Genomic DNA, 40874 nt, shown 5'->3' with positions numbered 1-40874 from the left:
GCGTTGTCGGCGTTCTGGCGCACCGTGGCGCCCACCTCTTCCATCGAAGCGGCGGTTTCTTCGAGCGCGCTGGCCTGGCTTTCGGTGCGCGCCGAGAGGTCGGCGTTGCCCGAGGCGATTTCGGCGCTAGCCATGGCCACCGATTCACTGCTATTGCGCACACTAGCCACTACATCGGCGAGCTTGCCCTGCATGCTTGCCAGAGCTTGCAGCAACTGGCTGATTTCATCGCGGCCACTCCACTGGACACGCCTACTCAGGTCCCCTTCGCCGATTCGCTGTGCAGTTGCTACAGCTTCACCAATGCCATGCGAGATGCTGCGTGAAAGGCTCCAGCTGAGCACCGTGGCAATAACGATGACCAGCAGCAGCATCAAAGTGCCCAGCATGTAGAGCTGCTGAAACATGGCGTCCACATCCTTGGCAGTGCTACGGGCATTCTCCACCAGGTTATCTACCAATACCTGCGTAGTCTTAATGTATTCGTCCGTCACGGGAACGAACTTGCTCTGCACGAGAGCGCGAGCGCCCTCCGCATCCCCAGCTGCCTTCAACGCATTCACCTGGTCGCGCACAGCTAACCAGCCTTTGCGCACTTCACCGACATTCTCAGCCAGCTTGCGCGTGTTGGGGTCTTGCACCTTTTCCAGAAAAGCCTTCTGCGTTTCCGTGGTCTGGCGCGAGGTCTCGGTCATGGCGTTCTTGAAAAACTCCAGCATCGCACTACCCTCGGAATACCCTACGGCCAGAGAACGCGCCGAGTTCTGACGTACATCGCCCTGCCACTTCTCAGCCAGTTCCAGCAACTCGCTGCCTAATGCCATACGGGCGGTAGCCTGCGAGACCTTCTCGATGCGCCAAGCGCTCACAGCCACCAGCAGCAAAAAAACCGCGATGATCGCGGCAAAGCCCAGATTCAAACGGGTGGATATTTTCAAATTTTTCATATACGCGATGTATCTAGCGCGAGCTGTTGATCATTGGCTGTGGGCGCAATCATCGACATGCTCCATGTTTTTACGGGATGACCGCAGGAAACAGGTCCGTCTGCGCCCATTCGGGCACACGCTGGGCCATGCCTACAGCCCTGTCTTCATAGACCGTTTTGAGTGCCGCGTTGGGCTGGCACCAAACAGTCCCATGGTGCTCACAATGAGCACCGACAGGGAAAGCACTGCTACCAACAAGATCCGTCGAGTCGAAATCTCGAAATGCTTCGCCGTCGTGAATGAAGGACGCAAAACAAACGTCTATCAGGAATCTCCAGCAGGCGCGGCGATTGGACAACAGAATGTATCCAAATGTCAATATCAAAATAGATATTCGATGCGAACCAGGGTCTAACTGGATCAAGGATCATGAGGTGCACGCTGTCCATTGATTGTCAGTGTGTGTAAACGGGCAACATCTTGTTGGCGAACACAGCCAGAACTTTGCCGCCTATCTATCGCATCCCCGCTTCGCCCTTCATCAGCAAAATGCCGAGCGGGCGATCGGGCACCACCACCCTGGGGCTCAAAGGGTATGGCAAAAAATAACCCTACCGCCCCGCCAGTTGCAGCCGCAAGCTCATGCGGTACGAAAAGCGATCCGCTGGGTGCAAGTTGACGGCCACCTCGATGGGCCGGCCCTGCGGCCCGAGGTAGCGGCGCGTGACGAGCAGGCCCGCCGAGCCGGGCTCGACCTGCAGGCGCGCGGCGGCGGCTGCGTCGAGCGTGACGGCGTCGATCTCCTGCGCAACCTCGTGGATGCGCACGCCCCACTGGCTTTCGATCAGCGTGTGCACGGGCACTTTCTGCGTGCCTATGAGCGCGCGGATGCTGCTGTAGGCGGCGTGGATGTAAATCTGCGTGAAGGCGATGGGCAGCGGGTTGTCGCCCGCGTAGCGGTAGCCCGTGACCTTGAGCCAGCGCTGGCCCGGCGCGCACTGCAGCAGTTGCGCGAGCGCGGCGTCGGCGATCACGTCCTCGGCCTCGGTGGTCACGAGGCGCGTGTCCTCGGCGTATTGCTGCAAATCGACCAGCGTGGCCGTCGATTGCACGTAGCGGCCTTCGCTGCGGCTGGCCTTGACCTGCGTGCCCACGCCGCGCCGGCGCAGCACCAGGCCGCGCTCCTGCAGCTGGCGCACGGCCTCGCGCACGGTGTGGCGGCTCACGCCGAACTGTGCACACAACTCCATTTCGGTGGGCAGATGGCTGCCCACGGGGTAGCGGCCCGACTGGATGTCGGCCATCAGGCGCTGCGCCACCAGCAGGTACTGCGGCGGACTGGCGAGCAGCGGCGCGGGCGCAGCGTCTGCGGCGGGAGCTGTGCTTTCGGTAGCGGCGTCGGGCGGTGGGGCGGTGGTCATGCACGGTTTCGGGGTGGCGGGCGTGGCGGCTTCGCGAACAATCGCGGCCTCATCGGGGCCTTACGGGCGCGATCCTATCCGCTTGCGCCGGAGCAGCTGCGGCACCTCCACCGGCACCTCCACCGACACCCGCCGCGCGCAGCGCTCACACCGCGCCTTTTTCTTCGAGCTGCGCGATGCGCTGCGCGTCGTAGCCGAGCTCGGTGAGCAGCGCCTGCGTGTGCTCGCCCAGCGTGGGCGCGATGCCGACCAGCGGCGCCTCGCCGGGGCAGCGGATCGGCGTGGCCACGGTGCGTATGCTGCCGCGCGCGGGGTGCGGCGCTTCGAGGATCAGGCCCTGCTCGTGCGCAAAGGGGTTGTCCAGCGCCTGCGCCACGTCATACACCGGGGCGGCGGGCACCTTGCCGGCAAAGCGTGCGAGCCATTCGGCGGTGCTGGCCGTGCCGAGCACCGCGTCGAGCGCCTCGGTGAGCTGTTCGCGGTGCGCGAGCCGCGCCGCGAAGTTGGCGTAGTCGGGGTGCGCGGCCCAGTCGGGGCGATCAATGGCCTGGCACAGCGCGGGCCAGAATTTTTCCTTGTTGCACATGATGAAGATCCAGCCGTCCTGCGTGCGGTAGAGCTGGCTCGGCGTGAGCGAGGGGTGGGCCGAGCGCGGCGCGCGCCCGACCTTGTGGCCCTCGTTCAAATACCAGGCGGCGACGTAGTTCAGGTTGCCCATGGCCACGTCGTACAGGCTCGTGTCGATGTCGCGCCCGCGGCCCGTGCTGCGCGCTTCGATGATGCCCGCGAGCAGGCCCGTGACGGCCGTCACGCCCGTCATCATGTCGATGATCGAGAGACCAAAGCGCGCGGGCGGCCCCTCGGGCTCGCCGGTCAGCGACAGATAGCCGGCCTCGGCCTGCATCAGGTAGTCGTAGCCCGGCCAGGACGTGCGCGAGCCCGTGCGCCCGTAGGCCGAGAGGTGCGCGCAGACGATGCGCGGGTTGTAGGGCGCGAGCTGCTCGTAGGTCAGCCCGAGCTTTTGCGGCAGGTCGCCGCGCAGGTTGTCGAACACGGCGTCGGCGCTGCGCACGAGGTCGGCGAGCACGCTGCGCGCCTCGTCCTGCTTGAGGTTGAGCGTGAGGCTTTTCTTGTTGCGGTTGAAGGCTTCGTGAAAGTGGCTGTCGCCCAGCCCGAAGTAAAACGGCCCGACCAGACGGCCCACGTCGCCGCCCTCGGCGGGGTTTTCGATCTTGATCACTTCGGCGCCAAGGTCGGCCAGATGCAGCGTGCCGAACGGGCCCGCGCCGTACTGCTCGAACGAGAGGATGCGCACTCCGCGCAGGGGCTGGCTCATGCGGGGTTCCTCGCGATCAGTTGTTTGGCGATGATGATGCGCTGCATCTCGTTCGTGCCCTCGCCGATCAGCAGCAGCGGCGCGTCGCGGAAGTAGCGCTCGACGTTGTATTCCTTGGAGTAGCCGTAGGCGCCGTGGATGCGCATGCTCTCGAGCGCGTTTTCCATGGCCGCCTCGGTGGCGAAGTATTTGGCCATGCCGGCTTCCATGTCGCAGCGCTCGCCGCGGTCGTAGGCGCGCGCCGCGGATTCGACGAGCAGGCGCGCCGCTTCGAGCCGCGTGGCCATTTCGCCGAGCTTGAGCTGTATCGCCTGGTGCTCGCAGATCGGCTTGCCGAAGGTCTTGCGCACCTGCGCATAGGCCACGGCGTCCTGCAGCGCGGCGCGCGCCACGCCCACGCCGCGCGCCGCGACGTTGATGCGCCCGAGCTCCAGCCCCGAAAGAATCTGCTGCAGCCCGCGCCCCTCGACGCCGCCGATCAGCCGGTCGGCCGGGATGCGGTAGTTTTCGAACAGCAGCTCGCAGGTGTCTATGCCGCGGTAGCCGAGCTTGTCGAGCTTGCGCACGACCTTGAAGCCCGGGCCTTTTTCGGCGATGAACAGGCTCATGCCCTTGTGCGCCGGGTCGGCCTTGGGGTCGGTCTTGACGAGCAGCGCAATGCAGTTGCCCTCGCCGCTGTTGGTGATCCAGGTCTTGGCGCCGTTGACCACGTAATGGTCGCCGTCGCGCACCGCCACGGTGCGTATGGCCTGCAGGTCGGTGCCGCAGTCGGGCTCGGTCAGGCCGATGCCGCCGCGCAGCTCGCCGGTGGCAAAGCGCGGCAAAAAGGCGCGCTTTTGGGCCTCGGTGCCGTGGCGCTGCACGCACATGGACATGATGAGGTGCGAGTTGACGATGCCCGACAGCGACATCCACACCGTCGCAAGGCGCTCGACGATCTTCGCGTAGGTCGAGGTCGAGAGGCCGAAGCCGCCGTATTCGGCATCGATGATGCAGCCGAACAGGCCCATCTGCTTCATTTTTTCGACGATCTCGTGTGGGTACTCGTCGGCGATCTCGAGCCGGTGCGCGTGCGGCTTGACTTCGGCCTCGATGAATTTGTCCAGGCTGTCGAGGATCAGCGCTTCGCTTTCTTGCTGTGCTGCGTTCATTTGCGTGCTCTTTCCGTTGCATCCCAAGGGGTTTCAGCCGCGCGCGGCCAGGCCTTCGGCGAGCTGCCGCGCGTCCAGCGCTTCCATGCCCAGCACCAGGTCGCGCAACTGCGCGGCGCGCTGCGGCGAGACGACGAGACGCGCGTTTTCCATGAACTTCTTTTCGATGTCGGCGGCGCCGAGCGGCCGGTCGGCCGAGCCGCGGTTGACCTCCTGGCGCTCGCGCAGCTCGCGCCCGTCGGTGGTGGTGACGATGACTTCGCCCGAGTAATACTTGGGGAACGGCGAGTTTGGATCGACTTCGTATTCGACGCGCTGCGCCAGATCGAGCACCTGCGGATCGGCGAGCGCCGCGTCCTCCAGGTGTTCGAGCCCGAAGCTGCCGCGCAGCAGCGCCGTGGCGACGATGTAGGGGATGCTGAATTGCGCGTCGTAGCTGTTTTGCGGGCGCTTTTTCGTCGCCACGGGCTCGCACACCGTCTTCACCACTTCCTGCGGCACGAGCGCGCGCACCGAGCGGATCTGCTGCGCCGTGAGCCCGTGCTGCGCGCGCAGGTGCGCGGCGGCGTCGGCGCAGGCGTGCGTGAAGTGGCAGGCCGGGATGGGCTTGACGGCCACGTTCATGAGCTCCCACTGCGTGCCCAGGCCCGCGGTGGCAAGCGCCAGGTCCATGCCCTCGGCGTAGCGGCCCAGGTGGCTCTGGAACAGGCCGAAGCGCCCCTCGTAGGTGGCGCGCGGGCCGACGAAGCCGTGGCGCGCGAGCGTCACCGAGGTCAAACCCGCCGCCGCGGCCCAGCCGGGGTGCATGCGCTTGGTCCAGGCGCCGTCGTTGAGGAATTCCATGCTGCCCGAGGCCGTGCTCAGCGTGATGCCCTGCGCCATCGCGAGCTGCGGCGCGCTCAGGTCGTACAGGCGCCCGCACACCAGCGTGGTGGCAAACGCGCCGATCAGCCCCGTGGGGTGAAAGCCCACCTGGTGAAAACCGCCCTTGGCCACGGCGCCCAGGCGCGTGCCCGCTTCCATGCCGATGATGTAGGCCGTGAGCAGGTCCGCGCCGCTGCGCCCGGCCTGCGCGCCCGCGCCCAGCGCCGCGGGCAGGCAGGCCGAAGTGGCGTGGATCACGCCGGCCGAGTGCGTGTCGTCGTAGTCCAGGCCGTGGATCAGGATGCCGTTCATCAGCATCGCATCGCGCAGCTGCAGGCGCGCGGGCAGGCCGATCACCGGCACCTGGCCGAGCCCTGCGGACAGATCACGCACCGCCGAAAGCGCGCGCTGCGCGAACTCGTAGTGCGTGGAGGCGTAGGCGATGCCCACGGCGTCGAGGATCAAATACCTGGCGCGCTCGCGCACCTGCGCCGGAATCGCCGCGCCGTCTTGCGTCGCGGTGAATTCGGCCAGGCGCTCGGCGATGGTAGGGCTGGGGGTGGAGGAGGAATCCGTCATGGCGGGGTGTCTTTCAAAACAAGAAAAAGCCCTGCGGTCACTTCAATAACAGGAGCTGCTTGCGCAGGTGTATCAAGCGCTAGAAGCCTATTTAGCTTCCAAAAATGTGGTTCGCGATCGCGTTCTTCTGCGTCTGGTTCGTGCCGCCCGTGATGGTCAGCATGCGCACGTCGCGCACCATGCGTTCGAGCGGCAGCAGGCCGAAGTAGCCGTAGCCGCCGAACATCTGCTGGCATTGCAGCGTGGTTTTGAGCGCCATCTCGGTCGCCTGCACCTTGGCCACCGACGACAGACACGGGTCGGGCTTGCCCGCGTCTATGGCCGCGAGCGCGCGGTAGCACAGCGAGCGCGCGGCCTCGATCTCTATCCACATGTCGGCCATCAGCCAGCGCAGGCCCTGCATCTCGCTGAGCAGCTGGCCGAACTGGCTGCGCACCTTCATGTAGTCACGCGCAAGCTCGAAGGCGCCTTCGGCCACGCCCAGCGCCATCACGCCCATGCCCACGCGCGTGGCGTTATAGACCGTCAGCGGCGCAACGAAGCCCTTGGAATTTTGCGGATCGCCCAGCGTGACCACGTTCTCGGCCGGCACGCGCACGTTGTCGAAAAAGAGCTCGTTCTCGCTCGCGCCGCGCACGCCCATCTTGTAGGGGAGCTTGCGCACCGTGAGGCCCGGGCTGTCCTTGGGCACCAGGATCGTGCCCACGCCGCGCGCGCCCTTCGAAGGGCCGAAGCGCGCATACACGAGGTGCAGGTGCGCGCGGTCGCCGTAGGTGGTGAAGACCTTTTGCCCGTTGATGACGTATTCGTCGCCCTCGCGCACCGCGGTCGTGCTTATGTTGGCCGCGTCCGAGCCGGCCTGCGGCTCGGTCCAGGCGATGCTGCACTCGAGCTCGCCGCTCACGAACTTAGGGATCAGCTTGGCGCGCATGGCTTCGGGGCCGTAGGTGGCGATGATGCGCGGCGAGACGTTTTGCTCGTGCACGATCAGGGCCGTGGCCAAGTCAACCTTGGCGATCTCCTCGATCACGAGGTAGGTATCGACCAGCCCCAGGCCCGCGCCGCCGTATTGGGGATCGACGCTCAGACCCGTGTAGCCGAGCTCGCACAGCAGCTTTTTGTTCTCCTCGGGGAAGATTTCCTCGCGATCCCAGCGCGCCGCTTTGTCCTTGAACACCTCTTGCGCGAGCTTGCGCGCGGCGTCACGCAGCTCGACTTGCTGCGGGTTCAGTTCGAAATGCATTTTGATGGCTCCAATCGGGCTTTAGCCCAGGTACAGCAAGCGGTGGGCGCTCACAATTTGTCTTCGACGCCGTGCCCGCGCATGGGGATCAGCGCCGAGCGCACGAAGGTCATGAACACGGTGCCGTCGGCCTTCTTGCCCGTGGTGCGCACGGTCACGATGCCCTGCGTAGGGCGCGATTGCGATGTGCGCTTTTCGAGCACCTCGCTCTCGGCATAGACCGTATCGCCGGGGTGCACGGGCGCGACGAGCTGGATTTCCTTCCAGCCAAGGTTGGCGATCGCCTTGCCGCTCACGTCGGCCACGGTCATGCCGAGCACGATGGCCAGCGTGAGCCCGCTGTTGACCAGCGGCTTGCCGAACTCGCTCTTCGCGGCAAACGCATGGTCGCAGTGCATGGGGTGCTGGTTCATGGTCAGCAGGCTGAACTGGATGTTGTCCGCCTCGGTGATGGTGCGGCCCGGAAAGTGCTCGTACACGTCCCCCACCGCAAAGTCCTCGAAATAACGGCCCAAACTGGCCTTGTGGCGCGTGCCCTGCATGAGTCCTTGGCTCCTTGGATGCGTTCTCGAAAAACGGACATTTGAATGTCCGGACAAATTGGGGTGGGATGGTACGCCGGTGGCTGCGCTGCTTTACCTAGGGATAACCCTGATGTTGCGAGTTATGCGCTGCGCTGGCGTCTGCGGCAATTGCCTTCAGATTCCAATGATTTGCGCAGGTGACGGGGCAGAGGGAGGGTGCCGGGATGTGCGCCCGGCGGCGCACCTTCTTTTCTTGTCTCGCCAAGAAAAGAAGGCAAAAGAAGGCGACCCTGCTGCCTGCGTCCCTGTGCGCCTTACGGCGCCCAGGGCAACCTGCGGTGCTCGCGCCCGGCGGGGTCGCGCGAAACTCGCTGCGCTGCGCTTCGCTCAGACAATCGCGCGCCCTTTACCCGCCGGGCGCTGCGCTCCTCGGCGCAGGCAGAAGGGCGGGGATACCACACGGGCCTTCGCTGCGCTCGGCCTGCGGGGTGCGGGGATCAAGACGTGACGATCATGTGAATCAGAGAAAAGTAAGTGCCATTCGAATCTGACCCCGATTTTCGTGTTCGACCACACGGCTACGCACTACGAGAATGACGTGCAACGTACTGGCGCAGAACGCTGTCCATCAAGGACTGCCAACCCTCACCGGTGGACTTGAAATATGCGATGACTTCCGGGCTGTAACGCACCGACACGAGCAGCTTCTTGTTGGCAGACTTGGGGCGTCCACGAACGGAAGCCAGAGGAACCATGGCCTTGAGTTGCTTGGGAGTAAGCGGTTGCGCATCGGGATCGCTCCGAGCCGCTGCCGTAATGGCTTTATCCTCTTCGGCCGTTGGCATATGAACGACGGGACGCTCAGAAGTTTTGGACATAGTATTTGACCTCACGACGATTGGCGCGGCGAAGACTGATGATTCTTCGCACGTTGCCACGATCTACAAACGCCACGTAGTAGAGGGTTCCAGTTTCCGGAGCGAGCGCGATCATTCGCGTCTCGCCGTACTCAAACCGTTCATCGACCCACACCAACGCAGCTTCCCAGTCGAGTTCGCTCGCAAAGGCCAAAGACACGCCGTGCTTTGATTGGTTTGCGATGTCCTTGGCGGCGTCGAACTCGATGCGCATGCTTTAATGTAGCTACTAAAAATACGGCTGTCAACACGCGCGAGGACTCCTGCCTATGGGGCCGAACGCTCAAGGTAAGCGGCGCCGCTGCACCGCGGGTGCGCTGGGCACGAACACTGACCACGAAGATGGCGAAGCCATGTCTAGTGTAGTGTTCGACGCTATCTGCGACATAAAACCGCGTCTTTTCGGCCTGGGCCGCGTTGCAAATCCTCGCGATACCACCCGGTATCGCTGCGGTTTGCGCCTTGCCCAGACCAAAAATCCATCGGTTTTATTGGTCGCATCAAGCATCGAACACTACACTAGCAGCCTGTCGGACTTTGGAATCGTCGGCTGCGAATGCGCCGCAGCGGCCCATTTTTTACCGTCTTCTTGCCCCATAGTCCCGCTATGGGGCTGCGAATCCGCCAAAAACTGGCCTCGCTGGGGCGCATTCTCGCTTTCGACGCCCAAAGTCCGACAGGCTGCTAGTGTTGGCGACGGCTCGCCCGCCCAGTTGGATGAAGCCGCTGTGCGAAGATTCCGATGATCCGCGGAAGTGGTGGAGCGAAGGAGGAGTTGGAATCCACCCCCAGTTTCCTCATCGGGCTTCTGCGCTCAATGCGCCCGCTCCCAATTCGGCCCCGTGCCGATTTCGGCGAGCAGCGGCACGCGCAGGTCGGCAACGCTGGCCATGAGGCGCGGGATTTCGTGGCGCACCCAGGTTTCTTCGGCGGCGGGTAGCTCGAACACCAGTTCATCGTGCACCTGCAGGATCATCTTGACGGCGGGCTTTTCGGCGTCCAGCGTTTTTTGTACCGCGACCATCGCCATCTTGATCAGGTCGGCCGCCGTGCCTTGCATGGGCGCGTTGATCGCGGCGCGTTCGGCGGCGGCGCGGCGGGGGCCGTTGGGTGAGTTGATCTCGGGCAGGTACAGGCGTCGGCCGAACACGGTTTCGACGTAGCCGCGCTGCTTGGCCAGGGCCTTGGTGCTTTCCATGTATTGCTTGACGCCGGGGTAGCGCTGAAAGTAGCGGTCTATGTACGCGGCGGCGGCCTTGGGCTCTATGCCCAGGTTTTTGGCCAGGCCGTAGCTGCTCATGCCGTAGATCAGGCCGAAGTTGATGACCTTGGCGTAGCGCCGCTGCTCGCTCGTGACCTGGTGCACCGAGACGCCGAACACCTCGGCCGCCGTGGCGCGGTGCACGTCCAGGCCTTGCTGGAAGGCGTGCAGCAGCGCGTGGTCGCCGCTCAGGTGCGCCATGATGCGCAGCTCGATCTGGCTGTAGTCGGCGCTCGCGATCAGGCAGCCCGGCGGCGCGATGAAGGCTTCGCGGATGCGCCGGCCCTCGGGCGTGCGCACGGGGATGTTTTGCAGGTTGGGCTCGTTGCTCGACAGCCGCCCCGTCACGGCCACGGCCTGCGCGTAGTGCGTGTGCACGCGGCCCGTGCGCGGATCGACCATCTGCGGCAGCTTGTCGGTGTAGGTGCTCTTGAGCTTGCTCAGGCTGCGGTGTTCGAGCAGCTTGGCGGGCAGGGGGTAGTCCTCGGCCAGCTTTTCCAGCACTTCCTCGTCGGTGCTGCGCGCGCCCGAGGCGGTTTTTTTGATGACCGGCATGCCCAGCTTGTCGAAGAAAATCTCCGCGAGCTGCTTGGGGCTGCCCAGGTTGAAGGGCTGGCCCGCGAGCGCGTAGGCTTCGGCCTCTATCTGCATGATGCGCTGGCCCAGCTCGCGGCTTTGCGCGGCCAGCACTGCCGTGTCGATCAGCACGCCGTTGCGCTCCATGCGAAAGAGCACCTCGCTGCAGGCGATCTCGAGCTCGTAGATGCGGCGCAGCGGCGCACTCGCCTCGAGCAGCGGCCACAGCGCCTCGTGCACGCCCAGGCACTCATCGACGTCCTCGCAGGCGTATTCGGCGGCACGTTCGACCGCGACCTGCGCGAACGGGATCTGGTGCGCGCCCTTGCCGCAAAGGTCTTCGTAGTTGATGCCCGCGCGCCCGAGGTGGCGCTCGGCCAGGCTGCGCAGGTTGTGCGGCTTGTGCACTTCGAGCACGTAGCTTTGCAGCATGGTGTCGTGCGCGTAGCCGTGCACCTGCACGCCGTGGTTGGCGAACACGTGCCGGTCGTACTTGACGTGCTGGCCGAGCTTGGGCCGCGCCGCGTCCTCGAGCCAGGGCTTGAGGCGCGCGAGCACTTCGTCCAGCGGCAGCTGCGCGGGCGCGTCGGGCCCGTCGTGGCGCAGTGGGATATACGCAGCCTCGCCGCCGCGCACCGCCACGGAGATACCCACGATCTGCGCGCGCATCTCGTCGAGCGAGGTGGTTTCGGTGTCTAGCGCCACGAGCTCGGCCGCCTGCACCGTGGCGAGCCAGCGCTCGAAGTCGGGCCAGTTGAGGACGATCTCGTAGCGCCGCGCAGGTGCAGAGGGCGCGGCAGGCGCGCCGACAGAAGAATCCACGCCATCGGCCACGGCCGGGTCGCTTGGCATTGGCGCTGCCGCATTCATGCCCTGCCCTGCCGAAGCGACCTCCGCCGCCGGCGCCAGCGCGCGGGCGAGCGTTTTGAAGCCGTATTTTTCATAAAAACGGCGCAAACCCTCGATGTCTGGTGCGCTGATAGCTATCGAATCCAAAGCGGGGAAACCGGGGATGTAGGGGCTCAGATCGAGGTCGGTCTTGATGCGCAGCAGCTCGCGCGCCTGCGGCAGCCATGCGAGGCTCGCACGCAGGTTGTCGCCCACCACGCCCTTGATCTCGTGCGCGTGCGCCATCAGCGCGTCGAGCGAGCCGTATTGCTGCAGCCACTTGGCGGCGGTCTTGGGGCCGACCTTGGGCACGCCGGGCACGTTGTCCACGGCGTCGCCCACCAGCGCCTGAAAATCCAGCATCAGCGACGGCGGCACGCCGAATTCGGCCACCACGCCGGCCACATCGCGCTTTTTGCCGCTCATGGTGTCGATGATGCTCACGTGCGCATCGACGAGCTGCGCGAGGTCTTTGTCGCCGCTCGAAATGATGACCTCCACGCCCTGCTGCGCGGCAGCGCGCGCGAGCGTGCCTATCACGTCGTCGGCCTCCACGCCCGGAATCGCAAGCACCTTCCAGCCCAGCAGACGTGCGACCTCGTGGATGGGCTCGATCTGCGCGCGCAAGTCGTCGGGCATGGGCGGGCGGTGCGCCTTGTAATCGGCATAGAGCGCGTCACGGAATGTCGGGCCGCTGGTGTCGAACACGCAGGCGGCGTAATCGGCGGGCACCTCCTTGCGCAGGGCCTGCAGCATGTTGATCATGCCGCGTATCGCGCCCGTCGCGGCGCTGTGCGGATCGCCGGGCACGGCGCGCAAATCGGGCATGGCGTGGTAGGCGCGGTACAAATAGCTGGAGCCGTCGACCAGCACCAGGGTTTTTGGCTTGCTCGTGTTCATGGTGTCACTCATCGCGGCGATTGTGCCCGGTGCGCAAGCGCGCAGCAAAATCCGCCCGGATGGGATGAGACACACTCTACAATCGTGTGCATCATGCGCGCCACACCCCTTTTTGCCTGCTTTTTCGCCTTGCTGGGCCTGGGCACCAGCGTTTTCGCCCAGGACGCCAAGCCAGCGCCTGCGGCCACTTCCGCCCCACCCATCGAGGCCAGCAGCCAGCCCAGCAGAGCCGAGCAACGCGCCGCAGGCCGCATCAATCAGCGCATTGAGCACATCAAGGTCGAAGACGCGGGCAGCCGCATCGAAGAATTGCGCGTGGGCGGGCAGACCAAGCGCATCACCGTGCAGCCCAAAACCGGCAACGCGCCCGAGTACGAAGTCAAACCACCCGACGTCACACGCGGCCAGGCTGGCACCGGCAACGATTCGCAGGTCAACACCGCGCCGCCCGTGTGGAACATCAAGAAGTTCTGAAGCCTCCCGCCTGAAGCCGCAGCCGGGGGCCGCGCCCCTCGCGCACCGGGGCCGCCTTGCCACTGCCTGACGCCCAGACGCCTTACCGATTCTTCCTTTTCCCGATGGCCGTTTTCACCGAAGTCCCGCCCGAGGAGGCGCGCGCACTGCTACAACGTCTGCAGCTCGGCGAATTGCTGGCGTTGCAAGGCATCGTCGGCGGTATAGAAAACACCAACTACTTCGTCACCTGCAGCGCGGGCGAATTCGTGCTCACGCTGTTCGAGCGCCTGCGGCCAGAGCAGCTGCCTTTTTACCTGTACCTAATGCAGCACCTCGCGCAAGGTGGCCTGCCCGTGCCCAACCCGCGTGCCGACGCGCAAGGCAACATCGTGCACAGCGTGTGCGGCAAGCCCGCGGCCCTCGTCAACAGGCTGCCCGGCAAGAGCCAGCTCGCGCCCGGCCCGCAGCACTGCGCGGCCATGGGCCAGACGCTCGCGCGCCTGCACCTCGTGGGGCGCAGCTTCGATCGCCACCAGCCCAATCTGCGCGGCCTCGCCTGGTGGAACGAGACCGCTCCCCTGGTGCTGCCCTACCTCGGGCCGCAGCAGGCCGATTTGCTGCGCTCCGAACTCGCCTACCAGAACGCCGTCGCCGCCACGGCCGATTACGCTGCACTGCCGCGCGGGCCCGTGCACGCCGACCTGTTCCGCGACAACGTGCTGTTCGAGGGCGAAAAGCTCACCGGCTGCTTCGACTTTTACTTTGCGGGCGTCGATACCTGGCTGTTCGACCTGGCCGTGTGCCTGAACGACTGGTGTATCGATTGGGCCACGGGCGCGCACCACCCGGCACGCGCGCAGGCGCTGCTTGGCGCCTACGAGGCCGAGCGCAAGCTCACCGACACCGAGCGCGCCCTGCTGCCCGCGATGCTGCGCGCAGGCGCGCTGCGCTTTTGGATCTCGCGCCTGTGGGACTTTTACCTGCCGCGCGAGGCTGCATTGCTCGCGCCGCACGACCCCACCCACTTCGAGCGCGTGCTGCGCGAGCGCATCGCGCATCCGCTGCAACTTTGACCGCCCCGTCGAAGGGAGCAATGCCACGGCGTCATCGCGTTCGCGGCCAAGACTGCTACATTCCTTTGCATCGCGCGTGTGCACTCCGCAACGCCATGTTGTCCCTTTTTGCATGAAACTCCACCTCGTTCCCGCTCGCACCGGCCTGCAATGGGTGCGCCTCGGCATCCGGGCTTTTTGGCGCCAGCCGATGGCGCTCGCCGCGCTGTTCTTCATGGCCATGGCGGCCATGTCCATCGCCACCATGGTGCCGCTGATCGGGCCGGCGCTCGCGCTGGCGCTGCTGCCCTCGGCCACGCTGGCGATGATGGTCGCCGCCGCCGAAGCCATGCAGGGGCACTTTCCCACGCCCACGGTGCTGCTCGCGGCGTTCCGCGCAGGGCGCGAGCAGCTGCGCCACATGCTCGTGCTGGGCGCGCTCTACGCCGTCGGCTTTCTCGGGGTGATCGCGCTCTCGGCCCTGGTCGATGGCGGCCAGTTTGCCAAGGTGTATCTGGGCAATGCGCCACTGTCGCGCGAGCTCGCCGAAGACCCATCGTTTCAGGCCGCGATGTGGCTTGCGATGGCGCTGTACCTGCCGCTTTCGCTCTTGTTTTGGCATGCGCCTGGGCTCGTCTATTGGCACAGGGTGCCACCCGTCAAGGCGCTGTTTTTCAGCATCGTGGCCTGCGTGCGCAATTTCTGGGCCTTTACCGTGTTCGGGTTCGCCTGGATGGCCGTGTTTGCACTCACGGGACTGGTTGTGGCGCTCGCCACGGGGCTGCTCGCGGGCGTGCTCGGCGCCGGCTTTGCAGCGGGCATCATGATGGCCGCGGCCATGCTGCTCGCGGCCATGTTCTTCACCTCGGTGGTGTTCACCTTCCGCGACTGCTTCGAGCCGCCCGACAGCGCGGTGGCATCGTTGCAGGGGTAGGCTCACAACGCTTTCGCTTTCAAATTCCTGTCATATCGGGTTTCTAGCATCGCGCGCAGGAAACGGCACCCGGTCGTTTCCAGCTTTCTTTTTGCGAGCACAACCCGACATGTCTGCACATCCTCTTCCCTCGCGCCGCAAGGCGTTGCAAGTTCTCGCTGGCGCTCCTTTGTTGCCGCTGGGCTCGGGCGCCATGGCTTCGCTGCTCTCCGGCTGCGGCGGTGGCGATGACGATCCGAGCTATGTCTCGGCCGCGTTCACCTCGATGCCCGCGCCCACGCTGGCCAATGCTGCCGCGATGGCCACGACCACCGTGGACTCGACCTTGCAGGTCAAGTTCAGCGACCAGACCACACGCAGCTACACCCTCGGCTACCAGCCCTTTTTCATCACGGGCGACCTGGTGCCTGACGGCAAGGGCGGCACCATTGTGGCCGGCGGCTACTACGACATCCACAACCAGCCCATCATGGACACGACGGGCAGCACGCCGCGCCAGTTCTTCTCCGACTGCCCCGACGGCATGTCGCTGCTCACGGTGCCCAATGCCAAGGTCGATGGCGTCAAGGGCAAGCCGGTGTTTGCCGTGGTGCAGTTTGAATACACCACGCGCAACCTCAAGGGCGACAGCATGTACGGCATGCTGCCTTCGCCGATCGCCGTGCTCACGCTCGACCAAGACCCGAACACGGGCAAGCTCAGCCTGGTCAAGTACCACAACGTCGACACTTCGGGCGTCAAGGGCCTGTGGATCACCTGCGGCGCGAGCCTCTCGCCCTGGGGCACGCACCTCTCGAGCGAAGAGTACGAGCCCGACGCCTTCGACCAAGGCGCGCTCGGCCAGCCACTGGCGACGCTCAAAGGCTTCAGCCAGAACCTGTACGGCGACCCCGCCAAGGCCAACCCCTACGACTACGGCCACCTGCCCGAAGTCACGGTGAACCCCGACGGCACGGGCAGCATCCAAAAGCACTACTGCCTGGGCCGCATCTCGCACGAGCTGATCCAGGTCATGCCCGACAACCGCACGGTACTCATGGGTGACGACGCGACCAACGGCGCGCTGTTCATGTTCGTCGCCGACAAGGAAAAAGACCTCTCTGCCGGCACGCTGTACGCGGCCAAATACACCAGCGTGCTCAACGCCACCACGTCCGCCGCCATCAGCTGGATCAACCTGGGCCACGCGAGCAGCGCCGAGGTCAAGGCGCTGGTCGATGGCGGCATCAAGGCGAGCGACATCATGGAATCGCTCACCACCGACCCTGGCGACGCCAGCTACACCAAGATCGTGCTGAACAAGAAGACACTCTGGGTCAAGGTCAAGCCGGGGCAGGAAAAGGCTGCCGCCTTCCTAGAAACGCACCGCTACGCCGCGCTCAAGGGCGCCAGCACGGCCTTTACCAAGATGGAAGGCACGACCGTCAACGTGAAGGACAAGAAAGCCTACTCGGCCATTTCGGCCATCAAGGATTCCATGGTCAGCGGCAAGTCAGGCAACGTCCCGGCGCTGAACGTGAACTTCCCCGCCGCGATCAACGCAGGCGGCGTGCTCGAGCACACCATGACCGGCGGCCAGAAGGACAGCGCCGGCGCCGCCATCCACAGCGACTGGGTGCCGACCAGCTCGCAATTCATCGCGCCGCTGCTCGGTGAAGACCTGACCACGCCCGACGCCCTGGGCAACACCGCCAACGCCGACAAGATCAGCATGCCAGACAACCTGAAGTTCTCGGAAAAAATGCGCACGCTGTTCATCGGCGAAGACAGCGGCATGCACGTGAACAACTTCCTGTGGGCCTACAACGTGGACACCAAGCAGCTCAGCCGCGTGCTGTCCACCCCCTCGGGCGCCGAATCCACGGGCCTGCAAGCGGTCGATGAAATCAACGGCTGGACGTACATCATGAGCAACTTCCAGCATCCGGGCGACTGGGAGTCGCCGCTGCACGACGTGGTCAAGCCCGTGCTCGATCCGCTGATCCGTGCGAACTACAAAGACCGCTACGGCGCCGCCGTGGGCTACCTCACGGCCACGCCGACGCAGCCCAAGCTGCACTGGTAAGCGAAGCATCAGCAGGCGGCTCGGCTTGGCCCGCCGCCAACGACCCCCAAAGCCCAGCTCAAGGCTGGGCTTTTTCGTTGTTCGCTGGCACTGCGTCGGCTGCGACGAGCTGCCAGAAAATCCCCGCCGAGGCCATCGTGATCGCGCCGATCGCCACAAACGACGCGCGAAACGCGCCCAGCGAGTGCGCCGCGCCCTGCGTGCCCAGCCACTGCGTGAACGCCCCGAGCAAGGCAGCGCCGCAGGTCACGCCCAGGCTCATGCCCAGCATCTGCACCATGGACAGCATGCTGTTGCCGCTGCTCGCACGCGCCGCGTCGAGGTCGCGCAGCGTGACCGTGTTCATGGCCGTGAACTGCATCGAATTGACGGCGCCGAACAGCGCCATCTGCAGGATGCGCAGCCACAGCGGCTCCTCGCGCGTCATGAGCGCGAACGTCGCGATCACCGCGCCCAGCAAGACCGTGTTGCCGATCAGCGTGCGGCGGTAGCCAAAGTGCAGGATCACCTGCGTGACGACGCGTTTCATGCCCATGCCCGCGAGCGCCATGGGCAGCATCAGCATGCCCGCCTGCGCGGGGCTGTAGCCCATGTTGAGCTGCATTTGCAGCGGAATCATGTAGGGCATGGCGCCCGAGCCTATGCGCGTGAACAGGTTGCCGAGCAGCCCGACGCGAAAGCTCTCGGTCTCGAAAAGCCGCGGCGAAAACAGGGGCGCGGGCGTGCGCAACGCATAGAGCCAATACATCACGAGCGCCGCGAGCCCGAGCAGCAGCAGCACCACCACGGTGGCATGCTGAAAGCCCAGCCCGCCCATGCCATCGAGCGAGAGCGAGATCGCGAGCATCGCCACCATCAGCATCAGGTAGCCCGAAAAATCGAAGCCGCTGCGCTGCGGGCTGCGCAGGTTAGGCATGAAGCGCAGCGTGGCGAGCGCGCCGAGCACGCCCACGGGCAGGTTGATGAGGAAAATCCAGTGCCACGACAGCCACTCCACGAGCCAGCCGCCGAGCGTCGGGCCGATCAGCGGCCCCACGAGGCCGGGGATGGCGACGAAGCTCATCGCCTCGAGAAAGCGCTCGCGCGGAAAATGCCGCAACACCGCAAGCCGCCCCACGGGCAGCAGCATGGCCCCGCCGATGCCCTGCAAGACGCGCGCCGCGCTGAGTTGCGTGAGGCTCACCGAAGCAGCGCAAGCCGCCGAGCCCAGCGTGAACAGCACGATGGCGAGCAAAAAGATGCGCTGCGTGCCGAAGCGGTCCGCAAGCCAACCCGTGGCCGGGATCAGCGTGGCCATGGTGAGCGAATACGCCACCACCACCGACTGCATGCGCAGCGGGCTCTCGTGCAGGCTCGCGGCCATGGCGGGCAGCGCGGTGTTGACGATGGTCGAATCCAGCGTCTGCATGAAAAAGCCCACCGCGACGAGCCAGAGCAGAAAGCGCGGCGCGGCGGGGCTCGGCGTCGAAGTCTCGGGCGCCGCTGCTGCGCCTGGATCGGTCGGCTTCATCGCACTACTCCACCACCGTAAGCTTGGCCACGGCCAGCGCGAGCCACTTGGTGCCGTGGCGCGGGAACTGCACCTGCGCGCGCGCATCCTCGCCCTGCCCTTCGAGCGCGAGCACCTTGCCCTCGCCGAACTTGGTGTGGAACACTGCCGTGCCCACGCGCAGGCCATGCGCCGGGGGCGTTTTCTGCGCCGGCAGGGGCGCATTCACCGGGCTGTCGGATTTCAAGCCAAATTGGTCTGTAGCGCTTGATACACCTGCATAAACAGCTCCTGAAGTGCGAGCAAACGAGGCAAACCCTGGGTGCCGGGGCGTGAGCCACTTGAGCGCGTGCTCGGGCAGTTCGTCGAAAAAGCGGCTGCGCAGGTTGTAGCGCGTCTGGCCGTGCAGCAGGCGCGTCTGCGCATGGCTCAGGTACAGGCGCCGGCGCGCACGCGTGATGGCCACGTACATCAGGCGACGCTCTTCTTCGAGGCTTTCCTGGCTGGAGAGCGCGTTTTCGTGCGGAAACAGGCCTTCTTCCATGCCGCTGATGAACACGGCGTCGAACTCCAGCCCCTTGCTCGCGTGCACGGTCATGAGCTGCACGGCGTCCTGCCCGGCCTGCGCCTGGTTGTCGCCCGCCTCGAGCGCGGCGTGAGTCAGAAACGCCGCGAGGGGCGACAGGGTTTCGCCCGTCTCCAAATCCACATCGGCGGTCCCGGCGCCGGGGCGTGCCGCCGCATCCACGGCGGGTAGCGGCAGGTCGAGCCGCGGCGCGTCGGGGTTCAGCCCCTGGCTTGCCGGGCTTTGGCGCAGCGCGGCGCGCTGCTCGTCCAGCGGCAGTGCCACGGCGTCGCGCCCGAAGCCCTCCTGCATGACGAAGCTCTCGGCGGCGTTGACCAGCTCTTCGAGGTTTTCGATGCGGTCTGCGCCTTCTTTTTCGCTGCGGTAGTGCTCGATCAGGCCGCTGGCATCGAGCATGCGCTCGATGATGGCGCGCAGGTTCAGCCCCTGCGTCTGCTCGCGCAGCACATCGACGAGCGCCACGAACGCGCCCAGGTGCGTGCCCGCGCGGCCCGCCACGGCGGCGACAGCGTCGTGCAGCGAGCAGCCCGCGCTGCGCGCCGCGTCCTGCAACTGCTCGATGCTGCGCGCGCCTATGCCACGCGGCGGAAAGTTCACCACGCGCAGAAAGCTCGTATCGTCGTGCGGGTTCTCCAAGAGGCGCAGGTACGCGAGCGCGTGCTTGACTTCGGCGCGCTCGAAAAAGCGCAGACCGCCATAGACGCGGTACGGCACGCCGGCGTTGAACAGCGCCGACTCGATCACGCGGCTTTGCGCGTTGCTGCGGTACAGCACGGCGATCTCGCGGCGCGCCATGCCATCTTTCACCAGCTGGCGGATTTCATCGACCAGCCACTGCGCCTCGGCCAGGTCGCTCGCAGCTTCATAGACGCGCACGGGCTCGCCGGGGCCTTGCTGCGTGCGCAGCTCCTTGCCCAGGCGGCGGCTGTTGTGGCGGATCAGGGCGTTCGCCGAGTCGAGAATGTTGCTATAGCTGCGGTAGTTCTCTTCGAGCTTGATCTGCTGGCGCACGTCGAATTCGCGCACGAAGTCCTGCATGTTGCCCACGCGCGCACCGCGAAAGGCGTAGATGCTCTGGTCGTCGTCGCCGACGGCCATCACGCTGCCCTGCGTCTGCAGGCGGCCCTCGACCACGTCGCCAGCGAGCTGCTTGAGCCAGGCGTACTGCAGCCGGTTCGTGTCCTGGAACTCATCGACGAGGATGTAGGCAAAGCGGCGCTGGTAGTGCGCGCGGATGGCGTCGTTGTCGCGCAGCAGCTCATAGCTGCGCAGCAGCAGCTCGCCAAAGTCCACCACGCCCTCGCGCTGGCACTGGTCTTCGTAGAGCTGGTAGATCTCCACCTTCTTGCGCGCCACGCTGTCGTGCTGCGGCACGTCGCGCGGGCGCATGCCTTCTTCCTTGCAATTCGCTATGAACTGCTGCAACTGCTTGGGCGGGTAGCGCTCTTCGTCGATCTGGTATTGCTTGCACAGGCGCTTGATGGCCGAGAGCTGGTCTTGCGTGTCGAGGATCTGAAACGTCTGCGGCAGCCCCGTGGCCTTGTGGTGCGCGCGCAGCATGCGGTTGCACAGGCCGTGGAACGTGCCTATCCACATGCCGCGCACGTTCACGGGCAGCATGGCCGAAAGGCGCGTGAGCATCTCGCGCGCGGCCTTGTTCGTGAAGGTCACGGCCAGGATGCCACCCGGCGTCGCGTAGCCGTTTTGCAGCAACCAGGCAATGCGCGTGGTGAGCACACGCGTCTTGCCCGAGCCCGCGCCCGCCAAAATCAATGCATGCCCCGCGGGCAAGGTGACGGCGGCGCGCTGTTCGGGGTTCAGGCCCGCGAGCAATGGCTCGGAGGTGGGCGAATCGGCCAGGCCGGACGGCTCGGCCGGCGCAAAAGAGTGTGGAAGCATGAGGGCATTGTAAAAAGCGGGCCGTGGGAAGCCACAGGCAGGCTGCGACGCAGACCCAATGGCCGGCGCGGGATTGGCCGCGACCCCATGTAGGTAGCCGCCATGGGAATAGAATCAAGCACCGGGCCCAAGTTTCTTGGCGCCCGGTTTTTTGTGCCTGCACGCCCAGCGCCCACGAGACCGAGCCCCAAGCCAAGCGCCCTCTGCTGCCCTGACGTTCAACCCAGATTGTTCATTAGGACGCGGGATGGTGGCGAGGCGGCTGGCGTGGCAGTTTGATCGCGGGTGAGAAGTCCATGGCCGGTGCCATGGACGCCGAAGCCGCGGCCAAAATGACCGGCAGACGTCCGCCAACGCCCGCGTAGGTGCGCAGCACCGCCTAATGGACAATCTGGGTTCAACTTGGAGCCTGGAATCCCATGGAAATTTTCGACTACGACAACATCCTGCTGCTGCCGCGCAAGTGCCGCGTGCAAAGCCGCGCCGAGTGCGACACGCGCGTGGAGCTCGGCGGGCGCAGCTTTCGCCTGCCCGTGGTGCCCGCAAACATGAAGACCGTGGTCGACGAGCCGCTGTGCACCTGGCTCGCGCAAAATGGTTACTTTTACGTGATGCACCGCTTCGACCTCGACAGCGTCGATTTCGCCCGCGCCATGCACGCGCGCGGCTGCTACGCCTCGATCTCGCTGGGCGTGAAAAAGGCCGACTACGAAGCGGTCGATCGGCTCGCAGCCGAAGGCATCACGCCCGAATACGTCACCATAGACATCGCCCACGGCCACGCCGACAGCGTGAAGAAGATGATCGCCCACCTCAAGCGCAAGCTGCCCGGCGCGTTCGTGATCGCGGGCAACGTGGGCACGCCCGAGGCCGTCATAGACCTCGAAAACTGGGGCGCGGACGCGACCAAGGTCGGCATCGGGCCTGGCAAGGTGTGCATCACCAAGCTCAAGACGGGCTTTGGCACGGGCGGCTGGCAGCTCAGCGCGCTCAAGTGGTGCGCGCGCGTGGCCACGCGGCCCATCATCGCCGACGGCGGCATCCGCGAGCACGGCGACATCGCCAAGAGCATCCGCTTTGGTGCCACCATGGTCATGGTCGGATCGCTGCTCGCGGGCCATGAAGAATCGCCGGGCCAGACCGTGGAGGTCGATGGCAAGCTCTACAAGGAGTATTACGGCTCCGCAAGCGACTTCAACAAGGGCGAATACCGGCACGTCGAGGGCAAGCGCATCCTCGAGCCCATCAAGGGCAGGATCGCCGACACGCTCATCGAAATGGAGCAAGACCTGCAAAGCTCCATCAGCTACGCGGGCGGCACCAAACTGCTCGACATCCGCAAGGTGAACTACGTGATCCTCGGCGGTGACAACGCGGGCGAGCATCTGCTGATGTGAGCCCTTGCCACTTCACATGCACGACCACCCGATGCCCAGCTCTACGCCTGCTCCCGCTTCTTTAGAGCCCACTTCGCCGACCAGCGCCGCGCTGCGCATCGCCGTGCTCGGCACGGGCCGCATGGGCCTGCCGATCGCGCGCCGCCTGCACGCCGCAGGGCACCGCGTGCACGCCTGGAACCGCACCCGCGCCAAGGCCGAACCGCTGCAGGACCTGGGCGTGCAGGTGCACGACAGCCCCGCCGACGCCGTGCAGGGCGCCGACATCGCGGTCAGCATGCTCGAAAACGGCCCGGTGGTCGGCGAAGTGCTGTTTGCGCGCGGCGCCGCCGCGGCGCTGCGCCCCGGCGCCCTGTTCATCGACATGGCCTCGATCCAGCCACGCGAGGCACGCGAGCACGCCCAGCGGCTCGCCGCGCTGGGCGTGGCGCACCTCGACGCGCCGGTCTCCGGCGGCACCGTGGGCGCCGAAAACGGCACGCTCGCGATCATGGTCGGCGGCGCGGCGCAAGACTTTGCGCGCGCGCAACCCGTGTGGGCGCCGCTGGGCCGCGCCACGCACGTAGGCGCGCACGGCAGCGGCCAACTGGCCAAGCTCGCAAACCAGATGATCGTGGGCATCGGCATAGGCGCCGTCGCCGAAGCATTGCTGTTTGCCGCCAAGGGCGGCGCCGACATGGCCAAGGTGCGCGAAGCCATGACCGGCGGCTTCGCCGATAGCCGCATCCTGCAATTGCACGGCCAGCGCATGGTGGAGCGCGACTTCGCGCCGCGCGCACGCATGGCGGTGCAGCTCAAGGACCTGCGCAATGCGCTCGACACGGCGCAAGACATCGGCTTCGACGGCCCCATCACGGCCCTGCTCGAAACCCTGTACGCGCAAGCCGTCGCGCACGGCCTCGCAGAGCTCGACCACAGCGGCCTGTTCGTCGAGTTGGCAAAGCGCAATGCGATGTCCTGAATTCCGCTTCGCCTGCCCAAAACTGCAAAAATCTCATGCATAATTGAGGGCTCTGCACTAGCGCAGACCAGCATTCGGGTTCTTAGCTCAGTTGGTAGAGCAGCGGACTCTTAATCCGTAGGTCGAGAGTTCGAATCTCTCAGAACCCACCAGATTTATGCATGCTAAATGCTTGATTTACAGAGGCCTCCCAACGGAGGCCTTTGTTTTTTGCGGCGCAAACAGTGCCCAAAGTGGTGCTGGATCGTGCAAGCAAGCCGCGTCGTTGCCTCTTGCGCCAGGCGCACGCTGGCCCGGCACGGTGCGCCGGTCACACTCCAGCGGATGTGCCAGCCACGCCCTCGACCGAGCGCACCAGTGTGCAAAGGCGCGGGCCGACTTCGGTTTCGAACTTGGCGCACCAAGGGCTGTAAACGGGCAGCGTGAGCGCGAACACCCAGTGCTCTCCATCCTGCGGTTTGGCCATCGGAACGGCGATCGATTCGAGCTCGCGGTGCAAGTCGCCGTGGCTGCGGCAAAAACCGTATCGGGCCAAATCCTTGCGGGCATCGTCGAGCCGCTGCGCTAGCCAGTCGGCGCGCTGCGGCTCCGTGCGGCGCAGCTCTTGCAAATACGCCTGTCGCTCGTCGTCAGGCAAGCCCAGCAAATAGGCGCGCCCCGTTGCCGAACGCGACAATGAAGTGCGCACGCCCACCTCGGGCTGGAAGATGGGGTTACCCAGGCTGTTGGCCTGTTCCACCAGACACAGCTCGCGCCGAAAGCCTACGGCCAGCTGCACCTGGCCTTCGGTCAGATCGGCCAGGGCCTGCATCTGGGGCCGCGCAAAATGCCGCAACGCCAGCCGCGTCAGCACCGGGGAGGACATACCCAACAGTCCCACGCCTGGCACATACTTGGACAAGCGCTCCGAATAACGCAGCAAGCCCAGCTCGCACAGCGTGTCCGTGAGCCGAAACAGCGTGGGCTTGGGCAAGCCGGTCAGATCCATCAACTCTTTGGAGCTGAGTTCCTGGCATTTGCTCGAAAAACAACGCAGGATGGAAACTCCCCGCGCCACAGCATTCACCAGCTTACCGTCTGCGTCCGCGTTCACGTCACGCCTTCCCAAATCAAGTCCGCGACTACCGCGTGCACGCGCTGCAGCGCCGTGGCTGCGCCAAAACCGTAGGCCCTGCGGGTGACGGGCAGCATCATTCCTGGTTGCAGTTTCATATCGCTATCTTTGAGGTCTTTTAGGCCTCCAGCCCTTGTATATCAAGCGCGAAAAGAACCGGACATCACAGACGCTCGATGATGGTCGCATTGGCCATACCGCCGGCCTCGCACATCGACTGCAGACCGTAGCGCTCACCGCTGTCTTCGAGCGCATGCAGCAGGGTCGTCATGAGGCGCACGCCCGAGGCGCCGAGCGGGTGGCCCAGGGCGATGGCGCCACCGCGCGGGTTCAGGCGTTCGCCGTCGGCGCGCAGCTCTTTTTGCCAGGCCAGGGGCACCGAGGCAAAAGCCTCGTTGATCTCGTAGTGCGCGATGTCTTCGAGCCTCATGCGTGCCTTGGCGAGCACACGCTGCGTTGCCGGGATCGGCGCCGTGAGCATGTACAGCGGATCGTCCCCCACCACGTCGAAGGCCACGAAGCGCGCACGCGCACGCAAACCGAGCTGCTGTGCGCGCTGCTCGCTCATGATGAGCATGGCCGCGGCGCCGTCGGTCGTCTGCGAGGCGTTGCCGGCCGTGGTGTGCCAGCGGATCTGCGGAAAGCGCGCGGACAGCTCCGCGCTCTCGAACACGGGCTTGAGCGTCGCGAGCTTTTCCACCGTGGTGCTGGGGCGTATGGTTTCGTCGGCCGTCACGCGGCCCGCGGGCGTATCGATGCCGACGATCTCGCGCGCAAAGGCGCCGCTGGTTTGCGCCGCGTGCGCACGCTGGTGCGAGCGCGCGGCGTAGGCGTCGAGCTCGGTGCGACCCAAATCCCACTTGGCCGCGACGAGGTCTGCCGCCACGCCCTGGCCGACGAGGCCCGGCGCATAACGCGCGTCGAAACGCGCGCCCGTGGTGTTCTGGCCCATGCGCGCACTGCCCATGGGCACGCGGCTCATCGACTCGATGCCGCAGGCGATCACGATGTCCTGCGCGCCCGCCATGATGGCTTGCGCCGCAAAGTGCACCGCCTGCTGGCTGGAGCCGCACTTGCGGTCTATGGTGGTCGAAGGCACGTGCGCGGGCAACCCCGCTGCGAGCCAGGCCATGCGCCCCGGCGTGCCTGCTTGCTCGCCCGCCTGACTCACACAACCGCAGATCACGTCGTCCACGGCACCCGGATCGAGCTGGTTGCGCAGCACCAATTGCTCCAACACTTGCGCCAGCAAGTCCACCGGATGTACCTGCGCGAGCGCCCCATCGGGCTTGGCCCGCCCCATGGGGCTGCGAATCGCATCGACGATGACCGGAGTTTTCATCGAGACACCTTTTTTGAGACTGGTAATTCGAAAAAAGGATGGTAGTTCTGAATGAATGGCCAAAACTTCGGTGTTTACCCCGGTGCCAAAGCGCGGATGTTCCCCAATACTTGCACTGATTCGAATACTTTTGGAACGCGGGGATCGAAATCGATGAACACCCAAGCGATGCAGGGCGACTTTTTCGCACGTGCCGCCGCAACCCCCGACCGCACCGCGCTCGTGCTGGCCGAAAGCTGTGCGCGCCTGAGCGCCGGAGAGCTCGCGCAAAGCACGCTGCGCATGGCCCACTGGCTGGTTGCACAAGGCTTGCAAACCGGCGAGCGCTTTGCCGTGGTGCTGGAAAACCGCTTCGAGATCCTCGCCCTGGTCTTGGCGGCGCAGCATGCGGGCCTCTACGCCGCGGTGCTGAGCACCCACCTCACGCCGGCCGAAATCGCCTACATCGTGCAAGACTGCGATGCGCGGCTCGTCATCGCGTCGCGCAAAACCCTGCCGCTGCTCAGCGAACAGCAGGCCACACAGCCTTTGCCGTGTTGGACGGTGGACGAGGCCACGGCGCAAGTGCCGTCGCTGCATGCGGCTTTGCGAGACCTGCCAGGCCCGCCGCCCGACTTCAGCGACCGGCCACTGGGCCGCGATCTGCTCTATTCCTCGGGCACCACCGGGCGGCCCAAGGGCGTGCTCAAACCACTGCTGCCCAGCCATCTGCGCGGTCAGCCCCACCCTGAAGCGCAAAACCTCGGGTGTCTGCTCGGGATGGACGAGCGCACCGTCTACCTCTCACCCGCACCGCTGTACCACGCGGCACCGCTGCGCTACACGCTGCGCGTGCTGGAGCTCGGCGGCCAGGCCGTGATCATGGAGCGTTTCGACCCCGAAGCCGCGCTCGCACTGATCGAGCGCTACCGCATCACGCACAGCCAATGGGTGCCCACCATGTTCGGCCGCCTGCTGCGGCTGCCCGAGGACGTGCGCAAGCGCCATGACCTCTCCAGCCACCGCATGGCCATCCACGCCGCGGCGCCCTGCCCCATAGCCGTCAAACAGGCCATGATCGACTGGTGGGGCGACATCCTGCTCGAATACTATGCAGGCTCCGAAGGCTGCGGCACGACCATGATCAGCTCCGCAGAATGGCGCCAGCGCCCCGGCTCCGTGGGCCGGCCCACGACGGGCCAGCTGCATATCCTCGACGACGCCGGCCATGAGCTGCCCGCCGGCGCGCTCGGCCATGTTTATTTCTCGGGCGGGGGCGAGTTTTCCTACCTCAACGACCCTGAAAAAACCCGCGCCGCGATCAACGCGCACGGCTGGGCCACCTATGGCGACATCGGCTACGTGGACGCCGAGGGCTACTTGTTTTTGAGCGACCGGCGCGCCGACCTGATCCTCTCGGGCGGCGTCAACCTGTATCCGCAGGAAATCGAAAACGCCCTCCTGCGCCACCCCGGCGTGCAAGACGCGGCGGTCGTCGGCGTGCCGCATGCCGATCTGGGCGAAGTCCCCCTGGCCGTGGTGGTGCTGCGCGCGGGCGTCGAGCCGTCGCTGGCGACGGCGCATGCCATCGCTGCGCGCGCAGCCGAGGTGCTCGCGCGCATCAAACTGCCGCAGCGCATGGTGTTTGCCGACGCGCTGCCGCGCCTGGAGACCGGCAAGCTCTTGCGCCGCAAGCTCAAGGAACACTACCGCACCGAGCCGCACGCCGGCCACGCCCTGAAAAACTCCTGAATCAATAGCTGCCAGCGATGCATACACAAGCGCTAGAGGCCAATTTCATTCAAAACCGAACGGACACCCACCCATGTCAGACCTGATCCCGCGCAGCATCTTCCGCGAAGACCACGAACAATTCCGCGCCCAGGTGCGGCGCTTTTTCGAGCGCGAGGTCGTGCCCTTCCATGCCGAATGGGAGCGCCAGGGGATCGTGCCCAAAGCCGTGTGGCGCAAGGCCGGGCGCGAAGGGCTGCTCAACACCATGCTGCCCGAGCCCTACGGCGGCGGCGGCGACTTTGGGCACGCAGCGGTGCTGATCGAGGAGATCGCGCGCACCGGCGCGAGCGGCCTGGGCTTTCCGCTGCACTCGGACATCGTCGCGCCCTACATCTACGCCTACGGCACGAAAGCGCAGAAAGACCGCTGGCTGCCGCGCATGGCCGCGGGCGAGCTGATCGGCGCCATCGCGATGACCGAGCCCGGCGCGGGCAGCGACCTCAAGTCCGTGCGCACCACGGCGCGGCGCGAAGGTGACCACTACATCCTCAACGGCAGCAAGACCTTCATCACCAACGGCATGAATTCCGAAGTCGTCATCGTGGTCGCCAAAACCGCACCCGAGCTCGGCGCCAAAGGCGTTTCGCTGCTCGTCGTCGAAGAAGGAATGCCGGGCTTCAGCAAAGGCCGCAAGCTCGAAAAAATCGGCCTTTTGGCGCAGGACACCGCCGAGCTGTTTTTCGACAACGTCAAGGTGCCGGCAGACCACCTGCTCGGCGAGGAAAACATGGGCTTCAAATACCTGATGCACGAGCTGGCCCAAGAGCGCCTCGTCGTCGCCGTGCGCGCCGCCATGTCCGTCGAAGCCTTTTTGCAGAAAACCATCGCTTACACGCGCGAGCGCCGCGCCTTCGGCCAGACCGTGTTCGAGTTCCAGAACACGCGCTTCAAGCTCGCCGAGGCCAAGGCCCAGATCACCATGCTGCGCGTGTTCGTGGACGACTGCATGGCGCTGCACATGAAGCGCGAACTCAGCCCCGAGCGCGCCGCCATGGTCAAGCTCAACGCCACGACCCTGCAAAACCGCCTGCTCGACGACTTTCTGCAACTGCACGGCGGCTACGGCTACATGACCGAATACCAGGTGGGACGCGCCTGGACCGACGCCCGCGTGGGCCGCATCTACGGCGGCAGCGACGAAATCATGAAAGAAATCATCGCGCGCACGCTGTAAGCCCCCTCGCCCCCTTCATCGCCCTCAACCGAAAGCCCCGAGGAATCAAACCATGACCATGCTTCGCCGCACAACCCTGCTCTTGCCGCTGATAGCCCTGGCCGCCGCATGTGGCATCGGCAGCGTGCGCGCCGAGGAGAGCTATCCGAGCAAAGCCATTCGCTTCATCGTGCCTTACCCCGCAGGCGGCGGCACCGACACCATCGCGCGCCTCATCGGTACGCAACTAAGCCAGCGCTGGGGCCAGTCCGTGGTCGTAGAAAACAAGCCCGGCGCGAGCGGCATCCTCGGCAACGACGCCGTCGCCAAAGCACCGGGCGACGGCTACACCGTGCTCATGGGCATCACCACCGTGGTGCAAATCCCTGCGCTCTACAAAAAAGTGCCCTACAAGCTCAGCGACCTCGCGCCCGTCTCGCAAATCGCCAAGTCGGCCGATCTGGTCATCGTGCCGCGCAGTTTGGGCATCCCCACGCTACAGCAATTCGTTGAAAAGGCCCGCGCCGAACCCGGTAAATTCAATTACGGCAGCTACGGCAACGCGACTTCCTCGCACCTCAATGGTGAGCGTTTCAAGCAAAAAGCCGGCATAGACATCACGCATATCCCCTTCCAGGGCTCGGGCCCCGAGATGGCGGCCTTGCTGGGCGGGCAGATCACCATGGCCTTCGTCGATGCGACGGCCGCCTACCCGCACCTCAAGTCCGACAAGATCAACGTCCTTGCCATTACCGGCGCGCAGCGCCACCCCGCGCTGCCGCAGGTGCCCACCATGACCGAAGCAGGCTACCCTGGGCTCGAGGCCAACGGCTGGTTCGGCACGTTCCTGCCTGCGAGTACGCCCAAGCCCATCGTGGACAAGCTCGGCGCCGAGATTGCCTCCATCGTCAAGTCGCCAGAGATTCACAAGCGCCTCACGGAAATGGGGCTGATCCCCGTGGGCTCGCTACCCGCGGAATTCAAAGCGCAGATCGAAAAGGACGCCGTCCACTGGAAAAATGTGGTCGAGGCGGCGAAGATTTCGCTCGACTGAAGTCACCCCAAAACCACCTGTAAAAGGAGCGCGATGGGCGCCCTGCCGTTGGGCTCCACCGCGATTCGAGCTCCTTTCGGGCTGAATTTGTCGAAGGCCTGCAGCGCTTTCGGGCCTGCCTCCCCTCACCCCGCCCGCTCCAGCATCGCATGCAGCAGCACATTGCATCCCGCGGTGGTGTGCTCGGGTGTGGCGGATTCGATTTCGTTGTGGCTGATGCCGTCTTTGCAGGGGATGAAGACCATGCCCGTGGGTGCGAGGCGGGCGAGGTACACGGCGTCGTGGCCGGCGCCGGAGACTGCGGGCATGTGCGAGTAGCCCAGTTGCTGCGCGGCGCGCGCGACGGCGGCGGTGCATTCGGGGTGGAAGGGTTGTGCGGGGTAGCTCGACACCAGGGCAATGTCTATGCCCAGGCCCGTTTCGGCCGCGAGGCGTGCGGCGGCGGCGCGGATGTCGGCGTCCATGCGCTCGCACTCGGCGTCGCTCGCGTTGCGCAGGTCTATGCTGAACTTGACCTGGCCAGGGATGACGTTGCGGCTGTTGGGGTGTACCTGCACCATGCCCACGGTGCCGCGGCCGTGCGGCGGGTGGCGCTGCGCGCAGGCCACCACTTCCTGCATCAGGCGCGTGGCCACTTGCAGCGCGTCGCGGCGCAGCGCCATGGGCGTGGGGCCGGCGTGCGCCTCCATGCCGGTGACGGTGCAGTCGTACCAGCGGATGCCGAGCACGCCTGTGACCACGCCTATGGTCTTGTCGTGGTCTTCGAGCACCGGGCCTTGCTCGATGTGCGCCTCGAAGTAGGCGCCCACGGGGTGATCGCCGGGGCGCTGCGGGCCGATGTAGCCTATGCGTTCGAGCTCGGCGCGCACGCTTTTGCCCTCAGTGTCGGTGGCGGCGTAGGCGTGCTCGAGCGTGAAGGCGCCGGCAAACACGCCCGAGCCCATCATCACGGGCACGAAGCGCGAGCCCTCTTCGTTGGTCCAGACGGCGACTTCGATCGGCGCCTCGGTTTCTATGCCGTGGTCGTTGAGCGTGCGCACCACCTCCAGGCCCGCAAGCACGCCGTAGTTGCCGTCGAACTTGCCGCCCGTGGGCTGGGTGTCGATGTGGCTGCCCGTCATGATGGGCGGCAGCGCCGGGTTGCGCCCCGCGCGGCGCATGAAGATGTTGCCGATCTGGTCTATGGTCACTTGCAGGCCGGCGTCGCGCGCCCAGCCGATGACGCGGTCGCGCGCTTGTTTGTCGAGCTCGGTGAGCGCGAGGCGGCACACGCCGCCCTTGGGCGTGGCGCCGATCTGCGCGAGCTCCATGAGCGAGGCCCACAGGCGTTCGCCGTTCACGCGCAGGTGGGCGATGCGGGGTTGGACTGCGGTATCCATGGCTTTGCTCCTTGACAGAATTTGAATCAAAAAACATAGCTTCCAGCGCTCATTCATCAAGCGCCAGAAGGTTATTTCATACCCAACTTTTTGCTATTGATTTCATACTTTCTGGCGCTGCACGGGCGTAGGCGCCAGTTGCTCTGCGCGGCGCTGCAGGGCCTGGAAGTCGGGGCTGAAGGCGGGGCGTGACACGTAGCGCCCGCGGCCGGGTTCGACGCGCAAGTCGCCCTGCGCATAGACGATCTCGCCCTGGCTGATGGTGTGGCTGGGGATGCCGCGCACGCTGCGGCCTTCGAAGATGTTGAAGTCGCCCTTGGAAAACTGTGTGCGCGCCGAGAGGGTTTTGTGGCCCTCAGGGTCCCAGAGCACGAGGTCGGCGTCCGCGCCCACGGCGATGCAGCCTTTGCGCGGGTAGATGTTGAACAGGCGCGCGGCGTTGGCCGAGGTGATGGCGACGAATTCGCTGGGCGTGAGGCGGCCGGTGTTCACGCCCGCGTCCCAGATCACGGCCATGCGCTCTTCGATGCCGCCCGTGCCGTTGGGGATGCGCGTGAAATCCTCCCGACCCTGCGCCTTTTGCGCTGCGCAAAAAGTGCAGTGGTCGGTCGCGGTGGTGTGCAGCTGGCCCGACTGCAGGCCGCGCCACAGCGCCTCCTGGTGGCCGCGCGGGCGAAACGGCGGGCTCATGACGTGCGCCGCGGCGGTGGCGAAGTCGGGGTGGCGATAGACGCTGTCGTCGATCAGCAGGTGGCCCGCGAGCACTTCGCCGTACACGCGCTGGCCGCGGGCGCGCGCGCGGGCGATGGCTTCGGCGCTTTCGGCGCAGCTCACGTGCACCACGTAGATCGGCACGCCGAGCACGTCAGCGATCGCGATGGCGCGCTGCGCGGCCTCGGCCTCGACGGCGGGCGGGCGCGACAGCGGGTGCCCCTCGGGGCCCGTGATGCCGCGCTGCAACAGTTGCTGCTGCAGCAGGAAGACGAGCTCGCCGTTTTCGGCGTGCACGGTGGGCATGGCGCCGAGCTCGAGCGCGCGCTGAAAGCTGTGCACCAGCGTTTCGTCGTCGCACATGATGGCGTTTTTGTAGGCCATGAAGTGCTTGAAGCTGTTCACGCCCTCTTGCTGCACCAGCGTGCCCATGTCGGCGCACACTTGCTCGCTCCACCACGTGACGGCGACGTGAAAGCCGTAGTCCGCCGCGGCCTTGGCGGCCCAGCCGCGCCACTTGCGGTAGGCGTCGAGCAGGGGCTCTTGCGGGTCGGGGATGACGAAGTCGATGATGCTCGTCGTGCCCCCGGCCAGGCCCGCGGCGGTGCCCGTGAAGAAGTCGTCCATGGTCGTCGCGCCCATGAAGGGCAGCTGCATGTGCGTGTGCGGGTCTATGCCGCCGGGCAGCAGGTACTGGCCGCTCGCGTCGAGCACGGCGGCGCCCGCGGGCGCCTGCGCCGCCGCGTCCGCACCCACAGCGGCGATGCGGCCCGCGACGCACAGCACGTCGGCGCGCTCGGCGCGGTCGGCGTTGACGACGGTGCCGCCGCGGATCAGAAGGGCTTGGGTCATGGGTATGTCTCCGTTACTTCATCGGTCGGGCAAGCTGCCACGGCTCATGATTTCTTCGCCGTCAGGTAGTAGTACGCCCCCGCGACGGCCAGGCTGAAAAACCAGCCGGCATCGAACAGCGTGAGCCAGATCGCCGGTATGCCGGCCTTGTCGATCACGCCCGACACCGCGAGGTAGCCTGGCAGGCAGGGCAGCACACCGAGCACGAAGGCCACGAGCGCCTGCGGGTTCCAACCATTGCGGTACTCGTAGGCGCCGCCGCGGCGGTACAGGTCTTCGACTTGCAGCTGTCCCCGGCGCACGAGGTAGTAATCGGCCAGCAGAATGCCCGCAATCGCGCCCAGCAGGGTGCCATAGCCACCGAGCCAGGTGAAAAGGTAGTTCCCCGAGCTTGCCAGCAGCTTCCAGGGCATGAACAGCAGGCCGAGCAGCGCGGCGATGATGCCGCCCGTGCGGAAACTGATCTTGTCGGGCGCAATCTGGCTGAAGTCGTAGGACGGCGAGACCAGGTTCGCGGCCACGTTGGTGGTCAGATTGGCCAGCAGAATCACCAGTAGCCCCAAGCCCGCTGCGATGGGTCCCATTTTGGTGAGCAGGCCGTCGGGGAACAGTTCGGCCTTGCCGTAGAGGATGGCCGAGGCCGAAAACCCGATCACGCCCACCATGGAGAACAAGGCCATGGGAATGGGCAAGCCTATGGCCTGACCCAGCACCTGGTCTTTTTGCGACTTGGCAAAGCGCGTGAAGTCCGGGATGTTGAGCGCCAGCGTGGCCCAAAAGCCCACGAGCCCGGTCAGCGCGCCCCAGGTGCGGGGGCCGCCCTCCACCACTTTGGCGGGCAGGTTGAACAGCTGCGCCGCCGGCACGCGCGCCAGCAGCACCGCGACGAGCACGACGGAAGCCACGATCATCAGCGGAGCGGCGACCACTTCGAGCCTGCGTATGGACTCCGGCCCGCGCCAGATGAACCAGATGTGCACCGCCCAGAAGGCCAGAAAGCACAGGAACTGCGAGCTGCTGATGGTCTGCCCCGGCGCCGGGCCGGCGAGGTTCATGCCTAGCACGTTCAAAAATCCGTGCAGCGCCAGCGCACCAAAGTAGCAGTTGATGGCGAACCAGCCGCAGGCCACGAGACCGCGCAGCACGGCGGGAAGATTGGCCCCCTTTACGCCGAAGGAAACGCGCGCGAGCACGGGAAACGGCACGCCGTAACGCGGCCCCACGCGCCCCAGCAGCACCATGGGCACGAGCACGATGCAATTCGCAAGAAACACCAGCCACACCGCCATCTGCCAGGTAAAGCCCTGGTCCAGCATGGAGCTGGCCATGGTGTACGTGGGCACGCACACCACCATGCCCACCCATAGCGCAGCGTAGTCCTTCCAGTCCCAATGGCGCTGCGCGGCCGTGGTGGGGAGCAAATCTTCGTTGGTAAGCGCATCGCCGGATACGCCGCGCTCTTGCCCCGCCAGGGGGATGGCGCCGCTGCTGCTATCGTTCATGGGAGCACTCCTGTCATGGAAAAGTGAAAAAAGGATGCGAATGGCCGCAAAAGGCATGCTTGGGCACGCAATATCCACACCATAAGCCTTCACGCCGCCACGCGCTGGGGATTGTTCGGATGCGTGGTCCAGTTCGCGTAGCGGCCGCTCACCACCTGGCCCGTGCGCGCATCGACCTCGCCCGGTGCGAGCGTGCGCAGCGTGATGCAGTCGGGCACAGGGCAGACGGTCACGCACAGGTTGCAGCCCACGCAGTCGGCCTCGTCGACGACGAAGCGGCGCACGCCGCCGCTCTCGGGGCTTGCTTCCTGCACGCGGATGGCCTGGTGCGAGGTGTCTTCGCAGGCGATGTGGCAGCGCCCGCAGCCTATGCACAGCGCGGGGTCGATTTGGGCCTTGTCGATGTGGTTGAGGTCGAGCTGGTTCCAGTCCTTCACGCTCGGCAGCGCGCGGCCGCGCAAGTCGTCGAGCGTGCGCCAGCCCTGCGCGTCCATGAAGTTGGCCAGGCCGTCGCACAGGTCTTGCACGATCTTGAAGCCATACACCATTGCGGCCGTGCAGACCTGCACCGTGCCGCAGCCCAGCGCAATGAACTCGGCCGCATCGCGCCAGGTGGTCACGCCGCCGATGCCGCTGAGGGGCAGGCCCGCGGTTTGCGCGTCGCGCGCGATCTCGGCCACCATGTGGAGCGCGATCGGCTTCACGGCCGGGCCGCAGTAGCCGCCGTGCGAGCCCCAGCCGCCGGTGTTGGGCGTGATCGCCATGTGCTCCAGATCGACGCCGATGATGGAGTTGATGGTGTTGATGAGCGACACCGCATCGGCGCCGCCCGCCTTGGCCGCACGCGCCGGGTAGCGCACGTCGGTGATGTTGGGGGTGAGCTTGACGATCACCGGCAGGCGGCTGTAGTGCTTGCACCAGGCCGTGACCATCTCGATGTATTCCGGCACCTGGCCCACGGCCGCGCCCATGCCGCGCTCGCTCATGCCGTGCGGGCAGCCAAAGTTGAGCTCGATGCCGTCCGCACCCGTGTCCTCGACCATGGGCAGGATGCGCTTCCAGCTCGCCTCCTCGCACGGCACCATGAGCGAGACAACCATCGCGCGGTCGGGCCAGGCACGCTTGACGCGCGCGATTTCTTCGAGGTTGGTGCGCAGCGGCCGGTCGCTGATGAGCTCGATGTTGTTGAAGCCGAGCACGCGCCGGTCGGGCCCATGCAGCGCGCCGTAGCGCGGGCCGTTGACGTTGACCACGGGCGGGTCTTCGCCCAGGGTCTTCCAGACCACGCCGCCCCAGCCGGCCTCGAAGGCGCGCGTGACGTTGACCTCTTTGTCCGTGGGCGGCGCCGAAGCCAGCCAGAACGGGTTGGGGCTGCGAATGCCCAGAAAATTGCTGCGGATGTCTGCCATGGGATTTGCTCCGGTCTGCAAAAGGGTTGCGTGCAGGTTGCGTTTGCGTCTGTGCGGTTGCCGTGGTTGCGTGGGTGGCGTGCGTGCCGTGGTTTGACGCGGGTTGCGGTGGCGGTAGCGCGTGCGGGGCTCAGCCGCACAGCGCCTGGTGCATCGCAAGCGCCGCGAGCTTGCCGTGCTGCACGGCCTCGACGGTGAGGTCGCGCCCGCCCGCGCGGCAGTCGCCGCCGGCCCACACGCGCGCCACGCTGGTGCGCCCCAGCGCGTCGGTGGCGATGCGCCCGCCCTGCAGCGCGATGGCCGCGCCTGCGGGCTCGGGCACGTAGTTTTGGCCAATGGCCTTGAGCACCATGTCGGCTTCGAGCGTGAAGGTCTCGCCCGTCTCTACGAGGCGCCCGTCCTGCAGCGCCGTGACCGTGCAGCGCAGGCCGCGCACCTGCCCGTCGGTGCACAGCAGCTCCTGGGGCGCGGCCCAGTGGCGCAGCAGCACGCCCTGCGTCTGCGCCCACTGCTGCTCCGCGGCCGAAGCGGGCATGCTCTCGGGCCCGCGGCGATAGACGATGCTGACCTCCTCGGCGCCGAGCATGCGCGCCTGCACCGCCGCATCGACCGCCGTCATGCCGCCACCGAGCACGAGCACGCGCCGCCCCACGGGCACGCTGGCCAGGTCCTGCGCCTGGCGGATCTCGGCGATGAAGTCCACCGCGTTGCGCAGGCCCTGCGCCTGCGGCTCGGCAATGCCCAGTGCATTCACGCCCGCCAGCCCCAGGCCCAGGAACACCGCGTCGTAAGCAGCGAGCAGCCCATCGAGCGTGAAGTCGCGCCCGAGCTGCTGCCCGCAGCGCAATTCGATACCACCCACCGACAGCAGCCAACGCACCTCCTGCTGCACGAATTCGCTCGTGACCTTGTAGCGCGCCAGGCCGTATTCATTGAGGCCGCCGGGCTTGGGCCGCGCCTCGAACAGCACCACATCATGGCCGCGCAGCGCGAGCCCGTGCGCGCACGCGAGCCCCGCAGGGCCGGCGCCGACCACGGCCACGCGCCGGCCCGTGGGCGCGGCGCGCTCGAACAGCGGCGCGCCCAAAGGATCGTCCGGCTGCTGCTGCGCCGTGAAGTACGCATCGGTGGCGTAGCGCTGCAGCCGGCCGATCTCCACGGGCTTTTCCTGCAAGGCGCTGCGCACGCAAGCCTGCTCGCACAGCACCTCGGTCGGGCACACGCGCGCGCAGGTGCCGCCCAGCGGATTCGCCGACAGGATCGCGCGCGCCGCGCCGCGCAGGTTGTCCTGCGCGATGCGCTGGATGAACGCCGGCACGTCGATCTCGGTCGGGCAGGCGCGCGTGCAGGGCGCGTCGAAACAGTCGTAGCAACGCTCGGCCTCGATCAGCGCCTGTGCGCGCGTGAGGGGTGGGTGCGCGTCGCAAAAACGCACGGCGTATTCGGCCGCATCGAGCCGTGCGGCGTGCAGCCCGCTGGCGCGGCTGGCAGAGGTTGGCATCAGAAAAGCCTCCAGGGAATGGGTCGCAAAGGAATCGCCAAAGGAATCGCGAACAAAAGCGAACGAGCACATCGGCAAGCACGCAAAAGCCGCGCACTCAATTTACTCAATGGTAAAAATTTACCAATAGGTAAAACCCTAACAGCAATAGTCGTGCCCGCCTTGGCCCGCGCTGCTTGTCCCACAATGGTGCGATGCACGCACCTTCTTCGCTCCCGCAAGCCGACTCCCCCGCAAGCCCCGCCACCATGCGCCGCCCCAGCGCCGCGCGCCGGCGCAAGGAAGAAGCCATCGTCACCGAAGCCGAACGCCAGTTCGCGCAATTCGGCTTCGAGGGCGCGACGCTGGAGAGCATCGCCGCCGCCTGCAGCATCAGCCGGCACAACCTGCTCTATTACTTTCCGAGCAAGGAGGCGCTGTACCAGCGCGTGCTCGACGCGGTGCTCGACCAGTGGCTCGCAGGCATGCAAGACCTCGCGCAAAGCGACGCCCCGCAGCAGGCGCTGCGCGACTACATCCGCGCCAAGCTGCGCTACTCGCGCACGCGCCCGAGTGGCGTCAAGGTCTTTGCCAAGGAGATCATCGCGGGCGCGCCGCGCTATGCCCAAGCAATCACCGAGCGCGTGGCGCCGCTGCTGCAGGCCGAGGTGCAGCGCTTCGAGCGCTGGGCCGACGAAGGCCGCATCGCGCGCGTCGATTTCACGCACCTGATGTTCGCGCTCTGGGCGCTCACGCAGTCCTACGCCGAGCAGGAGGCGCAGTTCGCACCATTGCTGGGCAGGCCAGCACTTACCGAAGCCGACTACGCCGCCGCCGAAGCGCTGATCTGCCGCCTCGTGTTCGGCGCGCTGGGGCTGCCCGAATGACTCCTGATTTGAGAGCTGTAAGCGCTTGAAGTACCTGCACAAAGTGCCAATTTGGCTCAGATTTTTAGCCGTCCCAAGGCCGCATCCGCCAGCGCTTGCCCCCAAAAATCTTCATCCATCCCTCTTGAAACCCGAACAAACGCCCGTATCATTAGCACTCGCTACGGGTGAGTGCCAACACCCGTGGAGAAAAAGCCAAGCGTCTGTCGTTGTGCCAGGCGCTTTGTCATGTATCCACACACCATTTTTTGCAAACCAGGAGAGATGCAATGAAACTTCGCCCCCTGCATGATCGCGTGATCGTCAAGCGTATCGAGAGCGAAACCAAGACTGCCTCTGGCATCGTCATTCCCGACAACGCCGCCGAGAAACCCGATCAAGGTGAAGTGCTGGCCGTAGGCCCTGGCAAGAAGAATGACAAGGGCGAACTCAGCCCCATGAGCGTCAAGGTTGGCGACCGCGTCCTGTTCGGCAAGTATTCGGGCCAGACCGTGAAGGTCGATGGCGAAGAACTGCTGGTCATGAAGGAAGACGACCTTTTCGCCGTGATCGAAAAGTAAGCCCCGTCCCCCATTCGACGAACCCCTGATTTTTGAATACGGAGAATCCAAATGGCTGCAAAAGACGTAATTTTTGGTGCTGATGCACGTCACCGCATGGTCGAAGGCGTGAACATTCTCGCCAACGCCGTCAAAGTGACCCTGGGCCCCAAGGGCCGCAACGTGGTGCTCGAGCGCTCCTTCGGCGCCCCCACCGTGACCAAGGACGGTGTGTCCGTGGCCAAGGAAATAGAGCTCAAGGACAAGCTGCAGAACATGGGTGCGCAAATGGTCAAGGAAGTGGCTTCCAAGACCAGCGACAACGCCGGTGACGGTACCACCACCGCCACCGTGCTGGCCCAGGCCATCGTGCGCGAAGGCATGAAGTACGTGGCTGCCGGCATGAACCCCATGGACCTGAAGCGCGGCATCGACAAGGCTGTCGAAGCCCTGATCGAGCAACTCAAGAAGGCCTCCAAGCCCACCACCACGTCCAAGGAAATCGCTCAGGTCGGCTCGATCTCGGCCAACAGCGACACCTCTATCGGCCAGATCATTGCGGATGCGATGGACAAGGTCGGCAAGGAAGGCGTGATCACCGTCGAAGACGGCAAATCGCTGCAAAACGAGCTCGACGTGGTCGAAGGGATGCAGTTCGACCGTGGCTATCTGTCGCCCTACTTCATCAACAACCCCGACAAGCAAGCTGCGATCCTCGAAAACCCGTTCATCCTGCTCTACGACAAGAAGATCAGCAACATCCGTGACCTGCTGCCCGTGCTCGAGCAAGTGGCCAAGGCCGGCCGCCCGCTGCTGATCATCGCCGAGGACGTCGAAGGCGAGGCCCTGGCGACGCTGGTGGTCAACACCATCCGCGGCATCCTCAAGGTCTGCGCCGTGAAGGCTCCCGGCTTTGGCGATCGTCGTAAAGCCATGCTCGAAGACATTGCCATCCTCACGGGCGGCAAGGTCATCGCCGAAGAAGTCGGTCTGGTGCTCGAAAAAACCACGCTGGCCGACCTCGGCCAAGCCAAGCGCGTCGAAGTGGGCAAGGAAAACACCATCATCATCGATGGTGCCGGTGCCGCTGCCGACATCCAGGCACGCGTCAAGCAGATCCGCGTGCAGATCGAGGAAGCCACCTCTGACTACGACCGCGAAAAACTGCAAGAGCGCGTGGCCAAGCTCGCCGGTGGTGTGGCCGTGATCAAGGTCGGCGCTGCGACCGAAGTCGAAATGAAAGAGAAGAAGGCCCGCGTCGAAGACGCCCTGCACGCCACCCGTGCAGCCGTCGAAGAAGGCATCGTGGCCGGTGGTGGCGTGGCCCTGCTGCGCGCACGCCAAGCCTTGGGCGAAATCAAGGGCGAGAACCACGACCAGGACGCCGGCATCAAGCTGGTGCTCAAGGCCATTGAAGCGCCGCTGCGCGAGATCGTGGCCAACGCCGGTGGCGAGCCCTCCGTGGTGATCAACCGCGTGCTCGAAGGCAAGGGCAACTTCGGCTTCAACGCCGCCAACGATACCTATGGCGACATGATCGAAATGGGTATCCTGGACCCGACCAAGGTCACGCGCACCGCGCTGCAAAACGCCGCTTCCGTGGCCGGCCTGATGCTCACCACCGAGTGCATGGTCGCCGAGGCTCCGAAGGAAGAAGCCCCGGCAGCCGGCGGCATGCCTGGCGGCATGGGCGGCATGGGCATGGACATGTAAAAAACCACTGTTCCTTCGCACAAAGGGCCGCGCAAGCGGCCCTTTTTTGTGCCCTCTACCCCGCTGCGTGTGCAGCCGGGCTTCGATGCGTCGCTTCCGCAGGACGGCACCTTGCGCCAAAGGCGCCGGTGCAACGTCACCACAGCACCCTTGCTGCGCCCAAGCCGCAGGCAACTCCCCGGCCCGCCGAGCTGCACACGCTCAGAACGACTCCCAGTCGCCTTCGTTCTGCGTTTGGGGCGCCGATGCATCGATTGCCTTGGTCGTAGGCGCCTTCGCCATTGCGGAGCCTGCCGCCGCAGGCGCACCAAGACGCGCCGTGCCGTCGGCCCGTGCAACCGCTTTGCCCGCACTTGTAGCCGACGGCACGCGCTTGGTCTGTGGCGCTGGAGCGGAAGGCCGCGGCGCTGGCGCGGCGTGCTGGGCCACTGCCTGCAACGTGTCCGCCTCGAGCTTGAACACCGCCACGGCGTTCACGAGCTCGCCCGCCTGGGCGTTGAGGCTGCTGGCCGCAGCGGCCATTTCTTCCACGAGTGCC

The 40874-nt window shown here is 65.7% G+C and carries 32 protein-coding genes, 1 tRNA gene and 1 pseudogene; 13 read left to right on the top strand and 21 right to left on the bottom strand.

Annotated features, from left to right (window positions below; translation table 11 throughout):
• From DFR45_RS13515 to polA, 10 genes are all read right to left on the bottom strand, one after another.
• Window positions 1-947 (bottom strand): MCP four helix bundle domain-containing protein (locus DFR45_RS13515; RefSeq protein ID WP_114484278.1); only part of this gene is annotated, 947 nt, incomplete at its 3' end.
• A gap of 593 nt (window positions 948-1540) precedes the next feature.
• The gene (locus DFR45_RS13510; protein WP_114484273.1) at window positions 1541-2350 is read right to left on the bottom strand and encodes a GntR family transcriptional regulator; all 810 of its coding nucleotides are present in this window, start codon (window positions 2348-2350) and stop codon (window positions 1541-1543) included.
• Window positions 2351-2495: 145 nt separating this feature from the next.
• Window positions 2496-3686, bottom strand: coding sequence for a CaiB/BaiF CoA transferase family protein (locus DFR45_RS13505; RefSeq protein WP_114484272.1), 1191 nt, complete (start codon window positions 3684-3686; stop codon window positions 2496-2498).
• Entirely contained in the window at window positions 3683-4837 is a 1155-nt protein-coding gene (locus DFR45_RS13500; RefSeq protein ID WP_114484271.1) for an acyl-CoA dehydrogenase family protein, read from the bottom strand. Before DFR45_RS13500 ends, DFR45_RS13505 begins: the two co-directional genes overlap by 4 nt.
• 33 nt (window positions 4838-4870) lie before the next feature.
• A complete protein-coding gene (locus DFR45_RS13495) occupies window positions 4871-6280 on the bottom strand; it encodes an MmgE/PrpD family protein (RefSeq protein ID WP_114484270.1) in 1410 nt (469 codons plus the stop codon).
• A 91-nt stretch (window positions 6281-6371) separates the two neighbouring features.
• Complete coding sequence (locus tag DFR45_RS13490) at window positions 6372-7523, bottom strand: acyl-CoA dehydrogenase family protein (RefSeq protein WP_114484269.1); 1152 nt, start codon at window positions 7521-7523, stop codon at window positions 6372-6374.
• Window positions 7524-7573: 50 nt separating this feature from the next.
• Window positions 7574-8065: a MaoC family dehydratase gene (locus DFR45_RS13485; protein WP_114484268.1), complete on the bottom strand. Its 492-nt coding sequence runs from the start codon at window positions 8063-8065 to the stop codon at window positions 7574-7576.
• 560 nt (window positions 8066-8625) lie between these two features.
• A complete protein-coding gene (locus DFR45_RS13480) occupies window positions 8626-8925 on the bottom strand; it encodes a BrnA antitoxin family protein (RefSeq protein ID WP_114484267.1) in 300 nt (99 codons plus the stop codon).
• The gene (locus tag DFR45_RS13475; protein WP_114484266.1) at window positions 8909-9178 is read right to left on the bottom strand and encodes a BrnT family toxin; all 270 of its coding nucleotides are present in this window, start codon (window positions 9176-9178) and stop codon (window positions 8909-8911) included. The genes DFR45_RS13480 and DFR45_RS13475 overlap by 17 nt, the downstream gene beginning before the upstream one ends.
• 600 nt (window positions 9179-9778) lie before the next feature.
• Entirely contained in the window at window positions 9779-12589 is a 2811-nt protein-coding gene (gene polA, locus DFR45_RS13465) for a DNA polymerase I (protein ID WP_114484277.1), read from the bottom strand.
• A 93-nt stretch (window positions 12590-12682) separates the two neighbouring features.
• Between polA and DFR45_RS13460 the strand changes: the two genes are divergently transcribed.
• The 4 genes from DFR45_RS13460 (at window position 12683) to DFR45_RS13445 (ending at window position 17096) form a co-directional block, all read left to right on the top strand.
• The gene (locus tag DFR45_RS13460) at window positions 12683-13063 is read left to right on the top strand and encodes a hypothetical protein (RefSeq protein WP_114484264.1); all 381 of its coding nucleotides are present in this window, start codon (window positions 12683-12685) and stop codon (window positions 13061-13063) included.
• 104 nt (window positions 13064-13167) lie between these two features.
• Entirely contained in the window at window positions 13168-14118 is a 951-nt protein-coding gene (locus DFR45_RS13455) for a homoserine kinase (protein WP_114484263.1), read from the top strand.
• A gap of 112 nt (window positions 14119-14230) precedes the next feature.
• Entirely contained in the window at window positions 14231-15031 is an 801-nt protein-coding gene (locus tag DFR45_RS13450; RefSeq protein WP_114484262.1) for a BPSS1780 family membrane protein, read from the top strand.
• Between the two features lie 109 nt (window positions 15032-15140).
• Window positions 15141-17096: a PhoX family protein gene (locus DFR45_RS13445; protein WP_114484261.1), complete on the top strand. Its 1956-nt coding sequence runs from the start codon at window positions 15141-15143 to the stop codon at window positions 17094-17096.
• 58 nt (window positions 17097-17154) lie between these two features.
• Here the strand turns inward: DFR45_RS13445 and mdtD are convergent, their stop codons facing one another.
• Together mdtD and DFR45_RS13435 are read right to left on the bottom strand one after the other, a co-directional pair.
• On the bottom strand, window positions 17155-18606 hold the full coding sequence (gene mdtD / locus DFR45_RS13440; RefSeq protein WP_114484260.1) for a multidrug transporter subunit MdtD: 1452 nt from the start codon (window positions 18604-18606) through the stop codon (window positions 17155-17157).
• Window positions 18607-18610: 4 nt separating this feature from the next.
• The gene (locus DFR45_RS13435; RefSeq protein WP_114484259.1) at window positions 18611-21070 is read right to left on the bottom strand and encodes a UvrD-helicase domain-containing protein; all 2460 of its coding nucleotides are present in this window, start codon (window positions 21068-21070) and stop codon (window positions 18611-18613) included.
• 419 nt (window positions 21071-21489) lie between these two features.
• Here DFR45_RS13435 and DFR45_RS13430 point away from each other — a divergent pair, with 419 nt between their 5' ends.
• From DFR45_RS13430 to DFR45_RS13420, 3 genes are all read left to right on the top strand, one after another.
• Entirely contained in the window at window positions 21490-22467 is a 978-nt protein-coding gene (locus DFR45_RS13430; protein WP_114484258.1) for a GMP reductase, read from the top strand.
• 31 nt (window positions 22468-22498) lie between these two features.
• A complete protein-coding gene (locus tag DFR45_RS13425) occupies window positions 22499-23428 on the top strand; it encodes an NAD(P)-dependent oxidoreductase (RefSeq protein ID WP_114484276.1) in 930 nt (309 codons plus the stop codon).
• 76 nt (window positions 23429-23504) lie between these two features.
• Window positions 23505-23580 (top strand) — tRNA-Lys (locus DFR45_RS13420).
• Between the two features lie 158 nt (window positions 23581-23738).
• On the opposite strand, the gene DFR45_RS13415 is transcribed toward DFR45_RS13420, so the two are convergent.
• The 3 genes from DFR45_RS13415 to DFR45_RS13410 all read right to left on the bottom strand — a co-directional run bounded on the left by DFR45_RS13415 (window position 23739) and on the right by DFR45_RS13410 (window position 25884).
• Window positions 23739-24521 (bottom strand): IclR family transcriptional regulator, encoded by a 783-nt coding sequence (locus DFR45_RS13415; RefSeq protein WP_114484257.1) that lies wholly within the window; start codon window positions 24519-24521, stop codon window positions 23739-23741.
• Window positions 24518-24640 carry a hypothetical protein gene (locus tag DFR45_RS14775; protein ID WP_277752696.1) on the bottom strand — a complete coding sequence of 41 codons (123 nt, stop codon included), beginning with the start codon at window positions 24638-24640 and terminating at the stop codon, window positions 24518-24520. Before DFR45_RS14775 ends, DFR45_RS13415 begins: the two co-directional genes overlap by 4 nt.
• A 65-nt stretch (window positions 24641-24705) precedes the next feature.
• The gene (locus DFR45_RS13410) at window positions 24706-25884 is read right to left on the bottom strand and encodes a thiolase family protein (RefSeq protein ID WP_114484256.1); all 1179 of its coding nucleotides are present in this window, start codon (window positions 25882-25884) and stop codon (window positions 24706-24708) included.
• A gap of 153 nt (window positions 25885-26037) precedes the next feature.
• On the opposite strand from DFR45_RS13410, the gene DFR45_RS13405 reads away from it, so the two are divergent.
• From DFR45_RS13405 to DFR45_RS13395, 3 genes are all read left to right on the top strand, one after another.
• Window positions 26038-27615, top strand: coding sequence for an AMP-binding protein (locus DFR45_RS13405; RefSeq protein WP_421782830.1), 1578 nt, complete (start codon window positions 26038-26040; stop codon window positions 27613-27615).
• A gap of 73 nt (window positions 27616-27688) precedes the next feature.
• Window positions 27689-28831 carry an acyl-CoA dehydrogenase family protein gene (locus tag DFR45_RS13400; protein WP_114484255.1) on the top strand — a complete coding sequence of 381 codons (1143 nt, stop codon included), beginning with the start codon at window positions 27689-27691 and terminating at the stop codon, window positions 28829-28831.
• A 52-nt stretch (window positions 28832-28883) separates the two neighbouring features.
• On the top strand, window positions 28884-29864 hold the full coding sequence (locus tag DFR45_RS13395) for a tripartite tricarboxylate transporter substrate binding protein (RefSeq protein ID WP_114484254.1): 981 nt from the start codon (window positions 28884-28886) through the stop codon (window positions 29862-29864).
• A 125-nt stretch (window positions 29865-29989) separates the two neighbouring features.
• On the opposite strand, the gene DFR45_RS13390 is transcribed toward DFR45_RS13395, so the two are convergent.
• The 5 genes from DFR45_RS13390 to DFR45_RS13370 all read right to left on the bottom strand — a co-directional run bounded on the left by DFR45_RS13390 (window position 29990) and on the right by DFR45_RS13370 (window position 37218).
• Window positions 29990-31243: a Zn-dependent hydrolase gene (locus DFR45_RS13390; protein WP_114484253.1), complete on the bottom strand. Its 1254-nt coding sequence runs from the start codon at window positions 31241-31243 to the stop codon at window positions 29990-29992.
• A gap of 102 nt (window positions 31244-31345) precedes the next feature.
• Entirely contained in the window at window positions 31346-32806 is a 1461-nt protein-coding gene (gene hydA / locus DFR45_RS13385) for a dihydropyrimidinase (RefSeq protein ID WP_114484252.1), read from the bottom strand.
• Window positions 32807-32850: 44 nt separating this feature from the next.
• Window positions 32851-34308: an NCS1 family nucleobase:cation symporter-1 gene (locus DFR45_RS13380; RefSeq protein ID WP_114484251.1), complete on the bottom strand. Its 1458-nt coding sequence runs from the start codon at window positions 34306-34308 to the stop codon at window positions 32851-32853.
• A gap of 89 nt (window positions 34309-34397) precedes the next feature.
• Window positions 34398-35717, bottom strand: a complete 1320-nt coding sequence (gene preA / locus DFR45_RS13375) for an NAD-dependent dihydropyrimidine dehydrogenase subunit PreA (RefSeq protein WP_114484250.1) — start codon at window positions 35715-35717, stop codon at window positions 34398-34400.
• A gap of 130 nt (window positions 35718-35847) precedes the next feature.
• Window positions 35848-37218 carry an NAD(P)-dependent oxidoreductase gene (locus DFR45_RS13370; RefSeq protein WP_114484274.1) on the bottom strand — a complete coding sequence of 457 codons (1371 nt, stop codon included), beginning with the start codon at window positions 37216-37218 and terminating at the stop codon, window positions 35848-35850.
• Between the two features lie 194 nt (window positions 37219-37412).
• Here DFR45_RS13370 and DFR45_RS13365 point away from each other — a divergent pair, with 194 nt between their 5' ends.
• From DFR45_RS13365 to groL, 3 genes are all read left to right on the top strand, one after another.
• Window positions 37413-38084, top strand: a complete 672-nt coding sequence (locus DFR45_RS13365) for a TetR/AcrR family transcriptional regulator (RefSeq protein ID WP_114484249.1) — start codon at window positions 37413-37415, stop codon at window positions 38082-38084.
• Window positions 38085-38353: 269 nt separating this feature from the next.
• The gene (gene groES, locus DFR45_RS13360) at window positions 38354-38644 is read left to right on the top strand and encodes a co-chaperone GroES (protein WP_114484248.1); all 291 of its coding nucleotides are present in this window, start codon (window positions 38354-38356) and stop codon (window positions 38642-38644) included.
• Window positions 38645-38695: 51 nt separating this feature from the next.
• Window positions 38696-40336, top strand: a complete 1641-nt coding sequence (groL, locus tag DFR45_RS13355) for a chaperonin GroEL (RefSeq protein ID WP_114484247.1) — start codon at window positions 38696-38698, stop codon at window positions 40334-40336.
• A 201-nt stretch (window positions 40337-40537) separates the two neighbouring features.
• On the opposite strand, the pseudogene DFR45_RS13350 reads toward groL, so the two are convergent.
• Window positions 40538-40874 (bottom strand): annotated as a pseudogene (locus tag DFR45_RS13350) (methyl-accepting chemotaxis protein); the annotation flags it as partial.

It is taken from the genome of Extensimonas vulgaris (assembly GCF_003337425.1).
GTDB classification, from domain to species: Bacteria; Pseudomonadota; Gammaproteobacteria; order Burkholderiales; family Burkholderiaceae_C; genus Extensimonas; species Extensimonas vulgaris.
This window is presented reverse-complemented; position numbering and strand designations above follow the sequence as displayed.

Coding starts and splice junctions, on each gene's coding strand:
- DFR45_RS13510 (WP_114484273.1), bottom strand. CDS start 2,350: ATGACCACCGCCCCACCGCCCGACGCCGCTACCGAAAGCACAGCTCCC.
- DFR45_RS13505 (WP_114484272.1), bottom strand. CDS start 3,686: ATGAGCCAGCCCCTGCGCGGAGTGCGCATCCTCTCGTTCGAGCAGTAC.
- DFR45_RS13500 (WP_114484271.1), bottom strand. CDS start 4,837: ATGAACGCAGCACAGCAAGAAAGCGAAGCGCTGATCCTCGACAGCCTG.
- DFR45_RS13495 (WP_114484270.1), bottom strand. CDS start 6,280: ATGACGGATTCCTCCTCCACCCCCAGCCCTACCATCGCCGAGCGCCTG.
- DFR45_RS13490 (WP_114484269.1), bottom strand. CDS start 7,523: ATGCATTTCGAACTGAACCCGCAGCAAGTCGAGCTGCGTGACGCCGCG.
- DFR45_RS13485 (WP_114484268.1), bottom strand. CDS start 8,065: ATGCAGGGCACGCGCCACAAGGCCAGTTTGGGCCGTTATTTCGAGGAC.
- DFR45_RS13480 (WP_114484267.1), bottom strand. CDS start 8,925: ATGTCCAAAACTTCTGAGCGTCCCGTCGTTCATATGCCAACGGCCGAA.
- DFR45_RS13475 (WP_114484266.1), bottom strand. CDS start 9,178: ATGCGCATCGAGTTCGACGCCGCCAAGGACATCGCAAACCAATCAAAG.
- polA (WP_114484277.1), bottom strand. CDS start 12,589: ATGAACACGAGCAAGCCAAAAACCCTGGTGCTGGTCGACGGCTCCAGC.
- DFR45_RS13460 (WP_114484264.1), top strand. CDS start 12,683: ATGCGCGCCACACCCCTTTTTGCCTGCTTTTTCGCCTTGCTGGGCCTG.
- DFR45_RS13455 (WP_114484263.1), top strand. CDS start 13,168: ATGGCCGTTTTCACCGAAGTCCCGCCCGAGGAGGCGCGCGCACTGCTA.
- DFR45_RS13450 (WP_114484262.1), top strand. CDS start 14,231: ATGAAACTCCACCTCGTTCCCGCTCGCACCGGCCTGCAATGGGTGCGC.
- DFR45_RS13445 (WP_114484261.1), top strand. CDS start 15,141: ATGTCTGCACATCCTCTTCCCTCGCGCCGCAAGGCGTTGCAAGTTCTC.
- mdtD (WP_114484260.1), bottom strand. CDS start 18,606: ATGAAGCCGACCGATCCAGGCGCAGCAGCGGCGCCCGAGACTTCGACG.
- DFR45_RS13435 (WP_114484259.1), bottom strand. CDS start 21,070: ATGCTTCCACACTCTTTTGCGCCGGCCGAGCCGTCCGGCCTGGCCGAT.
- DFR45_RS13430 (WP_114484258.1), top strand. CDS start 21,490: ATGGAAATTTTCGACTACGACAACATCCTGCTGCTGCCGCGCAAGTGC.
- DFR45_RS13425 (WP_114484276.1), top strand. CDS start 22,499: ATGCCCAGCTCTACGCCTGCTCCCGCTTCTTTAGAGCCCACTTCGCCG.
- DFR45_RS14775 (WP_277752696.1), bottom strand. CDS start 24,640: ATGAAACTGCAACCAGGAATGATGCTGCCCGTCACCCGCAGGGCCTAC.
- DFR45_RS13410 (WP_114484256.1), bottom strand. CDS start 25,884: ATGAAAACTCCGGTCATCGTCGATGCGATTCGCAGCCCCATGGGGCGG.
- DFR45_RS13405 (WP_421782830.1), top strand. CDS start 26,038: ATGAACACCCAAGCGATGCAGGGCGACTTTTTCGCACGTGCCGCCGCA.
- DFR45_RS13400 (WP_114484255.1), top strand. CDS start 27,689: ATGTCAGACCTGATCCCGCGCAGCATCTTCCGCGAAGACCACGAACAA.
- DFR45_RS13395 (WP_114484254.1), top strand. CDS start 28,884: ATGACCATGCTTCGCCGCACAACCCTGCTCTTGCCGCTGATAGCCCTG.
- DFR45_RS13390 (WP_114484253.1), bottom strand. CDS start 31,243: ATGGATACCGCAGTCCAACCCCGCATCGCCCACCTGCGCGTGAACGGC.
- hydA (WP_114484252.1), bottom strand. CDS start 32,806: ATGACCCAAGCCCTTCTGATCCGCGGCGGCACCGTCGTCAACGCCGAC.
- DFR45_RS13380 (WP_114484251.1), bottom strand. CDS start 34,308: ATGAACGATAGCAGCAGCGGCGCCATCCCCCTGGCGGGGCAAGAGCGC.
- preA (WP_114484250.1), bottom strand. CDS start 35,717: ATGGCAGACATCCGCAGCAATTTTCTGGGCATTCGCAGCCCCAACCCG.
- DFR45_RS13370 (WP_114484274.1), bottom strand. CDS start 37,218: ATGCCAACCTCTGCCAGCCGCGCCAGCGGGCTGCACGCCGCACGGCTC.
- DFR45_RS13365 (WP_114484249.1), top strand. CDS start 37,413: ATGCACGCACCTTCTTCGCTCCCGCAAGCCGACTCCCCCGCAAGCCCC.
- groES (WP_114484248.1), top strand. CDS start 38,354: ATGAAACTTCGCCCCCTGCATGATCGCGTGATCGTCAAGCGTATCGAG.
- groL (WP_114484247.1), top strand. CDS start 38,696: ATGGCTGCAAAAGACGTAATTTTTGGTGCTGATGCACGTCACCGCATG.